The 43039-nt window shown below is 47.7% G+C and carries 31 protein-coding genes and 3 pseudogenes (1 of these 34 cut by a window edge); 4 read left to right on the top strand and 30 right to left on the bottom strand.

What is annotated here, in order from left to right:
- From C0Q44_RS12630 to C0Q44_RS12595, 7 genes and pseudogenes are all read right to left on the bottom strand, one after another.
- Nucleotides 1-222: HIT domain-containing protein (locus C0Q44_RS12630; RefSeq protein WP_146113451.1), on the bottom strand; the 222-nt coding region annotated here is incomplete at its 3' end.
- A gap of 296 nt (nucleotides 223-518) precedes the next feature.
- Nucleotides 519-863, bottom strand: a complete 345-nt coding sequence (locus C0Q44_RS12625) for a hypothetical protein (protein WP_105407545.1) — start codon at nucleotides 861-863, stop codon at nucleotides 519-521.
- A 588-nt stretch (nucleotides 864-1451) separates the two neighbouring features.
- Nucleotides 1452-4870: pseudogene (locus tag C0Q44_RS12620) on the bottom strand (SbcC/MukB-like Walker B domain-containing protein).
- Nucleotides 4867-6051, bottom strand: coding sequence for an exonuclease SbcCD subunit D (locus C0Q44_RS12615; protein WP_105407703.1), 1185 nt, complete (start codon nucleotides 6049-6051; stop codon nucleotides 4867-4869). Before C0Q44_RS12615 ends, C0Q44_RS12620 begins: the two are co-directional and overlap by 4 nt.
- Nucleotides 6052-6111: 60 nt before the next feature.
- Nucleotides 6112-10365 (bottom strand): annotated as a pseudogene (addA, locus tag C0Q44_RS12605) (helicase-exonuclease AddAB subunit AddA).
- Nucleotides 10362-13865 carry a helicase-exonuclease AddAB subunit AddB gene (gene addB, locus C0Q44_RS12600; RefSeq protein ID WP_105407543.1) on the bottom strand — a complete coding sequence of 1168 codons (3504 nt, stop codon included), beginning with the start codon at nucleotides 13863-13865 and terminating at the stop codon, nucleotides 10362-10364. The pseudogene addA and the gene addB overlap by 4 nt, the downstream one beginning before the upstream one ends.
- 192 nt (nucleotides 13866-14057) lie before the next feature.
- Nucleotides 14058-15434 (bottom strand): class I SAM-dependent rRNA methyltransferase, encoded by a 1377-nt coding sequence (locus C0Q44_RS12595; protein WP_105407542.1) that lies wholly within the window; start codon nucleotides 15432-15434, stop codon nucleotides 14058-14060.
- A gap of 385 nt (nucleotides 15435-15819) precedes the next feature.
- On the opposite strand from C0Q44_RS12595, the gene C0Q44_RS12590 reads away from it, so the two are divergent.
- Nucleotides 15820-16821 (top strand): Na/Pi cotransporter family protein, encoded by a 1002-nt coding sequence (locus tag C0Q44_RS12590; protein WP_105407541.1) that lies wholly within the window; start codon nucleotides 15820-15822, stop codon nucleotides 16819-16821.
- 56 nt (nucleotides 16822-16877) lie between these two features.
- Here the strand turns inward: C0Q44_RS12590 and C0Q44_RS12585 are convergent, their stop codons facing one another.
- The 18 genes and pseudogenes from C0Q44_RS12585 to gpr all read right to left on the bottom strand — a co-directional run bounded on the left by C0Q44_RS12585 (nucleotide 16878) and on the right by gpr (nucleotide 34935).
- Nucleotides 16878-17312 (bottom strand): NUDIX hydrolase, encoded by a 435-nt coding sequence (locus tag C0Q44_RS12585; RefSeq protein WP_105407540.1) that lies wholly within the window; start codon nucleotides 17310-17312, stop codon nucleotides 16878-16880.
- A gap of 113 nt (nucleotides 17313-17425) precedes the next feature.
- Nucleotides 17426-18772: a tRNA (N(6)-L-threonylcarbamoyladenosine(37)-C(2))-methylthiotransferase MtaB gene (gene mtaB, locus C0Q44_RS12580; RefSeq protein WP_105407539.1), complete on the bottom strand. Its 1347-nt coding sequence runs from the start codon at nucleotides 18770-18772 to the stop codon at nucleotides 17426-17428.
- A gap of 2 nt (nucleotides 18773-18774) precedes the next feature.
- Nucleotides 18775-19539: an RsmE family RNA methyltransferase gene (locus C0Q44_RS12575; RefSeq protein WP_105407538.1), complete on the bottom strand. Its 765-nt coding sequence runs from the start codon at nucleotides 19537-19539 to the stop codon at nucleotides 18775-18777.
- Nucleotides 19540-19678: 139 nt separating this feature from the next.
- Nucleotides 19679-20359 (bottom strand): site-2 protease family protein, encoded by a 681-nt coding sequence (locus C0Q44_RS12570; protein ID WP_105407537.1) that lies wholly within the window; start codon nucleotides 20357-20359, stop codon nucleotides 19679-19681.
- A 3-nt stretch (nucleotides 20360-20362) separates the two neighbouring features.
- Nucleotides 20363-21328, bottom strand: a complete 966-nt coding sequence (gene prmA / locus C0Q44_RS12565) for a 50S ribosomal protein L11 methyltransferase (protein WP_105407536.1) — start codon at nucleotides 21326-21328, stop codon at nucleotides 20363-20365.
- Nucleotides 21329-21490: 162 nt separating this feature from the next.
- The gene (locus C0Q44_RS12560; protein WP_105407535.1) at nucleotides 21491-21883 is read right to left on the bottom strand and encodes a hypothetical protein; all 393 of its coding nucleotides are present in this window, start codon (nucleotides 21881-21883) and stop codon (nucleotides 21491-21493) included.
- Nucleotides 21876-22055, bottom strand: coding sequence for a YfhD family protein (locus C0Q44_RS12555; RefSeq protein WP_105407534.1), 180 nt, complete (start codon nucleotides 22053-22055; stop codon nucleotides 21876-21878). Before C0Q44_RS12555 ends, C0Q44_RS12560 begins: the two co-directional genes overlap by 8 nt.
- Nucleotides 22056-22311: 256 nt before the next feature.
- Nucleotides 22312-22680, bottom strand: coding sequence for a hypothetical protein (locus C0Q44_RS12550; RefSeq protein ID WP_105407533.1), 369 nt, complete (start codon nucleotides 22678-22680; stop codon nucleotides 22312-22314).
- 238 nt (nucleotides 22681-22918) lie between these two features.
- On the bottom strand, nucleotides 22919-24043 hold the full coding sequence (gene dnaJ / locus C0Q44_RS12545; RefSeq protein WP_105407532.1) for a molecular chaperone DnaJ: 1125 nt from the start codon (nucleotides 24041-24043) through the stop codon (nucleotides 22919-22921).
- Between the two features lie 129 nt (nucleotides 24044-24172).
- Nucleotides 24173-26017 (bottom strand): molecular chaperone DnaK, encoded by a 1845-nt coding sequence (gene dnaK / locus C0Q44_RS12540; RefSeq protein ID WP_105407531.1) that lies wholly within the window; start codon nucleotides 26015-26017, stop codon nucleotides 24173-24175.
- A 159-nt stretch (nucleotides 26018-26176) separates the two neighbouring features.
- The gene (gene grpE / locus C0Q44_RS12535; RefSeq protein WP_105407530.1) at nucleotides 26177-26740 is read right to left on the bottom strand and encodes a nucleotide exchange factor GrpE; all 564 of its coding nucleotides are present in this window, start codon (nucleotides 26738-26740) and stop codon (nucleotides 26177-26179) included.
- A gap of 35 nt (nucleotides 26741-26775) precedes the next feature.
- A pseudogene (gene hrcA / locus C0Q44_RS12530) lies at nucleotides 26776-27806 on the bottom strand (heat-inducible transcriptional repressor HrcA).
- A 254-nt stretch (nucleotides 27807-28060) separates the two neighbouring features.
- Complete coding sequence (locus tag C0Q44_RS12525) at nucleotides 28061-28531, bottom strand: N-acetyltransferase (RefSeq protein WP_105407529.1); 471 nt, start codon at nucleotides 28529-28531, stop codon at nucleotides 28061-28063.
- A 117-nt stretch (nucleotides 28532-28648) separates the two neighbouring features.
- Nucleotides 28649-29833, bottom strand: coding sequence for a radical SAM family heme chaperone HemW (gene hemW / locus C0Q44_RS12520; protein ID WP_105407528.1), 1185 nt, complete (start codon nucleotides 29831-29833; stop codon nucleotides 28649-28651).
- A 271-nt stretch (nucleotides 29834-30104) separates the two neighbouring features.
- Nucleotides 30105-31919 carry a translation elongation factor 4 gene (gene lepA / locus C0Q44_RS12515; RefSeq protein ID WP_105407527.1) on the bottom strand — a complete coding sequence of 605 codons (1815 nt, stop codon included), beginning with the start codon at nucleotides 31917-31919 and terminating at the stop codon, nucleotides 30105-30107.
- 144 nt (nucleotides 31920-32063) lie between these two features.
- Nucleotides 32064-32423 (bottom strand): hypothetical protein, encoded by a 360-nt coding sequence (locus tag C0Q44_RS12510; RefSeq protein ID WP_105407526.1) that lies wholly within the window; start codon nucleotides 32421-32423, stop codon nucleotides 32064-32066.
- Between the two features lie 64 nt (nucleotides 32424-32487).
- Nucleotides 32488-33783 carry a stage II sporulation protein P gene (locus C0Q44_RS12505; protein WP_105407525.1) on the bottom strand — a complete coding sequence of 432 codons (1296 nt, stop codon included), beginning with the start codon at nucleotides 33781-33783 and terminating at the stop codon, nucleotides 32488-32490.
- Nucleotides 33784-33933: 150 nt separating this feature from the next.
- Nucleotides 33934-34935, bottom strand: a complete 1002-nt coding sequence (gene gpr / locus C0Q44_RS12500) for a GPR endopeptidase (RefSeq protein WP_105407524.1) — start codon at nucleotides 34933-34935, stop codon at nucleotides 33934-33936.
- Nucleotides 34936-35109: 174 nt separating this feature from the next.
- Here gpr and rpsT point away from each other — a divergent pair, with 174 nt between their 5' ends.
- The gene (gene rpsT / locus C0Q44_RS12495) at nucleotides 35110-35382 is read left to right on the top strand and encodes a 30S ribosomal protein S20 (protein ID WP_105407523.1); all 273 of its coding nucleotides are present in this window, start codon (nucleotides 35110-35112) and stop codon (nucleotides 35380-35382) included.
- Between the two features lie 186 nt (nucleotides 35383-35568).
- On the opposite strand, the gene holA is transcribed toward rpsT, so the two are convergent.
- The 3 genes from holA to C0Q44_RS12480 form a co-directional block, all read right to left on the bottom strand.
- The gene (holA, locus tag C0Q44_RS12490) at nucleotides 35569-36585 is read right to left on the bottom strand and encodes a DNA polymerase III subunit delta (protein ID WP_105407522.1); all 1017 of its coding nucleotides are present in this window, start codon (nucleotides 36583-36585) and stop codon (nucleotides 35569-35571) included.
- Nucleotides 36586-36842: 257 nt separating this feature from the next.
- Complete coding sequence (locus C0Q44_RS12485; protein ID WP_105407521.1) at nucleotides 36843-38120, bottom strand: anti-sigma factor family protein; 1278 nt, start codon at nucleotides 38118-38120, stop codon at nucleotides 36843-36845.
- Nucleotides 38117-38665 carry an RNA polymerase sigma factor gene (locus tag C0Q44_RS12480; protein WP_105407520.1) on the bottom strand — a complete coding sequence of 183 codons (549 nt, stop codon included), beginning with the start codon at nucleotides 38663-38665 and terminating at the stop codon, nucleotides 38117-38119. The genes C0Q44_RS12485 and C0Q44_RS12480 overlap by 4 nt, the downstream gene beginning before the upstream one ends.
- A 350-nt stretch (nucleotides 38666-39015) precedes the next feature.
- Between C0Q44_RS12480 and C0Q44_RS12475 the strand changes: the two genes are divergently transcribed.
- Entirely contained in the window at nucleotides 39016-39318 is a 303-nt protein-coding gene (locus tag C0Q44_RS12475; protein ID WP_105407519.1) for a hypothetical protein, read from the top strand.
- A gap of 133 nt (nucleotides 39319-39451) precedes the next feature.
- Here the strand turns inward: C0Q44_RS12475 and C0Q44_RS12470 are convergent, their stop codons facing one another.
- Nucleotides 39452-41473 (bottom strand): copper amine oxidase N-terminal domain-containing protein, encoded by a 2022-nt coding sequence (locus C0Q44_RS12470; RefSeq protein WP_105407518.1) that lies wholly within the window; start codon nucleotides 41471-41473, stop codon nucleotides 39452-39454.
- Nucleotides 41474-42034: 561 nt separating this feature from the next.
- Between C0Q44_RS12470 and C0Q44_RS12465 the strand changes: the two genes are divergently transcribed.
- Nucleotides 42035-42487, top strand: a complete 453-nt coding sequence (locus C0Q44_RS12465) for a hypothetical protein (protein ID WP_105407517.1) — start codon at nucleotides 42035-42037, stop codon at nucleotides 42485-42487.
- 15 nt (nucleotides 42488-42502) lie between these two features.
- Here C0Q44_RS12465 and C0Q44_RS12460 read toward each other — a convergent pair whose 3' ends face one another.
- Nucleotides 42503-43039, bottom strand: the 3' end of a protein-coding gene (locus C0Q44_RS12460) for a ComEC/Rec2 family competence protein (RefSeq protein WP_105407516.1). It continues 1644 nt past the right edge of the window; only the last 537 of its 2181 coding nucleotides appear in the window; the start codon falls outside the window, past its right edge; its stop codon occupies nucleotides 42503-42505.

Raw genomic sequence — 43039 nt, 5'->3', positions numbered from 1 at the left:
CAAACGCTTTGCCGCCTCCTGAGCAGCCAGATGAATCTCACCGATCAAAGGCAGATCTTCTGCGGTAACTTCATTCATGGAAGCAATATGTTTCTTCGGAATTACGAGAACATGTGTCGGTGCAGCAGGCTGGATGTCATGAAAAACGATAACATGGTCATTCTCCAGTACTTTATTGGAGGGAATGCTGCCCTCTACAATTTTGCAAAATAAGCAATCCATAGTTCATACCCTCCTTTTGGTTTCAACATTATGTATACCCTTGTATCATACCTGAAGTAAAAAGTATAGTCCAATTTTAACCTGTAGTCTGTATTGAATTTGAACATAAAAACCTTCCTGCATCTCGGTGATTGCACATTCATGCACGCGGAGATGAGAAAGGTCATATGGTTTGATCCATGATAAAAATCTGAAAGTTATACAACCAGAAAGTTAATAAATCAGAAAAGTCCATTCCGTTACAATGGTATTACTCTATTTTACTAACTCGTCTTGAATACACGCCAGACAATGTTTCAATAATACGGTAACAGCGTTAACGCAGTAAGTGCGAATAACGGGAGCACCAGCCGGTTAAAACGTCTGCGTCCATAGCCGTAATATGGATAAGGGGCAGGATATCCGTATCCCGGATAGAATCCGCGGGTGTGGCCAACAGGATAGTTAGCTCCTGGCATTGCATTAGGTGCCCAGTTCGCATGATTTACCATCGCTTCCGGTCCCACGGGAACCGCCAAATAAATCATTTCTTCATCCACGTTCTCCATAATACCATCATAATGCATGCCGTCATTCATCTGAACACATACATAACGATGCATGTGTTCCTTACACAATTTCTTCGCTTCCACCTTTTCCACGTTCCAACGCCTCCCTGAGTCTGCTCTTGATCACCTTTTCATGGTATTCAGATCTGGGCGAATTGACACTACCGGGAAAAATACAAAAAAAAGAAGCACCCCGTAAGCGGCTTCCGTGGAAGTCTGCTGTGCGGACATCTATTCAGGAAGCGTCCTGATCAGATGTCCGCCGGGGTACTTAAATAAAGTTTGTCGGCTTGACTGTATTATAACAGCGAGATGAACCTGTATCTGTGATGTAACTCACTCTGTCATGTTATAAAAGCAAGAAAAGAAATGTTTTTACAGTATAATCCATTTGAGATTTTTGCATAAATCCAAAGGGTGACTTTAAATCAGCAAGATATCGATCGATACGCTTCTGTTCGTCTATACGTTGGGTTGGGTCAGGATGCTTCTTCCTGTCTACTCTAGTACCCGGGAGCGAGTAGAATCGAATGATGCAAAATGCTGATATAGCCCAAATGGACAAAAGTGTACGGACTTTTATCCAGGAACACATATAACAATATAAGTTTCCTTATGAACTCGCTGTCTCTATAAACAGGTCACTAATGTTGCCTCAAAACGTACCTCTTCCCTCACGCTTTAGAGGGTTTCAAGGACCACTCGTGAGCCATTTCCGGCATCTCCTGCCGGAATCACCACCAGCTTGCGCGGCAAGCGCGCACGTAACTCAGGAACATGGCTGATGATACCGACAGTCAGTCGGTCGTCATGCAGTTTTTCCAGAGAGGTAATCACCGTATCCAGCAGCTCAGGGTCAAGTGTGCCGAACCCTTCATCCAGGAAGAAGAACTGAAGCGGGTACTGACCTCGAAGCTGAATTTGGGCCGACAGTGCCAACGCCAGCGACAATGAGGTCAAAAATGTCTCGCCACCCGATAACGTTGACACCGGTCGTTTCACTCCCCCGTTGGCATCATCACAGATCACAAATCCGCCCCTGAATCCACTTCCAGTGAATACCGCTGTTTGGTTAGGAAGCGCAGACGCTGGGAAGCTGCATGACTCACCTGCATCAGTTGTTCTTCCGCAATATATTCAACAAAGGCGTTACCTCTAAAGGCAGATTGAAGTTTGCTGAGCAGTTCACCCTGAAGACTTACCTCGACTCGCTTGTTCTCCAGTTCAGTCCAGCGTACATGCCGTTGCTGTACATCCTCCAAATCACGTTCTGCGCGTGCTTTGGTACGAAGAGCAGCCTCATCCTCGGTGCGAGCCTGCTGCAAGCGCTGCGTGCAAGCCAACCACTGCTCCTCAGATACGACAGCACCAGCCAGCTTCTGCTCCAGTTCTCTCAGTTGCGAGGCTAGTTCACGCTCACGCTCCCGGTGCTGCTGGATTTCTCCAGCCAGTCGCTCGGCTTCTCCCGCAGAAATCGCAGCCGCAAGAACAGCACTGTCCGAGTCAAAAGGGGATTGTTCCAGCAACTGATTCCAGCGTTCCTGTGCCTGTTGCAGATGCTCGGCTGCCGAAACTGCCGCCTGCTGGGCCATGACATCTTTCTTGGCCGACTCCTGCTTCAGGAAGTCCGCTTCCTTGAAGCGTTGTGCCGTGTCCGCTGCGGCTGTGCGCAGTCCTTCCAGGCGGGTCTGGGCGGTAACAATCAGATCTTCAACCCGCTGCTCCCCCACCCACTGACGCAGGCGCTCTTCTTTCTCAGCCAGCTGTTTGCTGTTACCTTGCCACTCGGTTTGCCACTGGATCAGCTGTTTGTCCAATTCAACCAGCTTCTGCTGAAGTGATTGAATGATCTGTTCTTTCTCTTCAAGGAACGTCACGCTTTTGTTCAGACGTTCCTTGATGTCTTCGGCGCGCGCATCGCGCTCCTGCATCGCCTGATAGAGGGCCTTGGCCTGCTCCTGAGCGATGCTTGGCAGTTCTGTGGCCCAGCGGCCCTGCAAGGCAGCCGCTGTCGCCTCGCTCTCAGCCAGCTTGCGCTCAGCCTGGGCGAACCCGGCACGGCCGGCCTCTTGCGCAGCTGCCGCTTCCATGCGACGCTGCTGCGCGCCCACAGCCGCCTGCTGCAACGCGGCGGCTTGGGCCTGCAATGGCGCTGCTGCGGCAGCCAGCGCCTGCGCGGCTTCGCGCAGCGCAGCGGCACGCGCCGCCCAGCCTGCCGGGGAGCGCCCGTCCACGGGCGACCCGGCGGGCTCGGGCTCCGCTGCCGCAGGCGCGGCCTCGGCTGCGGCCGGTGCTTCGCCGGCCGCGGCGCCAAGCTGCGTCAGCAGGCTGCGACGTTCGTGCAGCTGCTGGCGCAGCCCGAAGCGCAGCTCCTGCAGCTCCGCGTGCAGGCTGCGCAGCAGTTCCAGGTCCGCATCGCCTGCATGCGGGCCTTCTCCCGGCGGCGCAGCCGGGAGCGGGTGGTGCGGCGAGCCGCACACCGGGCATGGCTCGCCGTCACGCAGCTCGGCGCGCAAAGCGGAGGACAGCCGGTGCAGCTCCTGCTCACGCATCGTGCCACGCAGCTGTTCCTCCGCAAGGGCCAGCAAGCTCTGCTCGCGGCTAATGTCCTGCTCACAGGCAAGCAAGGCCTCAAGACCTGCGGACGCCTGTTCCAACAGATGCTGACGCTGATCACTCAGGCGCCCTTCTTCTTGATTCGCCGCCTCCAGCTTGATGACGCCCTGTTCTGCCGACTGCTTGTAAGCCTGCATGTCAGCCTTATTTTGCTGTAACTGCTCTGCTGCAGTATCCACACGATGCTTCAGTTCAAGGGCTACCTGTAGCTGTCTGCGTTCCTCCGACTTCACTTCATTCGGCTTGAGGCTCTCCTGTAATTCCTCACGCCGTTTGCGTCCACGCTGCTGCAATTCCTTCTCTTTCTCAAGTTGCTCACCCAGAGCAGTCTGTTCGTCCTGTCCCTGCTCCAGAAGCTGCGCGAGGCGCGTACAATCCGCTTGAAGTCCATCCCGTTCCCGTTGCAGCTCTTTCGCCTGTTCAAGTTGCTCCAGACGTAGCAGCAGTTTGGGTTCTTCCTCAGCCATTTGCGCATGAGCTGTCTCAGCCTTCTCTGCTTCCAGCACAGACAGGCGCTCATGTTCCACAGCCTGTTGATGGGCTGTCTCCGCAGTATCCTGCCGCTGCTTCTGCGTAGCCGCTGCTTCTCGAACGGTCTGGAGTACAGGCAGAATTGCATCTGCCGCAACGGATCGTTTCAGTCGTTGCTCGCCTGCTTCAACCTGCGGCTCCAGTGCTTTCAGCTTCTGCTGTTCATCCGTACGGGCCTGCCGTTCGTTGCTTAACTCACGTATTTTTCCCAGCTGTTCAACTTCCGCGGTAGCTTCATCCAGCATTTTTCGAGATAATTCAGACTGCTGAACTGCGGTTTGAAGAAGACGTTTCGTGTCTTCCAGCGTCTCCTTACTGGCATTGCCAAGCCCCTGTTGCTCCGCAGCGAGAGATTGGTGAACCATATCGTTATTTTTCACACGCCGACTTAACTTGATGGCGAGCTGATCCCCATACTTCTCCAGATGAAACAATCGTTGCAACATTTGGCGTCGTTCACTGCCTTTGAGTGACAAAAACTCGGCGAACTTCCCTTGTGGAAGCACCACTGCCCTTGTGAAATCATCCATCTTCAGGCCGATCACATCTTCAACGCAGCGATTAACCTCAGCCAATTTGTCGGCAAGTACCTGTTCTTCCCCATTCACGGTCTCAATGAATTTGCTGATCGTGTTACTCACCGACACTTCATTATTACGTTTGAACCTACGCTCTACCCGGAATCTCCGGGTCCCTTCGCCTGACGTCAGTTCGAATGTAAAAGAAACCGACAACGAATCCTCAGCATGATTCATAATCCCCTGAGTTCCGTTCACCGCACGTTCCACTTTTCCGTACATCGCCAGTGTGATTGCATCGAGCAAGGAAGATTTGCCACTGCCTGTTGGACCGAAAATGCCAAATAGACCTGTTTCCGTCAGCACCGTAAAATCAATTTCCTGCATCTCCCGATAGCTTTGCAGACCCGCGACTTTTAGCCAAATCGGCTTCATTTGCCTTCGACCTCCTCACGCACACCCGGCTCATCCTCATCCACAAGTTCCAGGAATAGTTGAACCAAGCTCTCTTCCGGCTGTGCGCCACCCGTCTGACGTTGATAAAATTTACGGAACAATTCATGTACCGGCAACTCAGATCGTTGCTCCAAAAGCCCTGCTGCAGCCATCTCGGGATACACCGGACGGATATGAATGATACCCTCATGCGATTTCCGCAATTGCTGAATCTCCTTCAAGGACATCGCATCGTCCAGCCACACTTCCATGTCGATAAAAGCCTGCGGATCACGTCCCTCGTCCAGCCAACGATATACTTCTGCCAGACCACCACGTGCCTGCCAGCGAACGAGCGGACGACCCGAGGTTAACAGCACTTCCTCCACATGGGCAGCTCCGCCGGGTGCCAGATCAACCATCGTAACCGACTTGCTCTGACCCGCCTCCGAGAAGCTGTAGGCCAGCGGAGAACCACTATACCGAATCACACCTTCTCCTTTGACAGCCTGTGCACGATGCAGATGTCCTAACGCTGTATACTGCGCACCCGTTGATAAGGAAGAAGGGTCTACCGTGTAAGCTCCGCCGATCTGAATCGGCCGTTCCGAATCACTCTCCAACCCGCCGAGTACATATATATGACTCATCGCCAAATTCACAGTATCCGGTCGAAAGGAAGCAGCCAGACGCTGCATTAACATGCTCACCCGATGGCTGTATGCCTGACGAAGTACATTTTCATCCCCGTCTGTTGTCAGCAATTCATTCAGTCTTGCTTCAGAAGGATAGGGCAATGCGGCAATCTGCGCGATCTCTCCGGTTCGCTGTGCATGGATGGTTACCGCTTCGGTAACGGGTGTACCCACCAGTGTAATCCCCTGCCTGTTTACAAGTGGGGTTACAGAGGCCACCCGCTCCGGCTGGTCGTGATTTCCCGCAATCACCACGAGAGGTCTGCCATGCTCTGTCAGACGTGCTGCCGCTTCGTAAAACAACTGCTCCGCCGATGCGGGCGGATTCACCGAATCATAGACATCTCCGGCCATTAATATGGCATCTGCCTGCTGCTCATCAGCGAGCCTGACGAGTTCATCCACGAAGTCTTCCTGTTCACGCAGGCGGCTTCGTCCTTCCAACGTTTTGCCCAGATGCCAGTCTCCTGTATGCAAAATGCGCATCGTCCGTTCCACCCCTTTCTCCATGTCATATCAATAGTAATAACTTTCGAATGATCTCTTCTACAATTTCACTGCATGTCCGCCATCAAAAAAGTACAGCCATTTCCGGTCGACTTTCCGTCCCAATATATCTTCAATAGCCCGTCCATACAAATCCAGTTGGAAATGATAGTTCCGGGTGAGTTCTTCCACACCACGATGCTCCGATACCCGATCTGTCTTATAGTCAAGTAACACAAGCTCGCCGTCCACTTCATACAGACAGTCAATAATCCCTTGTACAAGAACCGTCTCCTCTTGTAGCGATGCCTGTAAGTTGTTATCTTCATCGACCGTTTGCATGCCTGCATTCAGCGACAGTTCATGGAGCCACTCCGCAGGAGACCGATGTGCCGGAAGTCCATATATAAATGGAATTTCCCTTCTTATCCATTCTGCACGTAATAACTCAGCCCCTGGTTCTGTATCAAAAAATGAAGACAACTCTCCCGGTTGAATGGCCTCCACTTGATGGGGAAGCAATATTTTAAGCGAGATCAGGCGCGATATGGTCTGTTCAACGATTTCCGCATCAACGGATGATCCATCTACAGGAAGATGCTGCATCAACGTGTGATACACGGTCCCCCGTTCTGCCCCTGTCATCTGCGTTTCTTCCATGAATTTGGGACGACGCAGGTGCAGTTTGAAAGATGATCCTTCAGCTCTTGTGTCCGAGACATTCACCTTGATATTCCGATCTGATCCTGATGCAGTCTCTTCCTCGCTGAATTTACCGGAAGCCCCCGCTGTCCATGCACTGCTTCATCCTCGATGTAATTCGTCCCTGGAGTGCTTTGAACCAACAGCGTCTCCGCGTGTTCCTCCAGTTCCTCCATCACCTGAAACGGCTGATGTTCCTGCATGGCAAGTAAGGTCTTCAGCTCAGTGACGGAAGTACTTGCCGCCACTTGAGTTGCTGCTTCATGCGGATACGTCCACGAAAGCCGGTTATCGATTTCGCTAACCAGCCAGTCCGTACCCTCTTCTGATATCAGCTGCACAGGCTGAACTGCTTTTAGAGCTGCAATACGTTCTTTACGTGTATCAGTCATGCCCTCTTCTTCTCCAAGTGTCTGATTAACCACATGCTCACGAGATACCTGATCCGCAGAGATAATAGAAATCCCCCATCGCGATTCATCATCAGCAAGACAGCTTGAGAACGAGTCATGGTTTCCCGCAAGTTCTCGTAGCACCGCCGCGTCCCGATGTCTCATTAGGGATGGCCCTATCCAGTCCAGGTAACTGCGTCCCGCAGCAAGCAGGTAGTCAGGCAATGCCAGTTCAGGGCTGTCTTTGACCTGAGACCACGCGAGCGCCTTTTTGCTGGCATCTTTGACGGTTCCCAGCAAAATCATCTTCTCTTTGGGACGGGTCAGCGCAACGTACAGCACACGCATCTCTTCAGCAAGCAATTCAAATTGGGCACGACGACGAATAGCCAGATTGGCTAAAGTAGGATAGGCAACCCTGTTCTCACGATCCACAAACCTCGGTCCAAATCCCAGTTCCTTATGCATGAGAAACGGTGCGTTCAGATCCTGCTGATTGAACATTTTGGATATGCCCCGACAAAAACAATGGGAAACTCCAGTCCCTTACTCCGGTGAATGGTCATGATGCGTACGGCGTTGTCCTGTTCACCAGAACCACCTGTGACAGTTCCGAGGTCCCCCCGTTTTCCCGTAGTCTGGAGACGTAGGTCAAGAAACGGAACAACCCGCGATTTGCGGTGGATTCCTCATACTGTCGTGCGCGATCGTGCAGCGCCTTGAGATTACTTTGACGTTGCAGACCTCCGGGAAGACCGCCAACCCAGTCCAAATAGCCCGTTTCCCGATACATGCGCCAGATCAGTTCACTCAGACTGCCTTGTCTCGCCTCAAGTCTCCACTGTTCCAGTTGACGCATAAAACGAATTAACTTCTGCTGTAACTTCGAGCCTGAAATTTCGGTTTCACCCTGATCCAGCACCTCTGCCTCGGCAGCTACCGCTGATTCTCGCTGTCCCTGTTCCAATTCTGACCAAGCTTCCGGCCATTGTAGCTGGACCATGTTTGATTCAGAATGATTTTCCTGCCGGGATGGATCTACTGAACGAATGGAGTAATTATCCCATTCTCCCGCAGCCGATATGACAGCATCATAGAATGACTGTCTTTTGTCACCGAGACGAATCTGTGCCAGTTCCTCTTCATCCAATCCCACAATCGGGGAACGGAGCACGGAAGCAAGCGGAATATCCTGTCTTGGATTATCAACAAGCTGAAGCAAGGACATCATGATCTCCACTTCCGTAGCCTGGAAATAGCCTTTGCTCTGTTCTCCTCCAGCAGGAATCCCCTGCTGTCTGAACTCCTCAATCATGAGCGGAGCCCACATCAAGGTAGAACGCAGCAAGATGACCATGTCACCGTAACGTGCCGGGCGCATCGTTTGCAGCGCTTTGTCATATACATGGAGGGCAGGCTGGTCCGTATCCCCAACCATCTCTCGGATACGCTTCGCTATAGCTCGTGCTTCCAACTGAGCGGTTTCGAGTTCAGCACTCTCCAGTTCTGCTGAGACCAGTGCATCCCCATTTTCATCAGCGCTCTCCGTCAGATCTGGTCCACCACCCTGACGATCAATCAACATAAGTTCAGGTGTATATGCCTCACTTCCAAGCGTCTCTGAGGGAAACGTGGCCCCATATGCCAGCTGAGCACGTTCATCGTAAGCAATCTCTGCCACGCCTTCGTTCATGAGTTGCCGGAATATCATATTGACCGAATGTACAACTTCTGCACGACTGCGAAAATTCCGTGCAAGATCAATACGTTGACCTGTACGAATCAGGCCATTTTCTTCACTTTCATTCACATGCTTATATGCTCCATATTGGCGATATTTGTTCATAAAGAGACCCGGCTCGGCCAGTCGGAAACGGTAAATACTCTGTTTGACATCCCCAACCATGAATCGGTTGCCCGGGTTTTCTCTGGAAATCAGTTTTACGATATCTTCCTGAACCGTATTGGTATCCTGATATTCATCCAATAACACTTCATCGAAGCGTGAACGATATTCCATCGCCGCATCAGAAGGCATCGACAGCTCAGGCGTGGAGTCCTCATGTCGCAAAATGTGAAGGCAATAGTGCTCCAGGTCACTGAAGTCCACTTGTCCACGTTCCTGTTTAGCCTGCCGATAACGCTCCCCAAATGTACTGACCAGTCTTGCCAGTTCCTGCATTAGCGGCGCTGCTTGCTCCAGTTCCTGCCAGAACGAGAATGCACTTCTTCCGAAAAGTGATCCCTTCAGGTCGGAAACCGCCTTTTTCGCAGCCTCACGCAGTTCCTTCACCTGATCTTGTAAAGCCGGGTCCGTCTGATCTTTTTTGCAAGGCTTCAGTTTGCCAAATGTAGCCGGTTGGAACACTTCAGGCAAGTTCTCCCACGGCATAATCTCAACCGCAGACAACAGCTCTTCGACCATAATAAGGTCTTCTTTTAACGTATCTGCATAAGGGGTCGGACCTTCAGGTTGCATGGAAATATGGATACCTTGACGGAGTAATCCTGCTGCACCACTTAAAGCTAGAGCCGCATCACGCAAAATACTCTGAACCCACGCAGTATGTCCAAGTGCCTCCACACTTTCCACCTGAAAAGCAGATGCCATCTCAGCCAACCAATGATCCGGCCATGAATGACTGCGAGAGAAATCATACAATCGTTGTACCAGTCGATGCATGGCATCATCGTTCCGCTCTCCACTGAACCAGTCCACCAGCTCACGGAATGTACTTCCCTCATCTTCTTCGCCGTACTTCTCCTCGAATAGTTCTTCGAGCAATTCCTGCCGCAAGATTTCTGCTTCATTTTCATTCAGGATACGAAAAGCCGGATTCAGCGGGATGTGCTGATAATACCGGCGTATAACTTCCATACAGAATGAATGCAAGGTCGTGATGGATGCCCGTCCAAGCAGTGACAGCTGTTTACGCAAATGGTCTTCTCCGGGTTGCTCTTCGAGTGCACGCTCCAATGCTTCACGAATCCGTTGCTTCATCTCGGCGGCAGCCGCTTTGGTGAACGTAGCCACTAGCAAGCGATCCACGCTGAACCCGTGGGAAGGGTCTGCGATCTTGCGAATAATACGTTCAACCAATACGGCCGTTTTACCCGATCCCGCTGCAGCGGCAACCAGAATGTCTTCCCCACTCTCTGAAATGGCACTCCACTGGTCATCACTCCAGAAGCTACCTTCCGGTTTTGGCATATTCGTCATGACGTTTCCCCTCCCTTTTGATGAGACAGCATGTCCCAGATTTGTTGTTTGCCCGGTTTGGCGAGCAGATTATATTCATTGCCTTCAATATTCTCATCAAATTGACAGACCGGCTTATATGGACAGAACGTACACGCCACTTCCTGCTGGATACGATAAGGCTCAATCGCCACATCGCCATCGGTGATTCGTGTTCCAATCTCCCGAATATTGGTGCGAACCGAAGCAAGCAGCGTATCCCATTGCTCTGGCGTGGCTACAGCAGCGCTACTATAGAAGCTGCCATCCGCCTTGAGCGCCACCGGAATGATCGCTGAATATCCCTTATCCAGAGTGTTGTCCATCTGAGCAATCGCATCACGGTCCGCGAGCAAGAGGCCCTTCATTTTAAACCGTTTCAAAAGTTCTTGTCCTGCCTGCTCCGATGTCATGCCGTTAGCTGACTGCAACAAGGGGTTATGCACATGGAAATAGAGCACTCCTCCCGGCATCGCCGTCTCCCCAAGCCATTCCTCGGCAGCACTAAGCAGCACATCCAGATACGTGAGCATCTGCAATGACAGGCCATAGTAGACTTCATGCAGCTTGAGATCCGTTTGGCTAGACTTGTAGTCAATGACACGTAAGAGCAGACCATTCTCACCTTCTGCTACATCCACACGGTCAATCCGGCCCACGATCTCCATCACACAGCCATTCTCCAGTTCAAAACGTAGCGGCGGCAAAGGTTTATCCGGTCCAAAATCAAGCTCCAACCCAATCGGCTCAAAGCTTCCACGTCTGGACTGTTCACCCAGAATTACGGATGCCCTGCTGACGATATCTTTCAATTTACGGAAAATATACCCGTAACGCTTGGTGCTCAGCAGAATCTCCCCTTGCAGTTGTGGTGCAATCTGCTCCACGGTTTGTTCGGCTTCCTTACGACATTGCTCCGGCGTCAAGCTGCCCCAACTCCGATTTTCTTCGCGCAGGCGCATAGCCAGTTGACTTAGAGCAGCATGGAACAGCTGTCCAATGTCGGGAGCTTGAAGACGATACAATTGGCGTTCTTTGAGGTGCAAGCCGTGCGACGCAAAATGGGAGAATGGACAAGCTACAAAACGCTCCATTCGTGAAACGCTCGTTCTTACCTCTGTGCCATACAATCTACGGCTGGTAGCTGTGCGAAGAGGTAATGCCTTATTACGATAAAAGATCGATCCGAGCAGTTGTTCCAGCTGAGGTCTGCTTGTCTCACGCGAAAGATGCCAATTGTAGACTGCCCACCACATCTCGGAAATGTCTTCCCCACGACGCCATCTGCGCAATTGTCCGATTAACGCGGACAGGCTCTGACCCGGATGCATAGCGTAGGACCAATGAGCTTCTTCCGAATCGGCAACCGGTGGCTGGGCAAGTAATGGTTGTTCTTGTAACCCATACATCTTCCGTACATGTCTGACAATCTCGGATGGCAGCAATGCTTTTCCCTCATCATCCGCAACCGGATAACTCAGCCATAGCTGCCTGCTTGCCGATGTAAGCGCTGTGTAGATCAGAAAACGTTCATCCAGCATTTGTCTTGTTGCACCTGGTCCAAGCGCCACGCCTCTTTCGGTTAGCAATGATCTCTCCTGCTCCGTTAATACTCCATCAGCCTGGGGTACAGCGGGCAATTCCCCATCGACTGCACCAAGGATAAATACGTATTTGATATCCTGAAGACGTGTACGGTCCATGGAGCCGAATAACACCTGATCCAGCGCGGGCGGGACCAGACCCAGCTTTAATTCAGTTAATCCGGTCTCGATCATGCCAGCAAACAGCGCAAGATCCAGCCGTTCGTTCCCCATCATATCTACCATCTGATCCAGCAAATCAAGTACGGCTCCCCACATCTGCCGATGCTCTCTCGACCGCTCGGGGTCACCCTGAGCCTTCGCTTCAGCTGACATCTGATCCAGCTTCCATGGAATCTCCGCATCTTCCAGTAGTCTGTACAACGCCTCACACTGTGCCTTGGCAGTCTTCGCCTTGTTCATGCGTTTCTCAAAAATCCCCAAGGCATCGGTAATCACTGTTCGACAATTCTCCATCAAAGACAACATCTGATCGCGTCCTCGACTACGGCCGTCCTGTCCGTTGTCTTCCAGTGACAGACTCGGTACATACTTCCACGGTTTACCGTCCGTCCAGCGGTATCCGTGGATACCACAGGCCAATACATAATTCTCTAGCTGGTCCATATCTTCACGAGTGATGGAACCATCACGCGGAAGCAACAGATCCGTTTTGACACAACGAAATACATCTTCGTAACGCCAGTGGCGACGAACAATATCCAGTGCCGAACGAATAAATTCGGACAACGGATGATGCAATTCATTTCTTCTGCGATCCAGAAAGACCGGTACATCATAATCTCTGAACAGTGGTTCAGCAATGTCGGCGTAAGGTTCCAACTGACGAACAAGCACCGCCATGTCCCGGTAACGCGCACCTTCTTGTTGTGCCAGGCGCCGCATCTCACGCAGTGCTCCCTCCATCTCAGCTCGGCGATTCTCAGCTGCAACCAATTGGATACCCGAATCAAGACCCTGACTATTCCACCGTATCCGGCGGTCGAAACCAGCTTCCAGATGGGCAAGTCCTGGACGATCCTTGTATCTTGGTAAATTCTCTGAATCTAGCAAAGTTGTATCACTCGATACACCAAGTTCATCAGCCATTCCTTTGAGTCGCGCGTAAGCACTCGCTGTTGGGTAGAAGAGTTCCAGTTCTCCAGGCAGAGCACCATGATCATAAGCACGATCCAATGTCAGAGCAATCGTCACGGAAGATGACTGCAACATCAGCTGACCGATCACACTCATCTCCTGTGGATTGAATCCCTGAAACCCGTCAATCCAGATCTGGGCATCCTGCAACAATGTATTTTCAGATAAACGTTCTGTCAGTTCTGTCAGCGTATCTTCATCATCAATATATAAATCAGTCAATTCCTGTTCGTAGTCACGATATATCAGATTCAAGTCATGCAATTTGTCCTCCAGAATCGGTGAAGAGGATGAGGCACCCCATCCAGAGAGCCCCTCTTCCAGTGATGAAGGATCTAATTCATAACGTTTGAACTCACTATATAAGTCATTTAATTCCCCTATAAAACCCAACTGACTGCCGGAGGCACCAAATAACTTCAGTTCTTCCTTCCGGCGCTGGATTACTTTATAGAGCAGCATCTTTTTCCCTTCGGCTCCGATCGGAATACGAGCAGAACCGCCTGCTTCCTGCATTACACGGTAGGCCAAGCGGCGGAAGCCAAGCACTTCTGCACGCATGGTGCCTTTAATTGCTCCCGAAGACACCAATGCCTGCTCCGTCCGAAATGAACTCTGTTCCGGAACGAGGAGAATCAAAGGTTTGCCCTGCGGCTCATGTTGAAGCAGAGATGTAATTTCCCGGGTAATCAGCGAGCTTTTGCCGCTGCCTGCCCGGCCAATAACAAAGCGAACGGACATGTCCAATCCTCCAAACTACACGTACAGATTTTAATTCCCAGTATAACATATCTGTGTTGGTTCGGAACATACGTTTGCCACTATCCGGTAAAACCGGAGATCATCTCCGTAAACACGGCAAAAAGCCCACAGCTTTTCACACTGGGGACTTTTGCTTAATATCCGTTTTGAATTTAATCCGAGTTCATTTAATTAATTCTTTTTACTGCGCACTTCAAAAATAGCAAATTTCAGGTAATGACCTTCGTCTACGCCCAAAATCTGAGGATGATCTTTACCAGCCGCCTTCCAGTCAATCAGACGCAACACTTTGCCTGCATCTTCTGCTGCATCCGCTATTGTATCCAGGAAAAGATCAGGACGCATATGGTACGAACAGCTGGCTGTAACCAGATATCCGCCCTCATTGACCAGTTTCATCCCTTGCAGGTTGATATCTTTATACCCACGGCATGCACCTTTGACGGCTGATTTGGTTTTGGCGAACGCCGGAGGGTCGAGAATGACCACATCAAACGTTTTACCGCCAGATGCAAGCGCTTTGGATGTATCTACTTTCTGTTCGCCTGCACGCGCACGTGCAGTACGTTCATCCAGACCTTTGACTTGTTCACGCAAATATTGGAACGCATCGGCAACCACGAACTCGACACGGTCGGTAAAACCGTTCAACTCCACATTGGTTCGCGCACTCTCAATGGCATGCTCCGAAATATCAAGACATGTCACTTTTTTGGCTCCGTACTTGCAAGCATTCAAAGTAAAACTGCCTGTGTGTGAGAAGCACTCCAGCACTGTGGCACCATCCCAATAAGGGAAGGTCACGACCTTGCCGCTTTTATTCACAGGCAGCAGCTGTTCAACACCATCCAGCTCGGTCGGTTGTAGCATAATTCCACTCTTGTACCCCCAACCCTTCATGAGCGGTTCGATCGCTGCACGATTCTCGCGTTGGTCGAAGAAATAACCTGTCTTCTGGCCTTCCACGATATCAACTTTGATGAGCAAACCGTTCTCTGTAACCGTAACATGACGCGGACACTCACCATATAACGGACCTTTGATCTGCTCCAGACCTTCAAGTTCACGTATGGAAACATCACTACGCTCATAGATGCCTTCTGGCTGCATCACTTCAATGAGTGCCTGCACGATGGCTTCACGACAACGATCCATACCCAGTGTAAGCAACTGTACAACGAGGACGCTACCGAATCGGTCAACGATCAATCCGGGCAGGAAATCAGCTTCACCATAAACAAGGCGGTATGCTTCGCCATCTTGGACAAAGCGTTCCCGGTGCCGCAAGCAATCGCGGAAACGCGCTGCGAAGAATGCAGTGTCCATCTGTTCCAACTCCAAAGGTTGATAGGCTACAACTCTAACCGTAATTTGAGATGCAGGATTGTAGTATCCTGTCGCTAGATAGCGACCTTGATGATTCAAAACATTGACTAGATCTCCCGGTTCCGGGTTCCCCTCAACTGAAGCAATTTCGTTGTTAAATATCCATGGATGTGCATGTTCAAGCCGCTTTTTGCGACTGCGTTCTAATGTTACTGATGACAAGGTTGATCCACTTCTTTCATAGTTAGTTGAAAAGATAGGTTTGGAGCAAAGGAGACGCTACGGCGACGAATTGTTCCTCTGATCGCTGTTATCCCCAGATTTTTTTCGATTCCCTTTCTTAAAGGGAAAATCCGGGGATAGTATATGCTTCCGATGTAGCTTTCTTTCAGAAAGCTTTTAGGCGCACGCTTCGCTTCTTCGGTAACAATTTCGTCTTCTTCGCTACGTTTGCACGAATCACCGTATCTTTCGAATTGGGGTGTGGCAGTTAAGATACTTGAATTGAGGGAGGTTCGCTTTCTCTGAATTCCTTCGGCTTGTCATGGTTGTCTTTACTTACTCATAGGATGAGTTAAGGAACCGGACGGAAGGAATGATGTTTCTCATGTTTAGAGATGTTATATTGCCCCTGTTATATGGGCTTATTATCTTTTTTGGTGGCATGAAACTGATGGAGACAGCCTTGCAGCGCATGGCAGGGCCGATGCTCGCAGGTTGGCTCAATCGGGCTACCTCAGCTCCATGGAAAGGCATGGCTTTCAGTGCGGGGGCAACGGCCCTGCTACAGAGCAGTACGGCCGTTACTGTGCTCACCATTGGACTAGCTAATGCCCGATTGATTACCTATGGACGCACACTCGGCATCATTTTGGGCACCAACATTGGGACGTGCCTGACGACAGAACTAGTTGGATTACAGATTGGACGTGCTTCTCTGCCACTGCTCGTCCTGTCGCTGACAGGCTGGGCCATTTTCGTTGTACTAGGTGAACGCAATCTGGCAGCTCCAGAGCGCTCGCGCCGGACGCTGTTCAACATCCAGTACAGCTTTCTCGCAGCTGCCGGATTCGCCCTCGTCATGACAGGCATTCAGGTGATGCAATCCATTGCCTTGCCACTACGGAGCATGGGCGTATTTCAGTGGTTTCTCGACCGCTCGGCTGACAGTTTGTGGTGGGGCTTCCTGGCAGGTGTCTGCCTGACCGCCCTCATTCACAGCAGTGCAGCTGTCATTAGCATGGCGATTACGCTCGCATCCACAGGGGTATTGCCTGTGGAGATCGGCATCGCTATTGTGATCGGGTCCAACGTAGGGACCTGCATCACCGCAGTTATTGCTGCCGCGGGCGGAGCTTCCGCAGGCAAATTTGTTGCAGCCTCCCATGTTGTATTGAACATTACGGGAGCGTTTCTCTTTATGCCGCTGATCGGCCAGCTGCATGCAGCTTCGGCCTGGCTGTCAGCGGACCTCGGGGCACAGATCGCGCATGCCCAGACCCTTTTTAACATCACCAGCTCACTGCTTGCACTGCCTTTCTGTTACTTGCCGATCTGGCACCAAAAACCACCGGTCTCCACCCCGGCGGTGAAGTCACCCGTGGTTTGATATAATGCCTGTTTTGACCCACAGATTGTAAGGATAGCCGGACACTAACCGTTGTGTTATACGTTAATGCCCAATTTGTTCAGTGCTACACGTATAACATCATCGTTATTATCATATCCGCTCTGCTGCTGTAGGGACCACGCTTCTTCTGGAGCGTACCAATCCACACCCTTGATTTCTTCAATCTGGGGCTGAAGGTCCCCACTTTCCGCTTCAACGAGGTAGTAATGAACTTCCTTGTCCACAGGTCCTAACTCTGCATGCTGATACGTATACGCGATGATATCAACCGGCTCTATAATGCGGCCCACCATACCCGTTTCTTCCAGAATTTCGCGAAGTGCCGTCTGTTCCACGGTTTCTCCATCTTCCATCTTGCCCTTGGCGAGAGTTGTTTTTCCATAACGATCTACAATGAGCTGAATTTGAAGCTGTCCGCCTTCCCCTGTTCTATAGACAACTCCACCTGCTGAAATTTCTTTTTTGTTCATTCTGCTCTCTCCCATCGGCTTCGATATGTTTATCTTATTTTTTGCAAAAGAAGGACCTCATCTCCCCGGGTAAGCTCCCCCAAGGAAATGAAATCCTTGTTTCTGACGCCCGATTACATCGCGGCGGACTTGAGATTTTCTTCCAACACACGTACCAGTGTAGCCTGACTTTCGTTCACACCAGCTTCAACCACTTTGACACGGCACACTTTACCGACCATGTCCATGGTACCGTCAAAGACCAGCTGAATGTAGTTGTCGCTGTAACCGTGCAATTTGCCACTTCCCTCACGGCCTTTGGCTTCCCCTTCAGGAATGACCTCCAGTATCTCTCCGACAAACTGCTTGGCGTAATCCAGTTGCATCTGCTCGGACAACTCAATCAGTTCATGTACACGTGCATTTTTGACTTCTTCATGCACCTGATCTTCCATTCGTGCAGCTGGTGTACCGGTGCGTTTGGAATAAGGGAATACGTGCATTTCTGAGAAACCGATTCTCCGCATCAGCTCATAGCCATTACGGTACATCTCATCTGTCTCACCCGGGAATCCAACAATAATGTCTGTCGTAATAGCTACATCAGGCATTGCTTCCCGAATGCGAAGCATTTTATTATAGAACTCTTCTGTCGTATATTTGCGGCGCATGCGTTTCAATACGGTATCATCGCCTGCTTGCAACGGAATGTGGAAGTGACGAACCAGCTTGTCCGAACGTTGAATCACGTCCAGCATGCGATCGTCAATCTGGCTGGCTTCAATCGAGCTAATCCGAATTCGTTCCAAGCCCTCCACTTTATCCAGATCCCACAACAGATCGGTCAGATCGTAATTCTCCATGTCATCCCCGTATCCACCCGTATGAATACCTGTCAGAACAATTTCCTTGTATCCGGCCTGAACCAGTTGATGAGCTTGCTGAACGATGCTGTTCGCTTCCCTGCTACGGGAGAGTCCACGCGACCAAGGAATAATACAGAATGTGCAAAAGTTATTGCAGCCATCCTGAATCTTCAGGAATGCGCGAGTGCGATCAGCAAAATCCGGTACATCCATCTCTTCGAACACCCGAGTCTTCATAATATTACGCACGGCGTTGACGGGTTGACGGGACTCCTGAATTTCATTGACATATGGCAGGATTTTGTCACGGTCCTGCGTACCGATAACGAGATCCACACCCGGGATGTCCAGAATCTCTGCCGGAGAAGTCTGCGCATAGCAGCCTGTAACGGCCACAATCGCATCCGGGTTGCGCCGAATGGCACGACGGATAATTTGGCGGCTCTTTTTGTCGCCGGTATTGGTCACTGTACAAGTATTAATCAAGTATACATCCGCTGTCTGTTCGTCAAAGTCCACTTGATCGTATCCTTCGTTTTTGAACAATTGCCATATCGCCTCTGTATCATAGAAATTAACTTTGCAGCCTAAGGTGTAAAACGCCACGGATGGCATAATTACATTCCTCCCATTTCTCCGGATTCATATAGCACGCAAGTTAGTGCAGCCATGCCCGCTGTCTCGGCACGCAAAATGCGTTTGCCCAGTCCAACAGATACAGCACCTGCCTGATCGGCTTCCATCGTCTCCTTTTCGGAAAATCCACCCTCAGGTCCAACAACAATCAATACTTCTGCACTTGCATCAGGTGCAAGCTGCTCGATGAACGGCTTCAATGCATCTCTCAGTTGCTTGCCGTTTTCCTTCTCATAACAATAACATACCAAATGATAGGCCTCAAAAGAAGATAACAGCCCTTTCCAGGAAAGTGGCTGCTCGATGGATGGAATACGATTCCGGTGACTCTGCTCGGCAGCTTCCTTGGCAATTTTCCGCCACCGCTCCAATCGTTTGCCTTCTTTCTTCGCATCATATTGCACAATCGTACGTTCCGAAAGGAAAGGTACAAAGGATACCGCCCCAATCTCGGTACATCTCTGGATGACCGTCTCCATCTTGTCGCCTTTGGGCAAGCTCTGAGCCACAGTTACGCGGATCCGTGCTTCATGGTCCATAGCCAGGGGTTCTACAATATTTGCCGTTACTTGACCTGTTTCGATGCTCTCAATTGCCACTAAAGCTTCTCTGGAGTTTCCGTCACTGACAATCAGTTTATCTCCAGGTTTGCCACGCATGACCTTGCCAATATGGCGTGCATCATCACCCGTGATGATGACAGCGTGTTCGTTAAACTGTTCTGCAGATACAAAATATCGTTGCATCGTCTGTCCACCCATTCTGTCCTGTTATGACTGAATTCACCCGGCCCTAATGGGCTGGCGTGAATCCAATCGCCACAGATGATCATACAACTTTTATGTCTATCTGACCAGTATATCAGCCCAAATTGCTGACCGTTCACTAGCGGTATAACTCGATAATCAGACCTACCAGATCCATATACATGTTATTTGCAAATACATATAACGGTTGAATCGTTACAGCCTGCAACGGTGGGATAACTAGAATCAACAGGAAAACAAAGATGGACCATTGTTCCACACCCTGCAGCTTGCGACTGAGGGACGGTGGCAATACATCTTCAAGAATACGATAACCATCCAATGGCGGAAGAGGAATTAGATTAAACATAAATAGGAAAAAGTTCGTTATGCTGAACAAAGGTAAAAACGTCATCAGTGCTGTAACCACCCGCTCATTCTCGATGGTGCCCAGTACGCCTGATCCGAACAGACAACCATACACAATGGCACCAATAATGGCGAGCACCAGATTACTCAGAGGACCTACGACAGATACGATAGTCCCCATCAATCTCGGCTTATCAAAGTTCGCCCGATTAACCGGTACCGGACGCGCCCAGCCGAAGCCAGCAATCACAAGTAACAGCACACCCAAGAAGTCAAAATGTACAACCGGATTAAGTGTAACCCGACCCAGTAGCTTGGCCGTCGGATCACCAAATTTGTTGGCAAAATACGCATGCGAGAATTCATGCACCGTAAATGCGATCAGGATCGTCAGCAGGAAGAACGGTAGCTGATCGATCGGATAACGAAAGAACCGTTCCAGGAAATCCATGCGTTACCTCTTTCTGGCTACATAAGCGAGCCAGTCCTCATCACGATGGATTGCACTCACTTCAAATCCGGATGCCACCAGTGCATCTTGCACAACCTGCTCCTTGTTCTTCCATATGCCCGAAACAATATAAATACCGCCAGACTCAAGCGCGTTATAGACATCATCGACGAACAGTAAAATGATCTCTGCCAGAATGTTCGCAACGATAATCTTAACCGGCAGTTTTACGCCAAGTGCAGGGTCCTGATTCCCAAGCACGGACAGCAGATCGCTTTCTTTCACAGTAATGTGTTGCTCCAGCTTATTGAGTTCCACATTCTCTCTTGCACTGGTTACTGCAACCGGATCGAGGTCCAGCGCGAGCACATGTTTGGCGCCAAGCTTCACAGCTCCAATGGCCAGAATGCCTGAACCTGTACCTACGTCAATAACTTCTTCGCCACCTTGAATCACTGTTTCCAGTGTGCGCAAGCAAAGTGAAGTTGTTGGGTGGGTTCCTGTACCAAAAGCCATGCCTGGATCAAGCTCAATGATTTTCTCGTCTGAACTCTCTGGGGTGTACTCTTCCCACGTTGGTTTAATGGTTAGACGTTCCGATACACGTACCGGCTTAAAGTATTGCTTCCAGGCTGTCGCCCAGTCATCTTCATCCACTGTACGAGTCTCATAACGAACTTCACCCGTATCGATTTCGAATTCGGTGAGTTCATCAATTCTCGGACTAACTTCAGACTGTAACGCTACCATATCCGTGCCTTCAGAGAAGTACCCTTTGATGACCGCAAAGCCTTCCGGGATATCATTCAAAGGAACGTCGTATAATTCACCATACGTCGTGTCACGTTTTTTATTTAAAGTACCGGATTCTTCTATTGAAACTCCTCCAGCACCCGCTTCATGTAAAAAATTCGAAATCATCTCCACAGCTTCTTCTGTGGTATGTATTGTTAGTTCATGCCATAACATACTTGGTTGTTCCTCCTCATTTTTCAAACATCCCAACTATTGTACTACACAAGCGAGCCGGAGTACAAAGCCGCACCAGTAAAAGAAAAACAAAACAGGATATCCACAGCCTGGCTGTCCGAATATCCTGTCTTGTATTCATCACAATCTGTTTGAACTCCCTCAGCAAAAACGTCCACCGTTCCGTGTGATCATCTCAGCGGCCTGCGGGAGAGAATCATTGGATACAGATACGGTCAACAGAATTTGATGCTTCAGCCTGTTTGCCGAATCTTCTTCAGGCGTATCATACACCTGACCCCCTGACAACATTTCAGTCTCATCGCTAATCAGGGCAAGTACATTCAGTTCACCACTGAATCCTCCGACAACAGCCGTAGGAGATTGATCTGCACCCGTTACAACATTTGAATCCATTGCAGAACCTTCGTTACGAAGGCTCTCGATACTCAATTGATTCGGGTGCAGCAATTCCAGAGCTCTGCGTGCAGACTCGGCTTCAGACCAACTTGTAAAAACAGCTTCAAGAGTCACAGCCGAGCGATCTTCAGTCATGAAGTTCCCGTCCCTGACGTCGATCAGCCGCTTCACCGCGGCGCAAAGCTTCTATATCTTCGTGATCCGCAGCTTCAGCACTGAATTCCACATCCTCATTTTTGGCAGACTGCATTCGTTTCATCTTTTCCGTTTTCGTAAGAATCTTGCCTGGACGTTCATGTTCTGCCATTGTAATGCTCCTCCTTCAAATTAAAATGAACTAAGAAGTGTTACACTGTAACACTCCGATTGTAGTCCCATCCTCCGATCGCTGTTATCCCCAGATTTCTTCAACTCCCTTCTTAAAGGGAGAAATCCGGGGATAGCGTATGCTTCCGAAGTAGCTTTCTTGAGAAAGCTTTTAGGCGAACGCTTCGCTTCTTCAGATTGGTTCTACACTCTCCGTTAAAGTGTAACTCTCTGTTCATCTTTATAGATTTCTGAAACTAGATCATTCCACCGGCTTGTTCGATAATGGACATAGCGCGGTGATGTACCCCTTCGTCAACGACTACAGTCAGTAATACATCTCTTCCGGTTGGTCCGCCTTGTCCACCATCACTCATGCCACTTGCGGACGGATCCGCCGCAGCCATGATTCCAGCACTGGCATTGGTCTGCATCGAATCGGGTACCCATGATGAAAAACTACCGGAAACGCCCGGCTTATAGGAAGCTCCGCTTGGTCCGACACCCGCATATCGGCTGAATCGATTAATCGACAGGTCCTCCACTCGCAATGCCTCCAGTTTTTTGGCTGCGCCTTGAGCCTGCTCCGGGCTGTGAAAGTACGCCAAAATATTTTTCTCGGTCATCCACTTCACCTGCTTCCCTAATTTCTCGCATATCAGCTATGCATATCTTTCTCGCCATGCTATCTTTCCGCAACTTTGCTGAGAATATACCGAAATGCTCCCACGAATTGCTGTCTTTTCCTCGTTGTATATTCGTGTGTCTGGGAAACTACTCAAAACCACTCCACTGTACGCAAAAAAGGACACTCTGCGGTTAACCCGCTAAAGTGTCCTTTTGGAATTGCTACGATATCTATCCTCAGTCGCCACGGAAGGCACGTTTCACTCTATCAAAGAAGGATTGTTCATGTTCATGCGTTTGCTCTCCATCCAGTGCAGCAATCTGACGAAGCAAATCTTTCTGTTCGTCATTCAGCTTACTCGGTGTAACCACAACCACTTTCACATGCTGATCCCCTTGCCCCATACCGCGCAGGCGTGGTACACCTTTGCCTTTAAGACGGAAATACGTTCCCGTTTGTGTACCGGCTGGTACTTTTAACTTCACTTTTTCAGACAGCGTCGGGATCTCAACCTCATCCCCCAAAGCTGCCTGAGCAAAGGTAAGCGGGATTTCGCAATAAATATCGTCCCCTTCACGCTCGAAGAAATCATGGGTTTTCACACGAATGACAATATACAGATCGCCAGCAGGTCCACCTCTCAGACCTCCCTCGCCTTCACCTGTCATACGCAGTTGCGCCCCATCATCTACACCCGCTGGAATGCGAACATGGATTTTACGTTGCTTGCGTACTTTACCGCTACCACTACAAGTTGTACATTTTTCTTTAATAATTTGGCCTGAACCGCTACAGTTCGAACATGCACGGCGATTAACCATACGACCAAACGGTGTATTTTGCACGACTTCCTGCTGACCGCTACCGTGGCATACGGAGCAGGTTTCCGGTTTCGTTCCAGGTTTGGCACCTGAGCCATGACAGGTATCACAGCCTTCGGTACGCGGAATCGTAATATCGGTTTCTTTGCCGAATACAGCTTCCTTGAACTCGATTGTCATCGTGTATTGCAGATCATTCCCGCGCTGCGGAGCATTTGGATCACGCCGTCCGTTGCCACCGCCGCCAAAGAACATATCGAAGATATCGCCAAAGCCGCCGCCGCCAAAATCACCGCCACCACCGAATCCACCCTGATTCGGATCAACATGACCATATTGATCATACTGTGCACGCTTTTGACCATCACTTACTACATCGTAAGCTTCTTTAACTTCCTTAAATTTGGCTTCCGCATCAGCAGCCTTGTTTACGTCAGGGTGATACTGACGGGCAAGCTTACGGTAAGCCTTTTTGATATCCTCGTCGTTAGCCGTTTTACTAACGCCAAGTACCTCATAATAATCACGTTTTTCAGCCACTCTTCCACCCCCATATCATTCAACATATCGCACATCGTGACAAAAGGAAAGCCAAAGCACGGGAGCCCCGGCTATGACTTTCCCCTTGATCCGAACGTCACCGATGTTTAATTCGCGAAGAACTGCAAATTAATTTTGTTTTTTGTCTTCGTCCACAACTTCGTAATCAGCGTCTACGACGTTGTCACGTTTAGCGGAACCTTGTTGCTCATCTGCACCTTGCGCTTCTTGCTCTTGCGCCTGTGCTTGCTCATACAGTTTCACGGACAGTTGTTGAACGATCTCAGTCAGTTCTTCTGTAGCCGCCTTGATATCTTCCAGGTTGTCGGAAGCCAGGACACCTTGCAGTTTTTCTTTTGCAGCATTCGCTTTTTCAACTTCGCCAGCATCTGCTTTTTCGCCAAGATCTTTGATCGTTTTGTCAACAGAGTAGATCAGTTGATCTGCGCTGTTTTTTGCTTCAACGAGTTCTTTGCGTTTTTTATCTTCTTCAGCATGCAACTCAGCATCTTTCATCATTTGCTCCACTTCAGCATCGCTCAAACCGCTGGAAGAAGTGATCGTGATTTTCTGAGTTTTGTTGGTACCTTTATCTGTTGCAGATACGTTAACAATACCGTTGGCATCAATATCGAAGCTAACTTCGATCTGCGGAACGCCACGTGGAGCTGGAGGGATATCTCCGAGCATGAAACGTCCAAGTGATTTGTTACCCGCTGCCATCTCGCGCTCGCCTTGCAGGACATGAATCTCAACGCTTGGTTGATTGTCTGCATACGTGGAGAATACTTGGGATTTGCTTGTAGGAATCGTTGTATTGCGCTCGATCATTTTAGTAAATACGCCACCTGCTGTTTCGATACCCAGGGACAATGGAGTTACGTCAAGCAATACAACGTCTTTCACATCACCTGTCAGTACGCCCGCTTGTACAGCAGCACCCAAAGCTACAACTTCATCCGGGTTAACACCCTTGTGAGGCTCTTTACCTGTCAGTTTTTTGATCGCTTCCTGTACTGCTGGAATACGTGTGGAACCACCCACCAATACGATCTTGTTGATATCGTTAGCCGTCATACCCGCATCGCTTAATGCACGACGTGTTGGCTCAAGCGTACGCTCAACCAGACCTTCAGAGATTTCTTCGAATTTTGCACGGCTCAGGTTCAACTCCAAATGCTGAGGAACGCCATCAGCTACAGTGATGAACGGCAGGGAGATCGTTGTAGTCAATACGCCGGAAAGTTCTTTTTTCGCTTTTTCCGCTGCATCTTTCAAACGTTGAACCGCTGCTTTATCTTTACTCAAGTCAATACCTTGATCTTTTTTGAATTCACTTACGAGATAGTCAATGATCACTTGGTCGAAGTCATCGCCACCCAGTTTGTTATCGCCACTCGTTGCTTTAACTTCGAAGAAGCCGTCACCCAGCTCAAGAATCGATACGTCGAATGTACCGCCACCCAGGTCATATACGAGGATCGTTTGGTCTTCGGATTTCTCCATACCGTATGCCAAAGCTGCTGCTGTTGGCTCGTTGACGATACGCAGAACTTCCAGACCAGCAATTTTACCAGCATCTTTAGTCGCTTGACGTTGACTGTCATTGAAGTAAGCCGGTACTGTGATAACGGCTTGAGTTACCGTTTGGCCCAGATAAGCTTCAGCATCGGATTTCAATTTTTGCAGGATAATCGCAGAGATCTCTTGTGCAGAGTAGTCTTTGCTATCGATTGTTTCCTTGTGGGAAGTACCCATGTGACGTTTAATTGACATGATAGTACGATCCGGGTTCGTGATCGCTTGACGCTTCGCTGTTTCACCAACTACGCGCTCTCCGTCTTTTTTGAAGCCTACCACGGATGGGGTTGTACGTGCGCCCTCCGGATTTGGAATTACGACAGGCTCGCCGCCTTCCATCACAGCTACGCATGAGTTGGTTGTTCCTAAGTCAATACCAATTACTTTACTCATTGAAAAATTTCCTCCCTCAACAATTTAAAATGAATGGGTCAATGATGACCCCTTATTGCATGTTCATGTTGCTAATCGTGCTCTATGTGTACAAACCTTTATATTAAACTTCGCCCACATTGCTCAACCACGGAGTTAACTCATTAGTTCCTATAAGGATTATGAGCTGACTTTAACCATAGCCGGACGAAGCACTTTATCCTTCAGCATGTAGCCTTTTTGGACTTCCTCAACAACGATACCTTCTTCATATTCGTCGCTCTCCACTTGCATGATTGCTTGGTGGAATTCAGGATTGAACGGTTGTCCTACCGATTTCATCGTCGTCAGACCTTCATTAGTCATCACTGTTTCGAATTGACGGAAGATCATTTGCATTCCTTTGGAGAAAGATTCGGACTCTGTTCCTTCCGGTACAGTAGCCATGGCGCGTTCGAAGTTATCCATAACCGGTACCAATTCGGTGACCAGCTTCATCGAAGCGTATTTAGCCAACTCTTCTTTTTCCTTCTGAGTACGACGACGGAAGTTGTCAAAATCAGCCTGTGCACGAACATAACGCTGCTGTTGCTCTTCAGCTTCTGCCTTCAAACGTGCAAGCTCATTCTGCTCATGATCAGCTATTTCTTCAGCCTGTGCTTCTGCAGCTCCGGCTTCATTAACAGGCTCCTGCTCAGCTGCAGTTACTTCTTGTTCCTCTGTGAATGATTGCTCCTCTTTCAAGATGTTCACCTCCTTATACAAATAAATGGTTCCCTTTATTTGAAACGATGCGTCAGCATCGCCGTCAAATCACGGGATAATGTATTTAAAATATGAATGACACGTGCGTAATCCATCCGCGTGGGTCCCAGGATACCAATGGAGCCCAGCGCCTCGCCATCCAATGAATAGGATGCTGTAATCAGGCTGCAGTTGGCAAAGGCTTCATGATCATTCTCGGTGCCAATTCGCACCTGAATACCCGATCCACCCGGCACGGGCATCATCAATTTCATAAGTGTTGGTGTCTCATCCAGCAGGTCCAGAATATCTTTTACCTTTTCGATATCTTTAAACTCCGGTTGAGTCAACATGTTGGTGGCACCACTGAGGAACAGACGATTGTCATGTTCATTGTCAAAGGCACTGTCCAGCACCTTCATGACTTCCTCATAACGTGTAATATGCCGTTCCATCTCTTGCCCAAGTTCAGTGTAGAGACGGGATTTCAATTTGTAGATCGGCACGCCCACCAGTTTGGTGTTCAACAGGCGAACCACATTCTCCATCTCGGCTACCGAAATTTCTGGTGGAATCTGGACCGTCTTATTCTCCACCTGACCTGTATTAGTCACGATAATTGCCACAGCTTCACTCTCGTTAAGTGGAAGCAATTGAAAGTGACGAAGGGACGTATGGAATACTTCCGGTCCAAGCAGGATCGAAGTATAATTCGTCATATGTGACAAAATATTGGATGCATGCTGAATAACTTGTTCCATGACATTCAGCTTTTCGGCGAAGAACGACTTCAGATCATCCAACTCCTGAGGCTCCACCTGATTCCAGGGAACCAAATGATCGACATAATATCGATAGCCTTTATGGGAAGGGATGCGCCCAGCCGATGTATGCGGCTGTTCCAGAAAGCCCATATCTTCAAGATCCGCCATTTCATTACGGATCGTCGCCGGACTGTATCCAACATCTCCCTTTTGGAAATGCTCCGGGACCCTACGGGCTCAGCTGAACGGATATAGTCATCCACTATAGCGTTCAGTATCATTCGTTGACGCTCAGTTAACATGGTGAGTATCCCTCCTTCTGACTGTACTGTCCCATGTCGTTAGCACTCCGGTTAGATGAGTGCTAAGCGGTAATACAAAAATACCAAACTGACGTGAACATTGTCAAGTGAGTTTGATGAGTGGGCTCATCTATTTGTAGTATAGACCAATGTCGCCGAGTCCTAACACCTTTACTGAACGTATTGTGAAGTAAAAAGGACTGCATGTATGGCAGAGGTTAACTCGGCTCGATCCATGCAGTCCTTTCTGTTTTTTAGGCCGAAACGTTCAATTCCTTCAATACTGCGATCTCATCACAACAATCCTGCTTGCTGCAATGAACACAGTCGGTCCATACTTTCTCGGGGAAAATATCTTTATCCACCACAGCAAAGCCATTTTTGAGAAAGAAGGACACTTCATATGTCAACGCCATCACCTTGGGGATCTGTTGCTTCTCCGCTTCCTCTACCAGCCGGTCCAGTAATCTGGAGCCGATACCGAGCCCTTTGTGGCCTTCCGAGATGCCGAGTGATCTGACTTCCACCAGATCATTGCCCAAACGACAAAGCGATCCACAGCCCACTACCTCACCATCGACTTCGGCTACAACAAAATGCTCCAGCTGCCGGTGCAGTATTTCCCGTGATCGCGGAAGCATGATCCCACGCTCTGCATATCCCTTAATCATTTCATACAGTGGTTCAACATCTTCCGGCACGGCTTTTCTGCATATTACCGACATCCTGCTCTCCTCCTATTACCAAGCTTTCCAGAGGAAAGCTGATTTCGTAGTTGTTAAAATAACACGCTCTATAAAACAATATGAATAAATATACAACAGAGCGCATATAATTTCAAGCTACGAATTCAGCGATATGGACCCGATAAACTCCGCAAAAACGTCATTTCCGAACAGGATACCCTGTTCGCTTAATCTGAAGCCATCTGCCGTCCGCTCAAGCAGTCCTGCATTCAACATTTTGCCCAATGGCTTCGCAAACACTTCTTCTATAGACTCTCCGAACTGTTCGCTGAACCGTGAAGCCGATGCACCCTCCAACATTCTCAGTCCAACCATCAGGTAATCTTCCATCGCCTCTGGACGGCCGATCTCAAAATGATCCAGACGTGGCAGCCCTGCTCGCGAAGCTTCAACATATGGATTTATACCTTTAATATTCATATGACGTTCGCGGCCCACATATCCGTGTGCACCTGCACCCAGACCATAGTAGTCCTCATTACGCCAGTACGTGATATTGTGACGGCTCTCGAAGCCTGGCTTGGCGAAGTTACTGATCTCGTATTGTCCGTAGCCTGCTTCCTTCATCCGTCTCATTAATAGAAGATACATTTCGAGCTCGTCATCTTCATGAGGAAGTGGTAACTGGTTCTTCTGATACAGGGTATGGAAGAGTGTATTCTCTTCCACTTTCAGGCTGTATATGGAATAATGTGGAAGGTCCAGTTCCAGCGCTTTGTCAATACTCTCATTCAACATGTCTACGGTCTGGTTCGGCAAACCGAACATCAGGTCAATAGACAGGTTATGGAGTCCTGCTTTTCGAGCATTCTCCAGACTGCGATATACATCATCCGTATTATGAATGCGGCCAATGCCCGTCAGAAGATCATTTTGAAAAGCCTGTACGCCAAAGCTGACGCGGTTGACCCCGCCTTCTTTCATCGCAGCGAGCTTCTCCGCATCCGTTGTTCCCGGGTTGGCTTCCATCGAAAACTCGATGTCGTCCGCCCAATTCGGGAAATACGTTTTGACGGAACGAAGAAATACGGCCATCTCATCCGATTTCAGAGCCGTTGGTGTACCCCCACCTACAAATATGGTCTTGATCTCACCAGGTGGATTCGCTTTGACCGTATGTTCCATCTCCCGTTCCAGCGCTTCAAGATATTGCATGACAGGTTGATCCTTCAGAACATAAGAGTTAAAGTCGCAATAAAAACATTTATTCGTGCAAAAGGGAATGTGAAGATACACCGCTTGGGGCGCACCTGTCTTCCGGCTGTGTGCTGCCAATGTCATGGCAAGTCCCCCTCTATTTGAAAAAAGGAAAGCCATCCGGCTTCCCTTTCAGCTTAGTTATTTAGTATTCTGTGTTAACCATTTTTGCAAACAAACGTCTTACAATTCAATTTTGATACACACATGCTGTGTAGTACCCAAAAATGAATTTTCTTTAATCTAATTTGAATACACACATTCTGTGTTGTACCTCAAAATAGATTGTTTATCCTTTCATACACAAATTATTGATGTACCAAAAGGATTCCCGTGACGTTTGCAAGCAAACGTCTTAATCATCAATTTTCAGTACCGCCATGAACGCTTCCTGTGGTACCTCAACGTTACCTACCTGTTTCATCCGCTTCTTACCTTCCTTCTGCTTCTCAAGCAGTTTCCGTTTCCGCGAGATGTCACCACCATAACATTTGGCAAGTACGTTTTTGCGCAATGCTTTTACGGTTTCACGAGCGACTACCTTCGTGCCCACAGATGCCTGAATTGGCACCTCGAACATTTGCCGTGGAATCAGCTCGCGCAACTTCTCACAGACGATGCGTCCGCGGTTATACGCGCGGTCACGGTGAACGATGAAGGACAGAGCATCAACCTGTTCGCCATTAAGTACAATATCCATTTTCGCCAGATTGGACTGACGGTAACCGGACAACTCATAATCCAGGGATGCATATCCTTTGGTGCCGGATTTCAACTGGTCGAAGAAGTCATATACAATCTCGGACAACGGGATCTCATAGTTAATGGTAACCCGGGTTGTGTCCAAATATTCCATATTTACATATTCGCCGCGTTTATTCTGACACAACTCCATTACAGTACCTACATAATCATTCGGTACGATAATATTCGCCTTAACGTATGGTTCCTCGACAAAATCAATCCGTCCTACCTCAGGATAGTTGGATGGGTTGTCAATTTTCATTACTTCACCGTTCGTCAAGGTCACATGATAGATTACACTTGGTGCAGTTGTAATCAACGGAATGTTAAACTCCCGCTCGATCCGCTCCTGGATAACGTCCATGTGAAGCAGTCCAAGGAATCCACAACGGAATCCAAAACCGAGTGCACTGGACGTTTCCGGTTCAAAGCTCAGAGACGCATCGTTCAACTGTAATTTCTCAAGTGCTTCACGCAGGTCAACATAGTCCGATGTTTCAATCGGATAGAGACCGCAGTATACCATTGGAGTAACTTTGCGGTAGCCCGACAGCGGTTCAAGCGTTGGATTTTTGGCGTCTGTTACCGTATCCCCGACTTGGGTATCGCCTACATGCCGGATACCTGCAACGATAAATCCAACATCCCCGACGTTCAGCTCGTCCACGATGGTCATGCGAGGTTTGAACACCCCAACTTCAATCACTTCAAACGATTTACCTGTTGCCATCATTTTGATTTTGGAACCCGTTTTGATCTTGCCGTCTATAACACGCACATAGACGATTACACCTTTGTACGGATCATAGTGTGAGTCAAAAATCAGCGCTTTTAAAGGCTGGTCAGGATCACCCTCTGGTGCAGGAACACTTTGCACCACTTGCTCCAAAATCTCTTTGATTCCAATTCCTGCTTTGGCCGAAGCCAAAACCGCATTACTTGTGTCCAGTCCAATAACATCTTCCACTTCCTGCTTCACCCGGTCAGGATCAGCGTTTGGAAGGTCGATTTTGTTGATAACCGGTAAGATTTCAAGGTTGTTATCCAATGCCAGATACACGTTGGCAAGTGTTTGGGCCTCAATGCCCTGAGCCGCATCCACAACCAGCAGCGCACCTTCACATGCAGCAAGACTGCGTGATACTTCATACGTAAAGTCTACGTGTCCCGGTGTATCAATCAGATTCAATAAATATTCTTCACCGTCATCAGCTTTGTAGCTCAGAGCAACTGCCTGTAGCTTGATCGTTATTCCACGTTCACGTTCAAGGTCCATCTTATCCAGAACCTGTTCCTGCATTTCACGTGAAGTGAGCGCACCTGTGTACTCCAAGATCCGGTCCGCAAGTGTTGATTTGCCGTGATCTATATGTGCAATAATAGAGAAGTTACGAATTTTACGTTGTCTTGCCCGAATATCAGTCATTCCTTACCCCAGAAACAGCCTAGTGTCAATCACTTCATTATAACAGTTGATGCAGAGTGCATCAATCCCGTATGTCTCAACTTTTATAATAAAGGTTCTATTATGAACTCCGAGAGGTTTATTGTACCTTTAATTCACTGGTTTTTATTCAGCCACTCCGCTAAAAAGGGAGACTACCCACTTCATGCCGCTATGAGACAGATTTTGCAAAAGTCCAGCCGTTTTGTCAGCGAGCACATCAACCGGAGCCTTAGTCTGGTCTGCACCGAGCACCTGACTCGGGGACTGAACAGGTACAACCGGAGTCTTCTTAACCTCCTGTTGGGCAGGTGGGTCAGGAACAGAATCGGTAGCCGATGAAGTCGGGTCTGTTATCACAACTGTCGTTGTGCCACCCGATGGATTACCCATGTGAAAATTACTGCCTGCCAGCTGCATTCCAAACAGTACACCCAGCAGCATGAATACACTGATGGATAACAATCTTTTACCGAATCTGGACATATCCTTCGCCTCCTGTCATATCTCTACTTTTTTTCATTTACTTTCATATATGCTTCTATATTTCCTACCCTCCCTGGGACGTCGTATCTGCACTCGCTTTGTCCACCTTCTGCTCCTCCCAATACACTTGGGAAATCATATCAGCGAGAACCTTGGATGTACGTTGTAGCTCAGCTCCCGTATTGTCGATGCCCCCGATTTCAATCAAAATACTGTTCGGTGAAAGTGTCTGGTTGTACTCTCCGTTGTTGGCTCCTCCACCATCCTTGCCCCATACTCCCCGGGATACCCCAGGATACTTGGCTTCCAGTTTCTTATGAATTTTCGCCGCAAAAGCTTCATTCTGTTGCCAATTCGGATTCTCATGTCCAATAATGAAATATACTTTAGCGTAACCTAAATTATTAATGGTTGTGGTGGTTTTGCCATGACGCTGTGAATCGCGATGAATATCTATTAGATAGGTAAGATCGTCATTCTGGGAAAGTGCTGCTTTGACCGTTTGACGGGAATATTTATACGAATAGTTCCAGTTATAGTCCTTCACTTTGGTGGGATAATCATCTTTCGCGTGCTCTACCCCGATTCCCAGCTTCTCCAGACTTTCTGAAAGATAGGTTCCCACTTGAAACACATTACCTGTGGATTTACCGGATGATGGATTGTCACTCTTTGTCCCTAGTAGTGGATTGTAACCTTCCCGTGGATGAGAATGATAGATAAGAACTGACTTTTTGCCTATTGTAGGTGAGCCGCCATTGTCTTTCTCACCATTCTTCGTGGGAGGATCTTCTGTGACATCCTCATCACCCGGTTCGACAGTACCACTCGAATCCGTGTTATCCTGCCCAGGTGGAACATGCAGTTCGCTACCAGTTTTGCCCCCACTTGCAGAAGCCGTATCCGTGAGACCAGGACCGGGCTGATAATCTTCGGGAGCTTCGGCCTTTTCATTACCAGAACCAGGCCGGAGCAAAACAGGTTGATTGGAACCCATGCCCGGCATTTCTCTCGCAATCAGGCTCTTGGGGTCTTGGGGGTTTACATTGGTCAGCAACTGGAATACAAAAGAGGTCAGATTCTCACCAGAGATGGCAGAGGTCTGTTCTTTCTGAGTGAGATGAGGCATTTCCATGCCCAGCATATCGACGAAAAAACGGCTTGATACGGCACTTGCAAAACCTTTCATGGAAGAAACAGGTGAATTATTTAATCGTTTCTCTGCCATGCCTCCGAGACCAAGTACGACAAAAAACAGAGCAGATATGATCATAAGCAACAACAACGTACGGCCCATGGCCAGCACGTTCAGACATCTTTTTTTCCACTTGCCAATGTTCCATGCCAATATCTTGTTCATTCTTCTGTCTCCTTCCCAGCTGGACAACTCTTATACTTCAACTCTATGAGCTTGCCCAATTTGATAGAACTGGAAGATGAAAGATTACATGAACAAAAAAAAGAAAGCCCGATAGATTCGGACCTTCTTCTCAGCGGCTTGCTTGGAGTTCTAATGTGTATAGGCGGCTACATTATCTGGATTTACCGCGTCATGAAGTGCAGCGTTAAGTCCTGTGGCAATAACATTTGCAATGCCTTCAATAAACTCATCAATTTCCTTAGGTGTAACAATTAGATCATGACCAAGTGGCTCAAGAACCTCTTTCACCAGACTCAGTCGATCTTCCTCACCGATGTCGTCCAGCATACCCATGATATGTTTCGTCTGATCCGTTTCCTGACGGAAGTGTGAACGCATCATCTCAATGACATTGTTCACAATGGTAGACGCATAACAAACAGTTGGTACTCCGATGGCGATGCAAGGAACGCCTAATATTTCACGGGTCAACCCACGCCGTTTGTTCCCAATACCCGAACCAGGGTGGATTCCAATGTCTGCAACCTGAATCGTTGTATTTACACGTTCCAGGGAACGGGAGGCCAGGGCATCAATCGCAATAATAGCATCCGGTTTGGTACGGTCGACAATACCTTGTACGATGTCACTGGATTCAATGCCCGTTGTACCGAGAACTCCGGGAGCAATTGCGCTGACTTCCCGATACCCTGGCGCAACCTGATCCGGCACCAATTCGAAATACTGACGGGTCACCATCAGATTTTCCACAACCAGTGGGCCAAGTGAGTCCGGGGTGACATTCAAGTTACCCAGGCCCACAATCAAGATCTTGGATGTTTTGTCGATCCCGGCCTTGATCATAAAATCTTCCATTTCACGTGTAAACTCGGCAGCAACACGCTCCTGTAGTTCGGTATCTCCATTACGCAGTGATGGTACCTCCAAAGTAACGTAGTGGCCTTTCACCCGACCAATGGCCTTGGCTGCTTCATCATTTAGAACATCAATACGCGTAATCGTGATACCTTCTTTTTTTTCTATATCTTCCCGAAGTCCGGGAATGGTCTGTTTCTGTCCACCCTGCGCCATTTCCTTGGAGTCGATCGCCAAATCGGTACGAACTGTATAGTTTTGCAAATCGAGGGTCATCTGTTCCTGCCTCCCTTACCGCATTTGAGCATATTGTGTGGGAAAAAGAGTTTCTTTATGCAGCAAGTCGAACATCGTAGGAATATCTGTTGCAATTTACATGCTAGCGTGATAGAATATTTTAAGTTGTGAAACGTTTGTATTCATGCAAATGCCTTACAGGAGGTGAATGTAATGCCAAACATCAAATCCGCTATTAAACGCGTAAAAACGAACGACAAGCGCCGCGCACTCAACGCTTCTCAGAAATCTGCACTCCGTACAGCTGTAAAAGCTGCTGATGCTGCTCTGGTAAGTAACGAAGTTGATACTGCAAAAGCTGCGATTCAAGCTGCTTCCAAAAAGCTGGACAAGGCTGTAACTAAAGGTCTGGTTCACAAAAATGCAGCTGCACGCAAAAAGTCTCGCTTGGCGAAAAAACTGAACGCTCTTTCCGCACAAGCGTAAGAAGCGTTACTTATACGATCCAATGGAAAAATCCTGAACAGCATAGGCTTTCAGGATTTTTTAGTATCTGATTCGATAAGTATGAGACACAGACAAAGCGACCTTATTCCGATGATCTAACCATCATGGAACGAAGGTCGCTTTGTTTGTTATTCATACGATTATTCCATTACGTTTACACACCCATCACGCACCGAGTCTTAATAAGAACAGCTCCAGACCAAGGACTTTATCCACCGCTCCTGTTTTCATCTGGTAATCCAGTTCACTCAGGTGACTCAGAATCATTCTCAGACGATCAGCTTGAAACTTCCGGGCTTGTTCACCCGCAATTTTAACGGCATAGGGATGCAGGCCAAGCTGACTAGCGATCTGCTGTTGAGAATAACTCTGCTGTCCCAATTCTTTAACCTGGATCATGATACGAAACTGACGTGCGATTAAAGCGGCAATTTTGATCGGTTCTTCCCGTTGCTTTAGCAACTCATAGAAAAGAGCTAATGCTTTTTCCAATCGCAGATTGGCGAGTTCTTCCACCAGAGAAAACACATTTTGCTCCGTACTGCGGGCAACCAACGACTCAATATCCGCACGCTTGATGGTTCCCCCATTACCCGCGAACAAACATAATTTGTCTACTTCAGCAGATAGGGTCTGGAGACCTGTTCCAGCATAACTGACCAGTGTGTCCGCTGCTCCCGTTTCAAAGGATACCTCCCGCTGCTTCGCCAGTTTCACAATCCAATTCAACAGTTCCTCTCCACTCAAGGGAGCAAAAGCCAGAACTATCGCCTTTTTCTTGACAGCCTTCACCAGCTTCTTACGCTCATCCAGTTTGTCTCCTTGCGCCAGAAAAACAATCGTACTATAATCTACCGGATTGTCCATATATGTAAGCAGACGGTCAACCTGATGATCAATCTTGGATTCTTTACCTGCGGTGAACAGGCTGGTATCTCTTACAATTATTAGTTTACGCGGAACCAGAAAAGGCAAGGTCTCAGCCTCTTCAATAACGACCTCCACAGCTGTTTCAGACAAATCATATGAAATAATCGCAAAATCACGATGCTCTTCTTCAATCACCTGTTCTTTTAACATATCCGTAAATTGCTGTATCTGGTACTTCTCCGTTCCGTACAGCACATAGATTGGAGCCGTTTCTCCACTACGTATTGCTTTTGTTGCACTTTTCACATCCATTCACGGCGCCTCCTTATCCCTCTTATCCTACCAGAAAAAGCGATAGACAACAAAGGGACCTTACATCCAGTTATGGATGAAGGTCCCCTGTCCTACATCTATATAAACGCGGACACCAGCAGTTCTAGAAAAAGCCGGTGCGCGGTCATACGACGTCAGTTGTTTGAACTGAGATAGGACGTTTTGTTACTTCCAATATATGCTTGTCATAATGGAAATGTTCTTTCATTTCAATAGAGTATGCTCCCAAATTTCACTTATTTCGCAGAAGCTCCACCTGAAACAGATGGCACATTAAACGAGTTCTTCGCCGTTGATCCGTCCTTGTCCGTTTCGTAATTAAATAGGGTGCCATCCTTCGACCAACTGGCTGACTTCAGTGTCCCCTCGATATTGCGCTGTTCAACCAGATTCAGAACGTCCGTTTCATTAGCAGGTCTGGAGTATATACTAATTTGATTACCAATAAGCATAACCAGATAGGTGCCGTCAGGTGATTTCCACTCTTTTGGTGCTACTGTTGTAGCGATTTCCTGACCCGGTCCTGCCAATCCTTTATTTCCTCCGGAAGAATCTGTCGCTACACCGGAATCAGAAGCAGTTTTGTCTTCTACCGGAGCATCTTCGTTCGTTTTTGGCACTATAGTCTGTGAATCGAAGGTTTGCTCGTCTCCGTTATCTGGTTCAGTTGTTCCATGCCCTTGCTCATCGGTCAGGGCCGTGGCAGCACTTCCTGAATCTGAATTTTTCTGCTCTGCATCCTGGTTCTGATTCAGACTCTTCTGCTCATCTACCGAACGAGAATTTGACGAAGGATCCTGAGCCCCTTTATTCGAAGCAGGCGTTGACTCGGTAGCCGGTGGTTTAGGTGTCTGATCTGCCTGAATTTCAGGCTCCTGTACCTTGTCTCCACCATTCTCTTCAGGAATAGTTCCTGATCCCAGGTTATCTCCTTCAGTCGAGGGATCAATTGGTTCACCCACAAATACATCGTTGCTACTTTCACGAGGCGAAGTTGCCGAATCATTATTAACATCCAGGCTCAATGGGTTCTGCTCCACACTTCCACTTTCCTGGGAACTTCCAGATCTCGTCATAAAGGTATCCGCATTCTCGATCTGTTCCGGTTGATATCCCCAGATTGCGAATCCCAATACAACTGCCGCAGCTGTCGCCCCCATCGACATTCGCCCTGCCATTGAATTAAGCCATTTTTGCTTCGTTTTCCGCTCACTTGAACGTTGTAAATTCTCAAATGCAGCGGGGACAGGAGTCATTTCCTGTATTGTGCTACTTTGTTCCCTCCGCGCTTCGTCAATGGCATCCAGTTGTGGCATAATCGCATCAACCAGGCTAAACTTCGGACTTACTTGAGGTAAATCTTCCAGTTCTCTGGAAAGAGCTCTGAGCAAACTAAAATTCTCGGCGCACTCCGGACATTGGGCCACATGTTGTAACATCTGCGCGGTTTCTGCCTCGCCCAGATCATGATCCAGATACCGGTGCATCCATTCCACCACCTCTTCGCATTTCATCCTGTCACACCACCTTTCTGATACTCCTGTAGTAGATTTTGTAATTGTTGTCTGGCTCTAAATAAATAAGATTTCACCGTATTTAACGGAAGATCGAGACAATCCGCAATTTCATTGTAGGATAAGTCCTGCAAGTATCTTAGAACAATAACGGTACGATGATGCTCGGGAAGCTTGTTGATCGCATCTTGAATGTCCTGTGCCACATAAGTGGACATGACCTCATATTCAACATCCTGATTATCCTGAAAAACCATATCATGCTCATCAATGGAGACAGACGGCTTAGTTCTTCTGAATTTATCAATACAGATATTGGTGACGATACGTTGTACCCATGTTTTGAATTGGGCCTTTTCTTCATATGAGTTGATTTTGGTGTAAATTCGGATCAACGCTTCCTGAGCAGCATCCAAAGCGTCCTGTTCATTATTTAGAATATAATATGCGGTCCGATAGACGTGTTGTTCAATCTCCCGCAATAGGGTAATTAGAGCGTCGCGATCGCCCGATTGAGCGGCTCTGATGAGTTCCGACTCTACCACAAAGGATCCCCTCTCCCTGCAACCCTATAGACGTGACCATCCATAAATTTGTTGCAAAGTTAAGTATTTTTTAAATTGGCCATAACAAAATGACGGCTTATGTATTTGGGCCGCTGAAATCTTCTCTTAGAATAACAGAAATTGCATAACGAGTCACCAAACGTGACCAAAAGGGATTCCATTACTTACACGACTCAATTCAAATGCAATGGCATACATTATAGCTAACCACTTTATTGGTCTCGAAAATAAAAAAAGTCGAAATTTGTCCAAATTTAAGCTGTTTTTAATGCAATTTTCATGAAAATGTTGTATTGTAAATTTACATTCATAAACACGAGGTGATGAGCATGCCAGCTCTTGCGAAAATTCAAGCGTTAAAAGAACAAATGCCCAAAGAATACCAAAGCATTTCCCATTTTGTTGAACATGCATTGGACTCCATTGATACTCTGGTCGAGGAACATCGGAAATACGTAGCTGCACAAGCACTATACGGCGACAAAATCGTTGGATCGGAAGAACGCTTGTACAGAGAAACAGTGCTCGATGTCCGAGCCCAGCTCTTGATGACTTTGGAGAAAACGGTAGAAGATCTGCTACACAAAGGCGACAAACATTGGAGCAAACATTTTAAAGATGGCGTTGAGTAGTAATGTTTAATATTATTCCTATAGTTTAGAAAATAGCCCGTTTTCCGGTATTTTCCCTTGAAGAGGGTAACGAAAGCGGGCTATTTTTGTGCTGTGACTTGCAATCAAATGAAGTGATTAATTCGTGTATTCATCAGTAAATCACGATCAGTTTGCCATTGAGAAACCCTAAAGCTCTTATGCCTGCTGAGCTGGCATAGACCCAAACTTCGATTTTGCCTTGTGAACTCGTTTCATACGAAATGCTTGATGGATCTCCCCATGCAAGCCGCACCTGAGTTATGTTCATTCCTAGAGCTACTTCTCCAGCAATAATTTTATTCCAAGTGGACTGGGACCAATTGTATTTCTTATACGGATCAGAAGAGAAGAATTGGTTGGAATCGGCCAGCATCTCCGTCACACTCGAAGGCGCACCTCCTGCATAAGCAGAAACGGTTTTTCCTTTTGCATTACGGAAGACAATAGAGTAACTTCGATCACCGTATTTACTCTTTTCAATTTTGATGTCTGTGATAGTCACTTTACTGAAACGTTTCCCCAAACTCGCATCACTGTTGATCCAATAGGACTTGCCAATGAACCGACTAAGATTTCCCAGCTCTTTTTTCTTGGTCAGTGCAAGTGTGTCCTTCGATTCAACTATGATGAATGAGTTTCCAACCAGAACTTTGGCCTGCTTCAACTCTGCATCCCATTTAACTTGAATCCCCGCAGCCTGTCTTAACAATTCCGCAGGAAATACAGTTTGTCCTCCAATGGTTTGTACTTTCCCTTTCATTTTAAGCTCTTTATTGTTTAATCGTGCAATTGCACTACCTTTTTGCAAAGTAATTCTGTCATCTCCAAATTGAATGTTAAAAGACGCGCCTTTGACATCGATTTTGGCTCCCAATGTTTTGAACACCGATTGTAATGGTAAGTATACATTTCCCTCCAACAATGTAGCGCCTGATAACTTTTGCTGTGAATCAACGTTTAGTTGAAGACTAGAAGTCTGATCACCGACCTTCAACGTCACTTTGGTTGTACCCATACCCGTAACCTTTAGTTTGCCGCCTGCCTGAATCTGTGCAATTTGCGGCTTTTCGACTGTAATCTCTTGAGGCAATGGTGCACGTTTGGTTTTAAATCCGTTGCTATAGTTCTCCTGAACGGTAAGCGTGATCGTATCTTCAATCTTGGCTTCTTTGGAAGATACCGATAGTGTCACTTGATTTAATATGGGAGCTGATAGAGGAGTTAACTTCCCATTATCATATGTAGCCCATGATCCATCTTGTAACTGTGCGTATAATTCATCAAGATCAGAAGAGTATACAACTTGGTTGACATTAGTTAATCCTTGCAATTGCTCAGACTTGTATTTGGCAGTGCGATCATAACTCCATACCGTTCCATCAACCTTCACCGTGAGTAACTTATGTGTACTTCCTAACCAAATCATTGACTGTACATCATTAGCAATAGTTATCTGCTCGTCTTCGTACAATACACTCACAATCACTACAGCGCCATCGTTCTTCAATACCGCTGCATAAGCGCTGTTCAGTGCGATAGCTTTACCATCAGGTACATTGCCTGCTTTACGCACTTTGTTTCGATAGTCTGAGTAATACACGTCCCCAGACGAAGAAAGGGCACTATAAAAATATTCCCGACTTCCCTCATATGGACCAACATCAATGATGGATTCCAAACCTTTGATCTGTTCTCCTTTTGTATGAAGTGTTCCATCTTGAAGAAGAACCAGGCCATGCCCATAAACCTTCACTACTCCATTGTATTGGTTAACCTCTGGCTTATCTGCATTTTCCTTGTCCCACCGATAGACTTTCCCATCCGCAGTCCAGCCAAAAACTGAATGAGTGTCCGATTTTGAAATACCAATTAAATTAAGATTTTGTGTCCATACTCCACTTATGGTCCCTTTAGACCAAAGTGTACCATCTTCAAGCAAATAATCATTACGATCAAGGACAGAAGAGATTGAGCCATTGGAGCCGGATGATGCATACGCAGAGGACTGTCCTGCAATCAAACCGATAACTAAAAGTCCAATCCATAGGGCTATCGCTTTTCTAATCCATTTCACTCTAAATTTCTGAGTTGCATTGCTATTACTTTTACTTTGTGTCATTTCTACAAGTTCCATTTTCTTGATCCCCTCATTATTATGTATGGTGCTACGATCACTAAGTTATCTCTATTCCTCCTCCAAGGTGAGCCTAACTATTATTCGGTAAAAATAACCATAATCCTGCAACGGAAATTACTTAACACTAATAATATCCACAACTAAAAACCATTTTTTAAATAAATACAACAAACCAAATACAAATGATTGTATTTAATATGATAATATGGAATAAAAGTTGGGATCAAATTGATCACATACTCAACTTATTCAGCGCAACTATAATAAGCTTGCCGATTAGTATCTCAAAAGCGAGAGAGTAATTCCTTCCTAGTCAACTTCACTAAGAGTAAATCAATGATATCCTTAAAACGTATGACAATTGAAATGTGTTATTATGATTCAATTCAAGAAAAAGTCGCTCTCATCGGAACGACTTTTTTCTGTTATGGTCAACTAAGACTTACTTTCTCAATACCTCTCAATCATTCTTACGCAGCCTGTGTATGTTAAAATATAGTAACTCCCTTAGTCTATCTCTTCTAAATATCGTTATTTAAGATGGAGGTCAATATTTGAATGACAAAAACCCATAGAATGTATAGGCCGCGCGGAAAAATACTTGCAGCTGTATTAACTGCCGTTTTCATTTCACTTGTAATGGGGATATATCACTATGTCCCTTTGGATGAAAGGCTAGAGAATACTCACTATTATTCATTCGAGTATTCATTTGCGGTTGGATTATTGATTAACCTCGCTATTTTACTCTTCTTAATCATGCCACTTTCTATATTAGTGGATGGATTCCTTTTATACAGAAAAAATGATAATACGTATATGAGACTGCTCCTTGCTATTGCCGCATATGGTCTATTAGGCTTCATAGGTGGGGTCATCTACTCGATTTTTACAGTTAACTTCAATACTTTTTCTGCTCAAACGATGCATATTATTGCAGGTTCTCTTGTCTTTTTATCCTTACAATTGGTATTAAATGATGGTTTCTTTCACTTATCTTCAAACCGCTAAATAGGCTACCCGCCATCACTCACCCCCGACCAGCTTGTATCGAACATCAATCTTCCCATCTTTTACTCTCATCTGGACCTCACCCATCTGATCTGTTCGATAAATCTCTGACCCGGTAGCTTCCAGACGTTCCATCACCCCCGGATTGGGATGCCCATATGTATTGTTAACACCAGCAGATATGACGGCGGTTTTGGCGTTCCAATATTGGAGCCAGGCTTCGGTGGACGACGTTTTGCTTCCATGATGAGCTACTTTTAACACATCAATGGAGATAGATGCTGAAGTATCATTTGAATTAACCTGCAACGGGCGTGTAAATACCCTTTGTACAACTCCCTCTGCAACTCCAAGATCTGATCCTTTCTGTTCAAACTGGGCAGCCAGCGATCCATCCTCAATCATATAGAGCAAATCCTGCTCGGCTGCTGCATCCATATCACCCGTGAACAACATAGTGGCTCCCGCCATATCCAGCAAAAAGACAACGGAATCATGATTCTGGTGTTCAGATACAGGCAGAGCACCTATCCTATCCACCACCTCTCCTAG

The organism is Paenibacillus sp. PCH8 (assembly GCF_002968835.1).
GTDB lineage: Bacteria > Bacillota > Bacilli > Paenibacillales > Paenibacillaceae > Paenibacillus.
The sequence above is the reverse complement of the archived record's forward strand: the minus strand, read 5'-3'. Positions and strand labels throughout refer to the sequence as shown.

What these genes read in the sequence shown, in the direction of transcription:
- C0Q44_RS12615 (WP_105407703.1), bottom strand. Translation starts at nt 6,051, where the DNA reads ATGCGCATTTTGCATACAGGAGACTGGCATCTGGGCAAAACGTTGGAA.
- addB (WP_105407543.1), bottom strand. Translation starts at nt 13,865, where the DNA reads ATGTCCGTTCGCTTTGTTATTGGCCGGGCAGGCAGCGGCAAAAGCTCG.
- C0Q44_RS12590 (WP_105407541.1), top strand. Translation starts at nt 15,820, where the DNA reads ATGTTTAGAGATGTTATATTGCCCCTGTTATATGGGCTTATTATCTTT.
- C0Q44_RS12585 (WP_105407540.1), bottom strand. Translation starts at nt 17,312, where the DNA reads ATGAACAAAAAAGAAATTTCAGCAGGTGGAGTTGTCTATAGAACAGGG.
- mtaB (WP_105407539.1), bottom strand. Translation starts at nt 18,772, where the DNA reads ATGCCATCCGTGGCGTTTTACACCTTAGGCTGCAAAGTTAATTTCTAT.
- C0Q44_RS12575 (WP_105407538.1), bottom strand. Translation starts at nt 19,539, where the DNA reads ATGCAACGATATTTTGTATCTGCAGAACAGTTTAACGAACACGCTGTC.
- C0Q44_RS12570 (WP_105407537.1), bottom strand. Translation starts at nt 20,359, where the DNA reads ATGGATTTCCTGGAACGGTTCTTTCGTTATCCGATCGATCAGCTACCG.
- prmA (WP_105407536.1), bottom strand. Translation starts at nt 21,328, where the DNA reads ATGTTATGGCATGAACTAACAATACATACCACAGAAGAAGCTGTGGAG.
- C0Q44_RS12560 (WP_105407535.1), bottom strand. Translation starts at nt 21,883, where the DNA reads ATGACTGAAGATCGCTCGGCTGTGACTCTTGAAGCTGTTTTTACAAGT.
- C0Q44_RS12555 (WP_105407534.1), bottom strand. Translation starts at nt 22,055, where the DNA reads ATGGCAGAACATGAACGTCCAGGCAAGATTCTTACGAAAACGGAAAAG.
- C0Q44_RS12550 (WP_105407533.1), bottom strand. Translation starts at nt 22,680, where the DNA reads ATGACCGAGAAAAATATTTTGGCGTACTTTCACAGCCCGGAGCAGGCT.
- dnaK (WP_105407531.1), bottom strand. Translation starts at nt 26,017, where the DNA reads ATGAGTAAAGTAATTGGTATTGACTTAGGAACAACCAACTCATGCGTA.
- C0Q44_RS12525 (WP_105407529.1), bottom strand. Translation starts at nt 28,531, where the DNA reads ATGTCGGTAATATGCAGAAAAGCCGTGCCGGAAGATGTTGAACCACTG.
- hemW (WP_105407528.1), bottom strand. Translation starts at nt 29,833, where the DNA reads ATGACATTGGCAGCACACAGCCGGAAGACAGGTGCGCCCCAAGCGGTG.
- lepA (WP_105407527.1), bottom strand. Translation starts at nt 31,919, where the DNA reads ATGACTGATATTCGGGCAAGACAACGTAAAATTCGTAACTTCTCTATT.
- C0Q44_RS12510 (WP_105407526.1), bottom strand. Translation starts at nt 32,423, where the DNA reads ATGTCCAGATTCGGTAAAAGATTGTTATCCATCAGTGTATTCATGCTG.
- C0Q44_RS12505 (WP_105407525.1), bottom strand. Translation starts at nt 33,783, where the DNA reads ATGAACAAGATATTGGCATGGAACATTGGCAAGTGGAAAAAAAGATGT.
- gpr (WP_105407524.1), bottom strand. Translation starts at nt 34,935, where the DNA reads ATGACCCTCGATTTGCAAAACTATACAGTTCGTACCGATTTGGCGATC.
- rpsT (WP_105407523.1), top strand. Translation starts at nt 35,110, where the DNA reads ATGCCAAACATCAAATCCGCTATTAAACGCGTAAAAACGAACGACAAG.
- holA (WP_105407522.1), bottom strand. Translation starts at nt 36,585, where the DNA reads ATGGATGTGAAAAGTGCAACAAAAGCAATACGTAGTGGAGAAACGGCT.
- C0Q44_RS12485 (WP_105407521.1), bottom strand. Translation starts at nt 38,120, where the DNA reads ATGAAATGCGAAGAGGTGGTGGAATGGATGCACCGGTATCTGGATCAT.
- C0Q44_RS12475 (WP_105407519.1), top strand. Translation starts at nt 39,016, where the DNA reads ATGCCAGCTCTTGCGAAAATTCAAGCGTTAAAAGAACAAATGCCCAAA.
- C0Q44_RS12470 (WP_105407518.1), bottom strand. Translation starts at nt 41,473, where the DNA reads ATGGAACTTGTAGAAATGACACAAAGTAAAAGTAATAGCAATGCAACT.
- C0Q44_RS12465 (WP_105407517.1), top strand. Translation starts at nt 42,035, where the DNA reads ATGACAAAAACCCATAGAATGTATAGGCCGCGCGGAAAAATACTTGCA.